53 protein-coding genes and 1 riboswitch (1 of these 54 only partly in view) are annotated in these 56,790 nt (G+C 71.8%); of the genes, 14 read left to right on the forward strand and 39 right to left on the reverse strand.

The genetic code is table 11. The features are described from left to right. A partial coding sequence (locus tag ABWI07_RS15200) for a helix-turn-helix domain-containing protein (protein ID WP_353818910.1) occupies positions 1 to 467 on the reverse strand: 467 nt, incomplete at its 3' end. A 59-nt stretch (positions 468 to 526) separates the two neighbouring features. Here ABWI07_RS15200 and ABWI07_RS15205 point away from each other — a divergent pair. The 3 genes from ABWI07_RS15205 to ABWI07_RS15215 all read left to right on the forward strand — a co-directional run bounded on the left by ABWI07_RS15205 (position 527) and on the right by ABWI07_RS15215 (position 4,558). After that, the gene (locus ABWI07_RS15205; RefSeq protein WP_353818911.1) at positions 527 to 940 is read left to right on the forward strand and encodes an ATP-binding protein; all 414 of its coding nucleotides are present in this window, start codon (positions 527 to 529) and stop codon (positions 938 to 940) included. Then, positions 928 to 1,293, forward strand: a complete 366-nt coding sequence (locus ABWI07_RS15210; RefSeq protein ID WP_353818912.1) for a hypothetical protein — start codon at positions 928 to 930, stop codon at positions 1,291 to 1,293. Before ABWI07_RS15205 ends, ABWI07_RS15210 begins: the two co-directional genes overlap by 13 nt. A gap of 70 nt (positions 1,294 to 1,363) precedes the next feature. After that, positions 1,364 to 4,558: an ATP-binding protein gene (locus ABWI07_RS15215; RefSeq protein WP_353818913.1), complete on the forward strand. Its 3,195-nt coding sequence runs from the start codon at positions 1,364 to 1,366 to the stop codon at positions 4,556 to 4,558. A 16-nt stretch (positions 4,559 to 4,574) separates the two neighbouring features. On the opposite strand, the gene ABWI07_RS15220 is transcribed toward ABWI07_RS15215, so the two are convergent. The 10 genes from ABWI07_RS15220 to ABWI07_RS15265 all read right to left on the reverse strand — a co-directional run bounded on the left by ABWI07_RS15220 (position 4,575) and on the right by ABWI07_RS15265 (position 14,255). Beyond that, positions 4,575 to 5,360, reverse strand: coding sequence for an ABC transporter permease (locus tag ABWI07_RS15220; RefSeq protein ID WP_353818914.1), 786 nt, complete (start codon positions 5,358 to 5,360; stop codon positions 4,575 to 4,577). Then, positions 5,357 to 6,340 (reverse strand): ATP-binding cassette domain-containing protein, encoded by a 984-nt coding sequence (locus ABWI07_RS15225; RefSeq protein WP_353818915.1) that lies wholly within the window; start codon positions 6,338 to 6,340, stop codon positions 5,357 to 5,359. The genes ABWI07_RS15220 and ABWI07_RS15225 overlap by 4 nt, the downstream gene beginning before the upstream one ends. 83 nt (positions 6,341 to 6,423) lie before the next feature. After that, positions 6,424 to 7,611: a cytochrome P450 gene (locus tag ABWI07_RS15230; RefSeq protein WP_353818916.1), complete on the reverse strand. Its 1,188-nt coding sequence runs from the start codon at positions 7,609 to 7,611 to the stop codon at positions 6,424 to 6,426. Between the two features lie 163 nt (positions 7,612 to 7,774). Next, positions 7,775 to 8,944 (reverse strand): low temperature requirement protein A, encoded by a 1,170-nt coding sequence (locus tag ABWI07_RS15235; protein ID WP_353818917.1) that lies wholly within the window; start codon positions 8,942 to 8,944, stop codon positions 7,775 to 7,777. A 53-nt stretch (positions 8,945 to 8,997) separates the two neighbouring features. Beyond that, the gene (locus ABWI07_RS15240) at positions 8,998 to 9,972 is read right to left on the reverse strand and encodes a lysophospholipid acyltransferase family protein (protein ID WP_375708331.1); all 975 of its coding nucleotides are present in this window, start codon (positions 9,970 to 9,972) and stop codon (positions 8,998 to 9,000) included. A 33-nt stretch (positions 9,973 to 10,005) separates the two neighbouring features. Next, complete coding sequence (locus ABWI07_RS15245; protein ID WP_149260149.1) at positions 10,006 to 11,001, reverse strand: NAD-dependent epimerase/dehydratase family protein; 996 nt, start codon at positions 10,999 to 11,001, stop codon at positions 10,006 to 10,008. A 46-nt stretch (positions 11,002 to 11,047) separates the two neighbouring features. Continuing rightward, a complete protein-coding gene (locus tag ABWI07_RS15250; RefSeq protein WP_018654693.1) occupies positions 11,048 to 11,146 on the reverse strand; it encodes a 30S ribosomal protein bS22 in 99 nt (32 codons plus the stop codon). Positions 11,147 to 11,517: 371 nt separating this feature from the next. Further along, on the reverse strand, positions 11,518 to 11,721 hold the full coding sequence (locus ABWI07_RS15255; RefSeq protein WP_021591693.1) for a helix-turn-helix domain-containing protein: 204 nt from the start codon (positions 11,719 to 11,721) through the stop codon (positions 11,518 to 11,520). 361 nt (positions 11,722 to 12,082) lie between these two features. Further along, positions 12,083 to 12,940: a phosphatase gene (locus tag ABWI07_RS15260; RefSeq protein ID WP_268843255.1), complete on the reverse strand. Its 858-nt coding sequence runs from the start codon at positions 12,938 to 12,940 to the stop codon at positions 12,083 to 12,085. A 100-nt stretch (positions 12,941 to 13,040) separates the two neighbouring features. Further along, on the reverse strand, positions 13,041 to 14,255 hold the full coding sequence (locus ABWI07_RS15265) for an acetoin utilization protein AcuC (protein WP_353818918.1): 1,215 nt from the start codon (positions 14,253 to 14,255) through the stop codon (positions 13,041 to 13,043). Between the two features lie 166 nt (positions 14,256 to 14,421). Between ABWI07_RS15265 and ABWI07_RS15270 the strand changes: the two genes are divergently transcribed. Beyond that, complete coding sequence (locus tag ABWI07_RS15270; protein ID WP_353818919.1) at positions 14,422 to 15,480, forward strand: alpha/beta hydrolase; 1,059 nt, start codon at positions 14,422 to 14,424, stop codon at positions 15,478 to 15,480. On the opposite strand, the gene ABWI07_RS15275 is transcribed toward ABWI07_RS15270, so the two are convergent. The 8 genes from ABWI07_RS15275 to ABWI07_RS15310 all read right to left on the reverse strand — a co-directional run bounded on the left by ABWI07_RS15275 (position 15,477) and on the right by ABWI07_RS15310 (position 22,203). Next, entirely contained in the window at positions 15,477 to 15,632 is a 156-nt protein-coding gene (locus tag ABWI07_RS15275; RefSeq protein ID WP_353818920.1) for a hypothetical protein, read from the reverse strand. The two genes, ABWI07_RS15270 and ABWI07_RS15275, sit on opposite strands and share 4 nt — an antisense overlap. Positions 15,633 to 15,813: 181 nt before the next feature. Beyond that, the gene (gene proC / locus ABWI07_RS15280) at positions 15,814 to 16,608 is read right to left on the reverse strand and encodes a pyrroline-5-carboxylate reductase (protein ID WP_149259747.1); all 795 of its coding nucleotides are present in this window, start codon (positions 16,606 to 16,608) and stop codon (positions 15,814 to 15,816) included. Between the two features lie 76 nt (positions 16,609 to 16,684). Then, a complete protein-coding gene (locus ABWI07_RS15285) occupies positions 16,685 to 17,605 on the reverse strand; it encodes a proline dehydrogenase family protein (protein WP_353818921.1) in 921 nt (306 codons plus the stop codon). Positions 17,606 to 17,695: 90 nt separating this feature from the next. Further along, on the reverse strand, positions 17,696 to 18,871 hold the full coding sequence (locus ABWI07_RS15290; RefSeq protein ID WP_149259749.1) for an LCP family protein: 1,176 nt from the start codon (positions 18,869 to 18,871) through the stop codon (positions 17,696 to 17,698). Positions 18,872 to 19,000: 129 nt separating this feature from the next. Continuing rightward, positions 19,001 to 19,735: an ABC transporter permease gene (locus ABWI07_RS15295; RefSeq protein ID WP_149259750.1), complete on the reverse strand. Its 735-nt coding sequence runs from the start codon at positions 19,733 to 19,735 to the stop codon at positions 19,001 to 19,003. Next, positions 19,732 to 20,481 (reverse strand): ABC transporter ATP-binding protein, encoded by a 750-nt coding sequence (locus tag ABWI07_RS15300; protein ID WP_200841909.1) that lies wholly within the window; start codon positions 20,479 to 20,481, stop codon positions 19,732 to 19,734. Before ABWI07_RS15300 ends, ABWI07_RS15295 begins: the two co-directional genes overlap by 4 nt. Positions 20,482 to 20,695: 214 nt before the next feature. Then, the gene (locus ABWI07_RS15305; protein WP_353818922.1) at positions 20,696 to 21,319 is read right to left on the reverse strand and encodes a TetR/AcrR family transcriptional regulator; all 624 of its coding nucleotides are present in this window, start codon (positions 21,317 to 21,319) and stop codon (positions 20,696 to 20,698) included. Beyond that, a complete protein-coding gene (locus ABWI07_RS15310) occupies positions 21,316 to 22,203 on the reverse strand; it encodes a sugar phosphate isomerase/epimerase family protein (RefSeq protein WP_149259752.1) in 888 nt (295 codons plus the stop codon). Before ABWI07_RS15310 ends, ABWI07_RS15305 begins: the two co-directional genes overlap by 4 nt. A 158-nt stretch (positions 22,204 to 22,361) precedes the next feature. On the opposite strand from ABWI07_RS15310, the gene ABWI07_RS15315 reads away from it, so the two are divergent. From ABWI07_RS15315 to disA, 4 genes are all read left to right on the forward strand, one after another. Next, positions 22,362 to 23,060: a class I SAM-dependent methyltransferase gene (locus ABWI07_RS15315; protein ID WP_235036839.1), complete on the forward strand. Its 699-nt coding sequence runs from the start codon at positions 22,362 to 22,364 to the stop codon at positions 23,058 to 23,060. A 35-nt stretch (positions 23,061 to 23,095) separates the two neighbouring features. Continuing rightward, positions 23,096 to 24,172: an alpha/beta fold hydrolase gene (locus ABWI07_RS15320; protein ID WP_353818923.1), complete on the forward strand. Its 1,077-nt coding sequence runs from the start codon at positions 23,096 to 23,098 to the stop codon at positions 24,170 to 24,172. Between the two features lie 80 nt (positions 24,173 to 24,252). Beyond that, on the forward strand, positions 24,253 to 25,701 hold the full coding sequence (gene radA, locus ABWI07_RS15325; protein ID WP_149259755.1) for a DNA repair protein RadA: 1,449 nt from the start codon (positions 24,253 to 24,255) through the stop codon (positions 25,699 to 25,701). A gap of 114 nt (positions 25,702 to 25,815) precedes the next feature. Further along, complete coding sequence (disA, locus tag ABWI07_RS15330) at positions 25,816 to 26,898, forward strand: DNA integrity scanning diadenylate cyclase DisA (protein ID WP_149259756.1); 1,083 nt, start codon at positions 25,816 to 25,818, stop codon at positions 26,896 to 26,898. Positions 26,899 to 27,147: 249 nt separating this feature from the next. Here the strand turns inward: disA and ABWI07_RS15335 are convergent, their stop codons facing one another. Continuing rightward, on the reverse strand, positions 27,148 to 27,771 hold the full coding sequence (locus ABWI07_RS15335) for a hypothetical protein (protein ID WP_353818924.1): 624 nt from the start codon (positions 27,769 to 27,771) through the stop codon (positions 27,148 to 27,150). Positions 27,772 to 27,840: 69 nt separating this feature from the next. Here ABWI07_RS15335 and ABWI07_RS15340 point away from each other — a divergent pair, with 69 nt between their 5' ends. Next, positions 27,841 to 28,719 carry an iron-sulfur binding domain-containing protein gene (locus tag ABWI07_RS15340; protein ID WP_353818925.1) on the forward strand — a complete coding sequence of 293 codons (879 nt, stop codon included), beginning with the start codon at positions 27,841 to 27,843 and terminating at the stop codon, positions 28,717 to 28,719. A gap of 406 nt (positions 28,720 to 29,125) precedes the next feature. Here the strand turns inward: ABWI07_RS15340 and ABWI07_RS15345 are convergent, their stop codons facing one another. Further along, entirely contained in the window at positions 29,126 to 30,244 is a 1,119-nt protein-coding gene (locus ABWI07_RS15345; protein ID WP_353818926.1) for an NADAR family protein, read from the reverse strand. A 246-nt stretch (positions 30,245 to 30,490) separates the two neighbouring features. Between ABWI07_RS15345 and add the strand changes: the two genes are divergently transcribed. Further along, positions 30,491 to 31,477 carry an adenosine deaminase gene (gene add, locus ABWI07_RS15350; RefSeq protein ID WP_353818927.1) on the forward strand — a complete coding sequence of 329 codons (987 nt, stop codon included), beginning with the start codon at positions 30,491 to 30,493 and terminating at the stop codon, positions 31,475 to 31,477. Positions 31,478 to 31,708: 231 nt separating this feature from the next. On the opposite strand, the gene ABWI07_RS15355 is transcribed toward add, so the two are convergent. The 6 genes from ABWI07_RS15355 to ABWI07_RS15380 all read right to left on the reverse strand — a co-directional run bounded on the left by ABWI07_RS15355 (position 31,709) and on the right by ABWI07_RS15380 (position 38,675). Continuing rightward, entirely contained in the window at positions 31,709 to 32,098 is a 390-nt protein-coding gene (locus ABWI07_RS15355; protein ID WP_353818928.1) for a VOC family protein, read from the reverse strand. A gap of 342 nt (positions 32,099 to 32,440) precedes the next feature. Continuing rightward, entirely contained in the window at positions 32,441 to 34,975 is a 2,535-nt protein-coding gene (locus tag ABWI07_RS15360; protein WP_149259762.1) for an ATP-dependent Clp protease ATP-binding subunit, read from the reverse strand. A gap of 416 nt (positions 34,976 to 35,391) precedes the next feature. Beyond that, a complete protein-coding gene (locus ABWI07_RS15365) occupies positions 35,392 to 35,715 on the reverse strand; it encodes a histone-like nucleoid-structuring protein Lsr2 (RefSeq protein ID WP_089316904.1) in 324 nt (107 codons plus the stop codon). 977 nt (positions 35,716 to 36,692) lie between these two features. Further along, complete coding sequence (locus tag ABWI07_RS15370; protein ID WP_235036842.1) at positions 36,693 to 37,316, reverse strand: RDD family protein; 624 nt, start codon at positions 37,314 to 37,316, stop codon at positions 36,693 to 36,695. Between the two features lie 7 nt (positions 37,317 to 37,323). After that, positions 37,324 to 38,148: an RDD family protein gene (locus ABWI07_RS15375; protein ID WP_149259763.1), complete on the reverse strand. Its 825-nt coding sequence runs from the start codon at positions 38,146 to 38,148 to the stop codon at positions 37,324 to 37,326. Between the two features lie 5 nt (positions 38,149 to 38,153). Continuing rightward, complete coding sequence (locus ABWI07_RS15380) at positions 38,154 to 38,675, reverse strand: amino-acid N-acetyltransferase (RefSeq protein WP_375708332.1); 522 nt, start codon at positions 38,673 to 38,675, stop codon at positions 38,154 to 38,156. A 180-nt stretch (positions 38,676 to 38,855) separates the two neighbouring features. Further along, positions 38,856 to 39,046: riboswitch (cyclic di-AMP (ydaO/yuaA leader) on the forward strand. A 3-nt stretch (positions 39,047 to 39,049) separates the two neighbouring features. Between ABWI07_RS15380 and ABWI07_RS15385 the strand changes: the two genes are divergently transcribed. Next, on the forward strand, positions 39,050 to 40,045 hold the full coding sequence (locus ABWI07_RS15385; protein WP_149259765.1) for a C40 family peptidase: 996 nt from the start codon (positions 39,050 to 39,052) through the stop codon (positions 40,043 to 40,045). 307 nt (positions 40,046 to 40,352) lie between these two features. On the opposite strand, the gene ABWI07_RS15390 is transcribed toward ABWI07_RS15385, so the two are convergent. Beyond that, a complete protein-coding gene (locus tag ABWI07_RS15390; protein ID WP_141580236.1) occupies positions 40,353 to 40,586 on the reverse strand; it encodes a transcriptional regulator in 234 nt (77 codons plus the stop codon). Between the two features lie 426 nt (positions 40,587 to 41,012). On the opposite strand from ABWI07_RS15390, the gene ABWI07_RS15395 reads away from it, so the two are divergent. Both ABWI07_RS15395 and ABWI07_RS15400 read left to right on the forward strand, forming a co-directional pair. Beyond that, a complete protein-coding gene (locus tag ABWI07_RS15395) occupies positions 41,013 to 42,098 on the forward strand; it encodes a LacI family DNA-binding transcriptional regulator (protein ID WP_353818929.1) in 1,086 nt (361 codons plus the stop codon). 56 nt (positions 42,099 to 42,154) lie between these two features. Next, complete coding sequence (locus tag ABWI07_RS15400) at positions 42,155 to 43,381, forward strand: cytochrome P450 (RefSeq protein ID WP_149259766.1); 1,227 nt, start codon at positions 42,155 to 42,157, stop codon at positions 43,379 to 43,381. Here the strand turns inward: ABWI07_RS15400 and lysX are convergent. The 11 genes from lysX to ABWI07_RS15455 form a co-directional block, all read right to left on the reverse strand. Beyond that, the gene (lysX, locus tag ABWI07_RS15405; protein ID WP_235036896.1) at positions 43,368 to 44,822 is read right to left on the reverse strand and encodes a bifunctional lysylphosphatidylglycerol synthetase/lysine--tRNA ligase LysX; all 1,455 of its coding nucleotides are present in this window, start codon (positions 44,820 to 44,822) and stop codon (positions 43,368 to 43,370) included. The genes ABWI07_RS15400 and lysX overlap by 14 nt on opposite strands. Positions 44,823 to 44,936: 114 nt before the next feature. After that, positions 44,937 to 45,719 (reverse strand): type III pantothenate kinase, encoded by a 783-nt coding sequence (locus ABWI07_RS15410; protein ID WP_149259768.1) that lies wholly within the window; start codon positions 45,717 to 45,719, stop codon positions 44,937 to 44,939. A gap of 14 nt (positions 45,720 to 45,733) precedes the next feature. Further along, positions 45,734 to 46,591, reverse strand: coding sequence for a carboxylating nicotinate-nucleotide diphosphorylase (gene nadC / locus ABWI07_RS15415; RefSeq protein WP_353818930.1), 858 nt, complete (start codon positions 46,589 to 46,591; stop codon positions 45,734 to 45,736). Beyond that, entirely contained in the window at positions 46,588 to 48,246 is a 1,659-nt protein-coding gene (locus ABWI07_RS15420) for an L-aspartate oxidase (RefSeq protein WP_353818931.1), read from the reverse strand. The genes nadC and ABWI07_RS15420 overlap by 4 nt, the downstream gene beginning before the upstream one ends. Before the next feature lie 78 nt (positions 48,247 to 48,324). Next, entirely contained in the window at positions 48,325 to 48,741 is a 417-nt protein-coding gene (panD, locus tag ABWI07_RS15425; RefSeq protein ID WP_089316894.1) for an aspartate 1-decarboxylase, read from the reverse strand. After that, positions 48,741 to 49,601: a pantoate--beta-alanine ligase gene (gene panC / locus ABWI07_RS15430; protein ID WP_353818932.1), complete on the reverse strand. Its 861-nt coding sequence runs from the start codon at positions 49,599 to 49,601 to the stop codon at positions 48,741 to 48,743. Before panC ends, panD begins: the two co-directional genes overlap by 1 nt. A gap of 189 nt (positions 49,602 to 49,790) precedes the next feature. After that, on the reverse strand, positions 49,791 to 50,729 hold the full coding sequence (locus ABWI07_RS15435; protein ID WP_353818933.1) for a Rossmann-like and DUF2520 domain-containing protein: 939 nt from the start codon (positions 50,727 to 50,729) through the stop codon (positions 49,791 to 49,793). A gap of 106 nt (positions 50,730 to 50,835) precedes the next feature. Continuing rightward, on the reverse strand, positions 50,836 to 53,331 hold the full coding sequence (locus ABWI07_RS15440; RefSeq protein WP_353818934.1) for an ABC transporter permease: 2,496 nt from the start codon (positions 53,329 to 53,331) through the stop codon (positions 50,836 to 50,838). Further along, the gene (locus ABWI07_RS15445; protein ID WP_149259774.1) at positions 53,331 to 54,104 is read right to left on the reverse strand and encodes an ABC transporter ATP-binding protein; all 774 of its coding nucleotides are present in this window, start codon (positions 54,102 to 54,104) and stop codon (positions 53,331 to 53,333) included. Before ABWI07_RS15445 ends, ABWI07_RS15440 begins: the two co-directional genes overlap by 1 nt. A gap of 267 nt (positions 54,105 to 54,371) precedes the next feature. Next, entirely contained in the window at positions 54,372 to 55,073 is a 702-nt protein-coding gene (locus ABWI07_RS15450; RefSeq protein WP_149259775.1) for a response regulator, read from the reverse strand. A gap of 76 nt (positions 55,074 to 55,149) precedes the next feature. Next, positions 55,150 to 56,319 (reverse strand): sensor histidine kinase, encoded by a 1,170-nt coding sequence (locus ABWI07_RS15455; RefSeq protein ID WP_149259776.1) that lies wholly within the window; start codon positions 56,317 to 56,319, stop codon positions 55,150 to 55,152. Positions 56,320 to 56,430: 111 nt separating this feature from the next. On the opposite strand from ABWI07_RS15455, the gene ABWI07_RS15460 reads away from it, so the two are divergent. Beyond that, positions 56,431 to 56,790, forward strand: partial view of an SAM-dependent methyltransferase gene (locus tag ABWI07_RS15460; RefSeq protein WP_353818935.1) — the beginning only. 654 nt of this gene lie beyond the right edge of the window; the window shows 360 of its 1,014 coding nt (coding positions 1-360); its start codon is at positions 56,431 to 56,433; the stop codon falls past the right edge of the window.

Genomic DNA, 56,790 nt, shown 5'->3' on the forward strand with positions numbered 1-56,790 from the left:
GTACGTGCCGCCAGGGCCAGGTTGTAGACCTTCCGCACGCACCCGAACGTGCGCGACAGCTCTGCCGCCTGCGCATCGGTCGGATAGAAGCGGTATTTGAACGCCCGCTTCACGTGTGTGGTCTTCACGTTCGTTATCCCATCAGTTTGTGACGGCGGCGGGTAGTTGGAGGTGGACGCCCGGTCCGCCCTGGCGGCGAACCGGCTTTCCCTGCCCTGCTCCGCAGGAGCTTCGTTTCCTCCCCGTCCTGAAGGAGCGGTATCCACGAAGGAGACCCGATGACCAGCCATGACCAGCGATGACCAGCGATGACCAGTGGTCGGGGGCCATGGTCCGAGGTTGCCCTGTGGCATTGCTTTCGCATTTCCCAGCATGGCACTTTGCGCGATGCTCGGCCAGGGGATGCCGGAAACGAAGGTCGGAATGTTCGAGGCGAACGTTTTGACAGTTCCCCATGAAACGGTCATAGCGGAATGCATTTTCGCCATCTGCCCGGCGAATCGGACAGGACGGAGCGGCTCGTCGTATGCATCCATTCACAAAGGTCGTCGCAGGGATATGCGATGAGGACGTTTCCACGCTCGTCCTCGAACCGGACGAGCAGGCGCCGGCCAGGGCGCGGCGGTTCGTCGCCGAGCGCTTCGCAGCATGGGAGGTCACCGACGACCACAACGGGCAGGTCATCGTCTCCGAGCTGGTCACGAACGCGCTGCTTCACGGAGAGGGCCCGATCGTCCTCCGGGTGTTCCGGGACGAGCGCGACAGCCTGCCCACGATCGAGGTCTGGGACGGCGGCGCGGGGCGGCCGGTCGTCCGGCAGGAGAGCCTCACGGCCATCGGCGGGCGCGGACTGCTGATGGTGGCCGCTCTCGCACTCGACTGGGGGACGCGGCCGCTGGTGGAGGGAGGGAAGCTCACGTGGGCGAAGTGCGGGCTGTAGCCGCCCTTGCCGAACGCCACCTGCTGCGCTGGCGGACCCGCCGGGGCCACGAGACGGCCGCGCGGTACCTGGACGAGCTGGCCGCCGTCCTGGCTCCGCAGGGCTGGAGGTTCGTGAAGTTCTACCGGCGTGAGGAGTTCCCCGTACCGGTTCCGCTGCTGTGGATCCACGCGAGGGGGACCAAGGACGTCGGCATCGTGGTGAGCGTCCTCGCGACCCCGGGAGGCACCTGGGCCTACCACGACGCCCAGCGGGGGCGGCACGGCTACCTGTGCCCGTGCGGCGACGTCAGGAAGGCGGCCGCGCAGATCGACCGCCTCCTCAAACACCGCCTCTTCCCCTCCACCTGGTGACGGCCTCACTCGGCGGCGCGCCGGACACGCGTTCTATCGTGTTTTGTCGAAGGCGTCCTAGTCTGTCCCCGTGGTTGACTCCCTCCCCCTTGAGCCCGTCCCCAGCGGCTCGGTCGAGTTGAGGCTGCTGTCCGGGGTCGCGTGCCGGGGGCGGGACGTCACGAGCCCGCGCCTGCGCAGCCTGCTCGCGCTCCTGGCGGACGAGCCTCGGGCGGGCGTCTCCGTCGTCCGGCTGTTGGAGGGGCTGTGGCCGGAGGAGCGGCCGGAGAACCCGGTGAAGGCGCTCCAGGTCGTGGTCTCCCGGGCGAGGTCGCAGCTGGGCACGGACGTCATCGCCAGCATGCCGACCGGGTACCGCCTCGGCTTGGACGAGTCCGCGGTGGACGCCTCCGCCGTGCTGCTCGCCGCGTCCGCGAGCGCGCGGAGTTCCCGCGACGGCGACCACGCGGGTGCGCTCGCCCACGCGGAGGACGGGCTGGCGCTCTGGGACGGGCCGCCCGAGCCGGACGACGGTGACGATCCGCTGTCCGTCCTGCGCGGGAACCGGGCCTCGACCTACTGGACGCTGACCCGCGCACGCGCTCTGGCCCTGGCGCGCCTAGGTCGGCACGCAGAAGGCTTCGAGGCGCTCAACGGTGTCGCCCGGGACCGTCCGCACGACGAGGAGGTGCTCGCGGAGCTGCTGCGCTGCGAGGCCGCGACGGCGGGTCCATCGGCCGCGCTGGCGCGGTACGAGTCCTACCGGCGCTCGCTGCGGGACGATCTCGGCACCGATCCGGGAAGCGCGCTCCAGAGCGTCCAGCAGGAGTTGCTCCGGGACGAGGCGCCCGCCGTCCGGCGCGGCGTGGCGCACGAGCCGAACCAGCTGCTCGGCCGGGACGGGGACCTCGCCGCCGTCCTGGGCCTGCTGCGCACCTCCCGCGTCACCTCGATCGTCGGGGCGGGCGGGCTGGGCAAGACGCGGCTGGCGAACGCCGTCGCGCGGGAGGCTCCGGAGCGGGCGGTGCACTACGTTCCCCTCGCCGGAGTCGCGCGGGACGAGGACGTCGCGGGCGAGGTCGCGTCCGTCCTCGGGGTGGGCGAGTCGCCGCGGGCCCGCGGCCGCCTCGGCGGGCCGGGCGACCTGGCCTCGGCGATCGCCGAGGTGCTCGGGCCCGGCTCCGCCCTGCTCGTGCTGGACAACTGCGAGCACGTCGTGGAGGGCGCCGCCGACCTCGCGGGCGCACTGGTGTCGACGACCCGGGACCTGCGGATCCTGACCACGAGCCGCGCGCCGCTCGGGCTGTCGTCGGAGTCGGTGTACCCGCTGCCCGCGCTGGACCCGCCGACCTCCGCCGAGCTGTTCCGCCGGCGCGCGCACGCGGCGCGTCCGGGTGTGGAACTGCCGCCCGGCCCGGTGGAGGAACTGTGCCGCCACCTGGACGGGCTGCCCCTCGCGATCGAACTGGCGGCGGCACGCGTCCGGGTCATGTCCGCGGCCGAGATCGCCCGCGGTCTGGACGACCGGTTCGCCCTGCTGCGCGGCAACGCGCGCGACGCGCCGTCCCGGCACCGGACCATGCACGCGGTCGTGGACTGGAGCTGGAACCTGCTCTCCCCGTCCGGGCGGCAGGCCATGCGGCTGCTGTCGGTCTTCCCGGCCGGTTTCACCGCGGCGGCGGCGCGCCACGTCCTGGGCGGCGGCGACACGCTGGAGATCCTTCAGGACCTCGTGGACCAGTCCCTTCTGGAACCGGCCGAGGGCGGTCCCGAGACCCGGTTCCGGATGCTGGAGAGCGTCCGGGAGTTCAGCGCGGGCCATCGGGAGGTGGAAGGGGAGACGGACCGCGCCGTGAGCGGCATGCTCGCCTGGGCGCGGGAGTTCGGCGCGGCGCACCACGAGGCGCTGTTCGGCACCGAGCCGTTCGCGGCCGCGGAGCGCGTGCGGGTCGAGCAGGACAACCTCCAGCAGGCGCTGCGCCACGGCCTCGCCCGCCGGGACGGCCCGGCCGTCGCGGCGGTGACCGCCCTCCTCGGCGGTGCCTGGACGCTGGAGGCGGCCTACAGCCGGCTGACCGTCCTGGCAGAGGAGACGGCCGGGCTCCTGAGCCGCCTGCGCCCCGCCCCGGAGGACCTTGAGGTCACGCGGGCGGCGCTGTCCCTCAACGTCCTCGCGACGGGCCTGCTCAAGGGACCGCAGGCGACCCGCGCGCTCGTCGCGCTGCGCCGCCTCCCGCCCGCGCCGCCGACCGGTCTCGTCTCCGCGCTGGCGACGGTGCTGGCCGCCCTGCCGGAGATCCTCGCCCCCGGCGGCTCCGTCCTGGACGAGATGTGCTCCCGGGACGATCCGCTCGTCGCCGCCCTCGCGAACTGCGCCGCCGGATACGTGCGGGAACGCGACGGCGACGTGGCCGGGGCGCTCGCGGCGACCGAGGCCATGCTCGAGAAGACCTGCGAGCCGGACATCCCGTGGTGCCGGCTGCTCGCCCATTCCCGCCTCAGCGAACTGCTGATGCAACTCGACCAGGCCGACCGGGCCCTGCACCATCTGCGGATATCGCTGGGGCTGCTGGAGCGGTACAGGTGGCCTGACATGTTCGGGCTGATGTGGGCCATCGCGTCGGGCCACCTCGCGCTCGGCGAGTACGACGAGGCCGAGCGGTGGCTCGACCGGTCGCTCGTCCAGGGGCCGGAGGAGTCCTTCGGCACGGCCGCCTTCTACCTGGGAGCCCGTGCGGAGATCGCCCTCGGCCGCGGCGACGCCGACGCCGGTCTGCGCCTCTGGCGGGAGGCGGTGGAGCGGCTCGCGGCCGAGGAGGGCCCGATGCCGCACACCGGCCTCGACCCGTGGACGGTGGAGGCCCACTGCGTCACCGCCGTCGCGCACGCCCGGCACGGCCGCGTCGCCCTCGTCGAGGACATCGTCACCGGCCTCCTCCCCAGACTGGCGACCCTGGTCGACGGTCCGCCGTTCCCGATGCCCGCGTTCTACATGGACCTGCCCGTCTGCGGCGGGCTGCTGCTCGCGCTGGCCATGGTCGACCTCGCCCGTCCCGATGCCGCCCAGACCGCCCGGACGCGGGCCGCCCGCGCGATCGCGCTGGCGCAGCGCCTCCACCACATCCGCTCCTTCCAGTCGACCATGTCCACGGCGGCGATCAGCCGCGCCGCGCTGGACGCCGACGGGCCGGCGTACCACGACGCGGTGTCGGAGTACGCCGGCCTGGGCCGTGCGGAACTGCTGGCCGCCGCCCGCGGACTCGCGCGCGAGTACACGGCGGGCTGAGCGGCGAGGCGCCGGGCTAGCGGGGCGCCTTGCGGTCGAACAGCACCTTGGAGAACGCGTAGCCGGCGACGGCGAGGCCGACGCACCAGGCGACGGAGACCGCCGCGTCCCGCCCGCTCGGCGTGCCCGCCAGCAGCCCGCGCAGCGTCTCGATCATCGGGGTGAACGGCTGGTACTCGGCGAACCACCGGACCCCGGCCGGCATCGACTGCGGTGGGACGATCGTGCTGCCGACGAACGGAAGGAACTGGATGATCAGCGGCGTGTTGCTCGCGCCCTCGGGGTTCTTCGCGAGCAGCCCGAGCGTGACGGCGACCCAGGTCAGCGCGAACGTGAGGAGCAGCAGCAGGCCGGCGGCCGCGAGCCAGTCCGCCGCCCCGGCGCTCGTCCGGAAGCCCATCGCGACCGCGACGAGCACGACGGCGGCGGTGCTGACCACCGTCTGGATCATGCTGCCCACGACGTGCCCGGTCAGCAGCGACGACCGCGAGATCGCCATCGTCCGGAACCGGTCGACGATGCCCTCGGTCATGTCGACGCACACCGAGACCGACGTCGCCATGCATCCGGACGCGATGGCCATGAGGATGATGCCCGGCGCGACGTACTGGATGTAGTCGCCCTTGGCCGCGCCGCCGACGCCTTCGCCGAGCGCGTTGCCGAACACGCCGACGAACAGCAGCAGGATCATGATCGGCATCATCATCCCGCCGATCGTCAGGGACGGGTAGCGCAGCGCGTGCCGCAGGTTGCGGCGCAGCATCGTCGCGGAGTCGGCCGCCGCGTGCGTGAGCGTGGTCATCGCGAGGTCACCTTCTCGTCGGTCCTGCCGGACGTGCGGGTCGTGTGGGTCCTGCCGGTGAGGGCGAGGAAGACGTCGTCCAGATCGGGAGTGTGGACGGACAGCTCGCCGACCTCGATCGAGGCCTCCTCCAGCCGTCCGAGCAGCGCCCGCAGGGAGGCGACGCCGCCGTCCCCGGGCACCTGCAGGGCGAGCGCGTCGTCGTCCCGCGTCACCGGGCCGAGCGTCCGCGCCGCCGCGTCGAGCGACGCCTGGTCCGAGAACCTCAGCCGGACGTGGCCGCCGGGGACGAGCCGCTTCAGCTCGTCCGAGGTCCCCTCGGCGACGAGCCGGCCGCCGTCGAGGACCGCGATCCTGTCGGCGAGGTGGTCGGCCTCCTCCAGGTACTGCGTCGTCAGGAAGACCGTCACGCCGCCCCTGACCAGCTCGCGGATGATCTCCCACATGGTCCGGCGGCTGCGCGGGTCGAGCCCGGTCGTCGGCTCGTCCAGGAAGATGATCTGCGGGTCGCCGATCAGCGTCATCGCGATGTCGAGCCGCCGCCGCATCCCGCCCGAGTATGTGGCGGCCGTCCGGTCCGCCGCCTCCACCAGGTCGAAGCGCTCCAGCAGCTCGGCGGCGGCCCGGCGCCCGCCGGCCTTGCCGAGCCGGTGCAGGTCCGCCATGAGGATCAGGTTCTCCCGGCCCGTCAGCAGCCCGTCCACCGCCGAGTACTGGCCGGTCACGCCGATCGCCCGGCGCACCCCGTCCGGGTCCCGTCCGAGGTCCCGGCCCGCCACGCTGACCTCGCCGCCGTCCGCGGGGATCAGCGTGGACAGGATCCGCACCACCGTCGTCTTCCCCGCCCCGTTGGGGCCGAGCAGGGAGAAGACCGTCCCGCGCGGGACCTCGAAGTCGACCCCGCCGAGGACGGTCTTGCCCCCGAACGCCTTCCGCAGCCCGGTCACCTGGATGGCCGTCTGCCGTGCCTCGATGTTCATGCCCCGAAGCGTGCGCGCCCCTGGCTTCAGACCGCTTTCAACCGGCTTTCAGCCCCGGCTCCGAGCCCTTCAGGGGCTGAAACTCACCAGGTCAGGGGCAGGGTCTCCAGGCCGAGGACGAGGCTGGCGTGCTCGACCGGCCGGGCGTCCGCTGCGATGCGGTAGTCGGGGATGCGGGCGTGCCACTCGCGCAGCGCGATCTGGAGTTCGAGCCGGGCGAGGTGGGAGCCGAGGCAGCGGTGCGGTCCCGCGCCGAAGGCCAGGTGCCGGGCCGGCGCCCGGTCGATGTCGACGGCGGAGGCGGCGGGAACGGCGCGCGGATCTCGGGTCGCCATGGCGGTCGGGAGCATGACCATGTCGCCCGCCTTCATGGGGCAGCCGTGGATCTCGACGTCGCGGGTGAGCTTGCGGGCGGGCAGGACGGGCGCGTAGACGCGCAGGAACTCCTCGATCGCGTCGGGGATGACCTCCGGGTCGCCGGCCATGCGCGCGCGGTCGGCGTCGTCGCGCGCCAGATGCCAGAAGATGTAGGAGAGCTGCGCGGCGACGGTGTCGAGGCCGGCGAGGAACAGCAGCACGCAGAGTTCGAGCAGCTCCTCGTCGGTGACGGGCCGGCCGTCCACGGTGAACCCGGTCGCGGCACTGATCAGGTCCTCGCGCGGACGGGTGCGGCGGTCCTGGATGAGCTCGGTGAGGCAGGCCGTCAGCGCCGCCATGGCCGCGCCCCGTCCTCCGGTGGAGGGAGGCGAGTGGAGGATGGCGTGCTCCCACTCGAGGAACTCCTCCAGCCGCTCGGTGGGCAGGCCCACCAGCTCCAGGAAGATCGCGGTGGGGTAGAGCCGGGCGAAGTCGGTGACGAAGTCGCACGATCCCCGGTACGCGAAGCCGTCGATCAGCGCGGCGCAGTGCCGGGTGATCCGGTCCCGCAGGACGGCGGCGGCGACGGGGGTGAAGAACGGCCGGAGTAACCGCCGCCACGTCGTGTGCAGCGGCGGGTCCAGCATGACGGGGATCCACTGGTGCGCCGGGTCGGGGTCGCTGACGGCGATCGCACGGCTGGAGAACGTCTCCGGGTCCTGGAAGGCCGCGAGGATGTCGTCGTACCGGGTCAGCACCCAGAACCCGCGCCCCGCCGTGCTGCGGAACGCCGGACGCGCCTCGCGCAACTCGTCCATCCGCGCGTGGGACGCCCCGGCGGGGTACGGCCCGGCGAACGGATCGAACTCCACGCGCGGCCCGCCCTCCCCGCTCTGCCCTGTCAGGTCCTGCACGATGGCCTCCTCACCTGCACGCGGGGCGGTCCGCACCGCCGCCTCCCCGCTGGATTCAGTTGTGGCTCGTTGGCCAGGATGACACGAGTCCCGGAGCCGGGCGCGGGGTCGAGGGCCCCCGTCAGGCGGGCTCTGCGAGCCGTCGCAGATCAACCCGCCGGTGCTACTCGGCGGTCCGGAGGGTCGGCGCCCGCCGGACGAGGGTCGTGGTGAGGAAGACGGCCAGGAGGGCGGCGATCAGGAGCAGGATTCCCGGGACGCCCACGGTCGGGGCGGCGAGGGTCACGAGGAGGACCAGGAGGGCCGTGGCGACGAGGAGCGCGGGATGCGCGCTCATGCGCCCCATCGGAGCGTGCAGCACCCAGAGCATTACCAGGACGACGGCGACGGGGACGGTGACGGAGGCGGCCACCAGCCGCGGACCTGCCTCGGCGTGATGGGCGAACGAGGCCACCGCCGTCTCCAGCCCGGCGCCGATGGCGGCGAGCGCGGCGAAGAAGACGTAGTGGCCGTACCCCCACAGGAAGCGCAGGTCGCGGCGCCGCCACAGGCCCTCCCCGGCCGGTTCGAGGTAGTAGATCCACCAGAGCGCGAACAGGATGGCGAGGCCCGCGAGGGCGATCGTGATCAGCTCGCCGCTGACCCCGTGGGCCACGGACTGCTGCACCGCGTCGGTGGAGGCGAACACGCTCTCGCCCAGCAGGATGATCGTGAACAGCCCGTACCGTTCGGCGATGTGGTGCGGGTGCCAGGCCGTCCCGCGCCGCCGCTCGGCGAGCGGCGGCACGGACAGGTCGAGCGCCGCGAGCACGAAGAACACCCACGTCGGGCCCTGGTCCGGCAGGCCGAGCCGCGCCACCCAGAACACCTGGGCGACCGACAGGCCGACCGCGTACCGCAGGGCCGTGGCGCGGCCCTCGGGGTCCTCGGCGGCCGCGCGCAGCCAGAGGGCGACCAGGCCGACGCGCATGACGAGGTAGCCCATGGTCATGGTGGTGACGTCGCCGTCGAACGCGGAGGGCACCCCGGCCGCCAGGACGAGGACGCCCGCCAGCTGCACGAACGCCATGAGCCGGTACGGGACGTCGTCGGTGTCGTAGGCGGAGGCGAACCACGTGAAGTTCATCCACACCCACCAGATCGCGAAGAACGTCATCAGGTAGGGCGTGAAGGAGCCGCCGAGGCGGCCGCTCTCGATCGCGCCGCCCAGGCGTCCGACGGTCTGGAACACCGCGGCGACGAACGTCAGGTCGAACAGCAGCTCCAGCGGGCTGGAGACGCGGTGCGGCTCGTCGGGGTCGCGGGCGACCATGCGGCGGCGTAGCGGCGGCATGGCGATCACTCTACGGGGTCGATCATCGCCCCAGAGTGACGCTCCGTCCGCGGTCAGAGGAAGGCGGGGCCCCGGCGCAGCAGGGTCTCGTACAGCATGTGCTGGACGTTCTCGCGGACGTGGTCGGTGAGCTCGAAGACCGTCATGGGGTCGTCGGCGGCGTCCTCGTCGTACTCGTCCAGCGTCATCGGCTCGCCGAAGCGGATCACCCACTTGGACGGGAGCGGGATGAGGCCGGCGGGACCGAGCAGCGGGAACGTCGGGGTGACCGGGAAGTACGGGAGGCCGAGCAGGCGGGCCAGCGGGCGCAGGTCGGCGATCTTGGGGTAGATCTCCTCGGCGCCGACGATGGCGCACGGCACGATCGGGACCCCGGCGCGCAGCGCGGTGCCGACGAAGCCGCCGCGGCCGAAGCGCTGGAGCTTGTAGCGCTCGGAGAAGGGCTTGCCGACGCCCTTGTAGCCCTCGGGGAAGACGCCGACGAGCTCGCCCTTGGACAGCAGGCGGGCGGCGTCGGCATGGCAGGCGAGCGTGTGGCCGGCCTTGCGCGACAGATGCCCGAGCAGGGGGATCTGGTAGACGAGGTCGGCGCCGAGGAGGCGGACCTGCCGGTCGGCGTGGTCGTGCAGGGCCACCGACAGCATCAGCGCGTCGAGGGGGATCGTCCCGGAGTGGTTGGCGACGAGGAGGGCGCCGCCGGTCGGGATGTTCTCCAGGCCGTCGATCTCGACGCGGAACCAGTGCTCGTAGAGGGCGCGGGCGAGAGGCAGGAGGACGGCGGAGTTGAACTCGGGGTCGAAGCCGAACTCGTCGACCTCGTACTCGCCGGACAGCCTGCGCCGCAGGAACGCCAGGCCGGAGGCCAGCGCCCGTTCGAACTGGCCCGGTTCGGCCGGATCCTTGCCGGGCGCCTCCCCGCCGGGCTCGCCCCCGCGCGGGCCGTCCCCTCCGGGGGCGTCGTCGCGGACCGCGGGGAGCCGGATGACCTGCGCGCCCTCGTCGTCCCCGGAGTGAGCGTCCATCGTCATCTCGGCTCTCCTTTCAGGCGCGTCCCGAACGGCTCAGGCCCGTCCCAGCAAGGCCGTCAGGCCGCCCCGGACGAAGCCCCGGGCGGCGGCGAAGTCGGCGAAGGCGGCCTCGGAGCTGTACTTCGGGTGCCAGGCCAGCTCCCGCTCCAGTGCCGTGGTGTCGATGACCCGGCCGTACGTCAGCCAGCGCAGCAGCTCCGGGGAGAAGCCGGACAGGCCCGCGAAGCGGCGCCCCATGTCGCCGAGCACCGAGATGGACGGCGCCGGGACCGGCAGGTAGGGCCGCCCCGCGCGGCGCAGGGCCTGCGACAGCAGCAGCACGCCGTCCCCGGCGACGTTGTAGCAGCCGGGGTGGTCCTCGACCGTCATGCGCCGCAGCACCTCGACGCCGTCGTCCTCGTGGACGAACTGCAGCCGCGGGTCGAACCCGAGCACGGTCGGGACGACCGGCAGGCGCAGGTACCTGGTGAGCGGCGAGTCGACGCCCGGGCCGAGGAAGTTCGCGAACCGCAGCACCGACACGGCCAGGTCGGAGCGCCGCCGCATCAGCCCGCGGACGTACCCCTCGACCTCGACGGCGTCCTTGGCGTAGCCGCTCCTGGGCGGCTCGACGGGCTCGTCCCGCTCGGTGAAGACGGCCGGGTCCATCGGGGACGAGCCGTACACCGCCGCCGACGACCGGACGACGAGCTTGCGCATGTCGGGCGAGCGCTGGCAGGCCGCGAGGAGCTGCATCGTCCCGATGACGTTCAGCTCCTTGACCTTCGCCCGCGGCACCGACGAGGAGGTCACCAGGTTGAGGTGCACCACCGTGTCCACCGCCGCCGACGCGATGATCTTCGCGATGCCGGGCGTGCGGATGTCGACCCGGACGAACTCGGTGCGGCCGAGCGACTCCGCCGGCGGCACCGTGTCCACCCCGATGACACGCTCGATGCCCGGGTCGGCTTGCAACGTGTTCGCGACCCGCGCCCCCAGGAAACGGGAGACGCCCGTGACGAGGACGACACGGGCCGCGGCGGCGGGCATGGAGGACACTGGGCCCTACCCCTTCACGGCTGGACGGCCGGTGCGGTCACTTCTTGTTGCGGCGCTGGATGCGCGTCTTCTTCAGCAGCTTGCGGTGCTTCTTCTTGGCCATCCTCTTGCGGCGCTTCTTGATGACAGAGCCCACGGAACCTCGCTCGGCGTATCGGGTGATGTGCAGGAGACGGGCGTGCCGCAGGAGAGCGACTCTCGATGAGCGGGCACGGTCCGAGGCCCCAGGGTACCGCTGCGGCGGTGGAGATCATGCCGCGGCCTGCCCCGCGGCCCCGGAAAGGCGGGTACGGACGGCGGCCGGCACCGCGCGTAGCACGGCGCCGGGCACCGTTCCGTCCGGGCGGGCGTGGCCGCCGGCCAACGCCCGTCCGCTCGGTGTCCGGACCGTTCTGCCGGTCCTCGTCCTGCTTCCCCAGCTTCGGGACGGTCCCTCGGGACCCTCCCGACGCCCCCTGCACGGCCGGGTACTGAGTTCGCGGCGGGGTCATGCCCCGCCCCTACCCGTTATCCGGCTTCGATGTACGCGTCGCGCAGGTAATCGTGGACGGCCTGCTCGGGAACCCGGAACGAGCGGCCCACGCGGATCGCGGGAAGCTCGCCCGAGTGGACGAGACGGTAGACGGTCATCTTGGACACCCGCATCACCGCCGCCACTTCGGCCACGGTCAGGAACCTGACCTCGCTCAGAGGTCGCTCGCCTGAGGTCATCGGACGCCCTCTTCCACACGTGCCGCGCACCGGCCCTTCGGGTGACTTTGATCACGCACGTGTACTTCCTCCAGCGTAAATCGCGTACCGGCAGTCGCAAGAGGGGAGTTCCGCACATTTCCGTCTCCGACCTGACCGTGGGGATACAGTGCTGATTCCCTACGGAGCGTGGAGCTGACGGCACCGCACGTGCCAGGACGAACGGTTGTCAACCGGAACCACGGATTGACCTGCGGTTTCGCAGCGTCCGACGGCTCCCGGCAAGCCCATGCGCCTCGTTACGGCAGCCCTGTCACACGCCGTGACAGGCGAGCGGTCGCCACCCAGGCGTCCCCCCGGAGTAAGCCTCCGGCACCGGCGGTCAGCCGGCCGGGCGCAGGCCCGCGCGATCGAGGATGTACGCGGTCAGCGGCGCGTAGTGGTGCGCGGAGACCCCGTCGTCGAGCGGGACGACCACGTCGATCTTGCCCTCCGCGGCCCCGGCGAACAGCGCCGGGTCGTTACAGTCCGCGAACCCGACGGTGTCGATGCCCGCCTGCCCGGCGGCCCCGGCCCAGCCGTGGTCGGCGATGGCCAGATCCGGCCAGATATCGGGTTTAGCTTCCCCGGTCTCCCGAAAACCGGTAGTGGCGGCCTCGGAACCGGCGGCGGCGAGCTCCCTGAGCATGGCCTCCATCGGGTGCGGATCGTGCGTGTGGTGCGTGCGGAGGTCCTCGCCCTCCAGCATCGCGACGCCGGGGTCGGCGTACACGAGGCGGCGCAGCTCCGCGCCGCCGTACCCGGTCTCCACCTCGTAGGTCCAGCCGGCGGCGGGCGTCAGCACCCGGCAGCCCGCCTCCCGCAGAGCCCGCGCGACCGCCTGGTACAGCGGCGTCAGCGTGGCCGGATGGCCGGTCGCGACGACCACGCACTCCTTGCGGCGGGCGGCGAGGCCGATGCGCTCCCCCATCGCCTCGAGGGTGTCGAGCGTGATCTCGGGATCGATCGTGTCGTCCCCGTAGATGTGCCTCGGGTCGGGGTCGACGCCGCACCGCTCGACCATCATCTCCAGCACGGAGCGCTCCGTCCACGACGGCTTCAGCTCCAGGCCGAACTGGTAGTACGGGTCGCCGTTGGCCATCCGCCGGAAGTGCAGCAGGTTGTTCTGGCGCGGCGTGGCCACGTCGCCGGCGATCATCGTCCGGACCAGGTGGGCGCGCAGCTCCTCCCTGGTGGGCACGGGCTTGTCGGGCACCCGGTTCTCGGGCACGGCGTTCTCGGGCACGGCGTTTTCAGGCACGGGGGTCATCGGGTCCCTGGGCGGAGGTCGTGAGCGGGGTTCACTCGTCGGTCATGGGGTCGAGGCCGTGCTCGGGGAACACCGCCCGGCGGGTCGCCAGGATCGCCTGGTCCACCGGGTTCCCGGGATCGTAGCCGTCCCCCCACCTGCTGACCTCCACCGTCTCCGTGCCGTCCGTCATGCGGCGCGGGGCGATCTCCTCGGTCCGCTGCCGGACGAACTCGCGCCAGTCGTCCGGCGTCGCGGTGGCCGGCGGGATCGGGCCGCCCGCCGCCTCGGCCAGCAGGTGCGTCCACGCCCGCGGGACGACCTGGACCAGCTCGTAGCCGCCGCCCCCGGTGAGGACCCACCGCCCGCCCGCCGTCTCGTGCGCCAGCCGGTGCAGCATCGCGTAGGCCGTCCGCTGCCCGTCCACGCTGAGGATCAGGTGGGCCAGCGGGTCCAGCGCGTGGCCGTCGGCGCCCTGCTGGGTGACGAGGACATCCGGGCGGAACCGGCGCAGCAGCGGCGGCACGATCGCCTCGAACGCGCGCAGCCACGGCCGGTCGCCGGTGCCGGGCGGCAGGGAGATGTTGACCGAGGTGCCGTCCACGCCGGTCTCGTCCGGGAATCCGGTGCCGGGGAACAGCGTCCGCGGCGTCTCGTGCAGGCTGATCGTCAGCACGCGCGGGTCGTCGTAGAAGGCGGCCTGGACGCCGTCGCCGTGGTGGACGTCGATGTCGACGTAGGCGACGCGCTCGGCGCCGTTCTCCAGCAGCCACGCGATCGCGATCGCCGGGTCGTTGTAGACGCAGAACCCGCTGGCGGCGTCGCTCAGCGCGTGGTGCAGGCCGCCGGAGATGTTCGCGCCGTGCTCGGCGCGGCCGGTCCACACCGCCTCGGCGGCGGCCACCGACGCGCCCGCGACCAGGGCCGACGCCTCGTGCATGCCGAGGAACACCGGGTTGTCGGGCGTCCCGAGGCCGTGGCCGAGTTCCGGCAGCCCGGTGGCCCCGGCGTGCTTGACCGCCGCGATGTAGGACTCCTCGTGGACGAGCCGGAGCAGCTTGTCGTCCGCCGCCGCGAACTCCGAGACCCGAACGTTCGGGCGGTCCAGGACGCCGAGCCCGCGGGCGAGCGCCATCGTCAGCTCGACCCGCACGGGGTTCATGGGGTGCCCGGGGCCGAAGTCGTAGGAGATGAGCCGCTCGTCCCAGAAGATCTCCAGCCCGCAGTCCTCGGGACCGGCGGACTGGGACGAATCGGAACTGCTCATGACCTCACGGTATCGCGAGGGCCACGTGACCCGGCTCACCGCACCCGCACCGCGGACGCGCGGGGCGGCCCGGCGGGGGCCGCCGCCCGCAACACACCTGTGACGTGAATTACACGGAGGAAACGGGCATACCTACACCAGACAGATATCTCCTACGGGGGGGTAAATGGACGACGGCCCCAGCGTTCGCAGCCGCGCGATCAGCAATGCGCTCCGCCTGGGCGTTCGTCCTTTCCTGCACTACCTCCCCGGCCACGCCACCAGCATCCGAACCGCGCGCTCGACGGTGGACGCCGCGTCCCTGCTGCTGCGGCACAGCCCGCACGTGCGGGTCGAGTCCCTGAACGATCCGCTGCCGGACGACGAGGACGGCCGCCCGATCAGGGGCGAATGGATCGTTCCGCGGGCTCCCTCCGAGAAGCACACCGCCGAGGAGCACGCGGCCGAGAAGCGCGAGGCGCGAAAGCGGGCCGCCGAGGAGCACGCCCCCGGCGCCGTCCTCTACCTGCACGGCGGCGGCTACGTCGTCTGCTCGCCGCGCACGCACCGCCCGATCACCTCGCGGCTCGCGCTGGACACGGGCCTGCCCGTCCTCGCGCCGCGGTACCGGCTCGCGCCCGAGCACCCGTTCCCGGCGCCGCTGGAGGACGCCGTCGCCGCCTACCGCTGGCTGCTCGCGCGGGGCGTTCCGGCGTCCGGCATCGTCCTCGCGGGCGACTCGGCGGGCGGGCACCTGTCCGCCGCGCTTACTGGCGAACTGTGCCGCCAGGGCCTGCCGAGCCCGGCCGGGCTCATGCTGTTCTCCCCGTGGGTCGACCTGACCTGCGAGCTGTCCATGGGGGCGCAGAGCCGCGCCCGCGACCCCTACATCAGCGCGGCGTCCGCGCGCCGGATCGCCCGCCTCGTCGTCGGGCCGACCGGGTTCGAGGACCCGCGGCTGGCCCTGCTCACGTGCGCCTGGACCGAGATGCCGCCCGTCCTCATCCAGGTCGGCGGCGCCGAGGTGCTGCGCACCGAGGCCGAGGCGTTCGCCGACGCCCTGCGCCGCGCCGGCGCCCACTGCGACCTGCAGATCTGGAAGGGGCAGATGCACGTCTTCCAGATCCTGAACCGCGTGCTTCCGGAGGCGAGCGCCGCCATGCGGGAGGCCGCCCACTTCGTCCGGACGGTCACGGGCAGGCCGGTGAAGCGGACCAAGGCCGGGAAGCGGACGAAGGCCGCCTAGCCCCGGCCGTCCTTCCGCTTCTCCAGGAGCCCGGCCAGCAGGGCCGCGGCGTGGTCGGCCATGAAGCGCGGGACCCGTGCCTTGAGGAGCGCCCTGTGCAGTGCGGACGCCGGGAACGGCATCTCGCCCGGACCCTCGCGCCGTTCTTCCATCCCGGCCCCCATTCCAAGATCAACTGGATGGTAGCCGGGCAGGATCGGGCATGCCGCCGAAACCAAGATCTTTTCCCACGCCCCGCGCAGGCTCCATCACGCTGAGTCCACACCTCGCGGCGTCGCTCCGCATGCTTTTCGCCCAACGGGCGATAACGGGTCCGCGCGGCCGGGGGCCGGGTCAGCCGCTCGCGAGTTCGCGGCCCCGGTTGCGGGCCGCCTCGATGGCCTCCAGGACGGCGGCCCGGACGCCGTGCCGCTCCAGCTCGCGGATCGCCGAGATCGTCGTCCCGCCCGGGGAGGTCACGGCCTCGCGCAGCAGCACCGGGTGCTCGCCGGAGTCGCGGAGCATGATCGCGGCGCCCACCGCCGACTGGATGACCATCTCCAGCGCGGCGGCGCGGGGCATGCCGAGCAGGATGCCCGCGTCCACCATCGCCTCGACGAGGTAGTAGAAGTACGCCGGGCCGCTGCCGGACAGGGCCGTGGCGCCGTCCTGGAGCGACTCGGGGATGCGCAGCACCTTGCCGACCGGCGACAGCAGTTCCTCGGCCAGCTTCAGGTGCTCCTCGGCCGCGTGCGACCCGGGCGAGATGACGCTCATCGCCTCGTCCACGTGGACGGGCGTGTTCGACATGACGCGGACGACGGGCACGCCCTCGGGCAGCCGCGCCTCGATGAACCCGGTCGTGATGCCCGCCGCCATCGAGATCACCAGCCGACCGGGCGGCACGTGCGGGCCGACCTCGTCCAGCAGGGCCCCCATGTCCTGCGGCTTCACCGCGAGGACCAGCGTGCCGGCCGTGGCGGCGGCCTCCGCGTTCGACACGATCTCGATGCCGTACCGCTCCCGCAGCAGCGCGCCCCGCTCCTCCCGGCGCGCGGTCGCCATCAGCTCGGACGGGCGGCGGCCGGCCCGGAGCACCCCGGACAGCAGCGCCTCGCCCATCTTCCCGGCACCCAGAATCGCGATCATCGACATACCTTGACGTGGGGTTCCAACGACCCGTCCAGCCTATCGCCGGGCCGGTCGGCCCCGCCGCAGGACCGCCCTAGGACCGCCCTGCCAGCGAGCGGAGGAAGAAGCGCAGGTTGGCGGGCCGCTCGGCCAGGCGGCGCATGAAGTACTCGTACCATTCGCGGCCGTAGGCGACGTAGACGCGGACCTGGGCGCCGTCCGCGGCTAGGCGGCGCTGCTCCTGCGGACGGATCCCGTAGAGCATCTGGTACTCGAACGTGTCGTCGTCGCGCTCGTCCAGCACCGACAGCGCGGCGGCGACCTCGATGAGCCGGGGGTCGTGCGTGGCGAGCATCGGGTAGCCCTTGCCGGCCATCAGCACCTTCATGCACCGCACGTACGACCTGTCGACCTCCTCCTTGTCGGTGAAGGCGACCGCCGCGGGCGCCGCGTACGCACCCTTGCACAGCCTCACCCGCGAGCCCTCGTAGGCCAGTTCCGCGCAGTGCTCCTCCGCGCGGCGCAGGTACGCCTGGACGACCGCGCCCACGTCCGGGTAGTCACGCCGCAGTTCGTGGACGACCCCCAGCGTCGAGTCGACGGTCGTGTGCTCTTCCATGTCCAGGGTGACGGTCGTACTGGCCGAGCGGGCGGCGGTGCACACCCGCCGCGCGTTCTCCAAGGCGAGGTCATCGTCGAAGGTCTGCCCGACGGCCGAGAGCTTGAGCGACACCTCGGCGCGCCTGCCGAACCCGGCGGCGCCCAGCCGTTCCAGGAGCTCCACATAGTGCGCGACGTTCGCCTCGGCGCGGCCCTTGTCGTGGGTGTCCTCGCCCAGGACGTCCAGGCTGACGAGCAGGCCCTCGCCGGTCAGCCCGCCGGTGGCGCGCATGGCGTCGTCGATCGTCTCGCCGGCGACGAAGCGGCGGACGACGTCCTTGGTGAACGGCGCGGTCTCCACCAGCCTGCGCGCGCCGCCGCTGCGCGACGCGGCCAGCAACGCCTGACGAAGCACTGTGCGAACCCCTCGTCCCCGTGCGAACCCGGTCCCCGTGCGTACCGCTTCCTGGCTACCGTCCCAGGTTATGCCGCCGGGGCCCGGCGATCACGACACGGTGCCGAGGCTGTTCCCGGGCCCGTACTGCTGCACGTACTCCTGCATCTTCGCGGTCTTGACCGCCTCGAACAGGGTCTTGGCCTTCGGCCCGTCCAGGAACACGACGCTCTGCTTCTTGCGCATGCCGGTGCCCTTGTGCGGCAGCGTCATGAACATCACGTCGGACGGGCGGATGCCGCGCATGCTGAGCGCCAGCGAGCGCAGGTCGCCCGCCGACACCCCCTCGTCCACGCTGATCGACTTGGTGAGCGCCGACAGGAACCGGTCGAGCTTGAGGGGGTTGCTGAGCGTGCCCCGGTCGGCGGCCTGCTTGGCGAGGGCGCCGAGGAACGCCTGCTGGCGCTTGATCCGGTCGAAGTCGCCGTTCGGCAGGTTGTAGCGCTGCCGGACGAACAGCAGCGCGTCGTCGCCGTTCAGCTTCTGGCGGCCCGCCTCCCAGCGCTTCTTGCGCGCCGGGTCGTACACGCTCTGCTTGATGTTGACGGTGACGCCGCCGAGCGCGTCCGTCATCGACTTGAAGCCCTCGAAGTCGATCGCGCCGAAGTGGTCGATGCGGACGCCGGTGAGGTTCTCCATCGTCTCGATCAGCAGCTTCGGCCCGCCGAACGAGAACGCCGCGTTGATCTTCTGCGCCCCGTAGCCGGGGATCTCCACCCACGAGTCGCGGGGGAACGAGACGATGTAGGCCTTCTTCCGGTCCGCCGGCAGGTGCAGCAGCATGATCGTGTCAGTGCGCTGCTGCCCCGGCTTCCAGACCTGGTTGCCCTCGCCGGTCGTCGCGGAGTCGGCTCGCGAGTCCGACCCGACGAGCAGCCAGTTCTCGGTCCCCTCGACGTTCTTGCCCGGCCGCCGCGCCCCGTCGTCCGGCATCACGCCCTTGATCCGGTCGATGTTGCCGTTGTAGGACGACTGGCGCTGCCACACCAGGCCGCCGATCCCGGCCACGACCAGCGCCAGGAACACGCCCACCGCGATCAGGACGCGGGGCCAGCGCCGCTTGCGCCGCGTCTCGCCGCCGCCGTCCGAGCCGCCGCCCCAGAACGCGTCCTCGGCGCCCGGCCCGGGGGCGCCCGGAGCCTCGGCGGCCCCCGGCCCCGCGGGCGTACGCGCACCCTCGTCGGACGCCTGCGGCCCGTGCGAGCCGTGAAGATCTGGGGAGGTCATGGCGCGAAGCTACCAGCCCCGCCGCGCGGGGACGGCCGACTTCGCCCGCTCTGTCCGCTTACGGCGCACTCGCCCGTCCGGGTAAACCCCGCCCCCCGTTCGCGGGTCGGGCCCTGCCCCATGCGGGGCTCACGCGCTCCGGCGGCGGAGGGTCACCGCGCCCAGCAGGAGGGCGACCACCACGAAGGCGGCCATCACGGAGACGTCGAGGGCCAGGGTGCCGGTGAAGTCGGGGCTGGTGCTGATCTGCTGCATGCCCTCGACCGCGTAGGTGAGGGGGAGGACGTCCGCGATCGCCTGGAGCCAGGACGCCATGCTCTCGCGCGGGACGATCAGGCCGCAGAGCAGCAGCTGCGGCAGGACGAACGCGGGCAGGAACTGGACGGCCTGGAACTCGGTGCGGGCGAACGCGCTGGCGAACAGGCCGAGCGCCATGCCGAGCACCGCGTCCAGCACCGACACCAGGACCAGGGACGCGAGCGAGCCGCTCAGGTCGAGGCCGAGCCAGGTCAGCGAGATGGACAGCACGACCGCGACCTGGACGAGCGTGAGCAGCCCGAAGGCGAGCGCGTAGCCGAGCAGGAGGTCGAGCTTGCCGAGCGGCATGGTCATCAGCCGTTCGAGGGTGCCGCCGGTGCGCTCGCGGAGGGTCGCGACGCTGGCCACGACGAACATGACGGTGAACGGGAACAGGCCGAGCAGCATGGGCCCGATCCGGTCGAAGACCATCGGCTGGTCGAACACGTACCGCAACAGGATCATCAGCAGCGACGGCACGCCGACCAGCAGGGCGAGCGTGCGGTGGTCGTGCCTGAGCTGCGCCAGGATGCGGCGGGTCGTGGCGACCGTGACGGCGGCGCTCATGTCGGGCTCCCGGCCTTCTCGTGGATCAGGTGGAGGAACGCCTCTTCGAGGTCGGCCGCGCCGGTGCGCGAGCGCAGGCCGTCCGGCGTCCCGTCGGCGAGGATCTCGCCCTCGCGCATCAGCAGCAGCCGGTCGGTGCGCCCCGCCTCGTCCATGACGTGGCTGGACACGACGAGGGTGGTGCCCCGGTCGGCCAGCTCGCGGAACAGCTCCCACAGCTCCTGCCGCAGCACCGGGTCGAGGCCCACGGTGGGCTCGTCCAGGACGAGCAGCTCGGGCACGCCGAGCAGCGCGACGGCGAGGTTGAGGCGGCTGAGCTCCCCGCCCGACAGCGTCGCCGCCGTCTGGTGGCGGTTGCGGCCGAGCCCGACCTCGTCGAGGACGCGGACGACGTCCGAGCGCGGGGCGCCCAGGACGGACGCGAAGTAGCGCAGGTTCTCGGTGACGGTCAGGTCGGCGTAGACGGCCGGGGTCTGCGTCGCGTACCCGACGCGGCGCCGCAGGCCGGGCGACCCGGCGGGCTCGCCGAGCACGGTCACCGTGCCGCTCAGCACGATCTGGACGCCGACCAGGGCCCTCATCAGGGTCGTCTTCCCGCAGCCGCTCGGACCGAGCAGCCCCACGATCGAGCCGCGCGGCACGTCGAAGGCGAGGTCGTGCAGCACCTCCTGGCCGCCGCGGACGACCCGCAGGTCGCGCACCCGCACGGCGGCCTCGGACGCCTGGGCGGGACTAGAACTCATCATGTGTTGAATTTATGCCGACACGGAGGCCCGGTCAAGGGGGCGAAGGTCCCGTCGAGGAAGGGCCGTCAGGAAGCGGCCGCCCAGACGGGCCGCACGAACGGGCCCTGAAGAAGGGGCCCTTCAAGAAGGGCCAGGCGAAGGGACCATCACGAAGGGCACGTCACGAAGGGGCATCGCGGAGGGACCGCCGCGAAGGGGCGGCGCGGAGAGGGGGTCAGGGCGCCAGGTAGCGCTGGAGGGTCGGCGCCACCAGTTCGATCAGTTCCTCCGCGGAGGCGGAGGCCAGCGGCTCGATGCGCAGCACGTGCCGCAGCACCATCAGTCCGACCATCTGGCCCGCGGCCGCCTGGATGCCGAGCGGGGCCGCGTCCGTCGCCTGCGAGGCCCGCCCGAACAGCGCGGACGCGACGAACTCGCGCAGCAGCGCGGCCGCCCGCTCGTTCGTCATCGCCGAGCGGAGCATCGCGAGCATCGGGGCGCGGCGCTCCTCGTCCTCCCACACCTGGAGGAAGGTGCGCGCGACGGCCTCGCCGCGGCGTTCGCGGGGGAAGGCCAGGATGCGCGGCAGCAGGACGGCCGGGTCCACCGGGAAGCGCATCGCCTCGATGAACACGCCCTCCTTGTTGCCGAAGAAGTGGTGCACCAGCGCGGGGTCGACCTCCGCGGCGCGGGCGATGGCGCGCAGCGACGCCCCGTCGTAGCCCTTCTCGGCGAACAGCTCCCGCGCCGAGGCGAGGATCTTCTCGCGCGTCTCGGTCGGGCCCGGCCGGCGTCCCGGACCCCGGCCGCGCGCCTTGGCGGGCTCCGCCGCCCCACGCTGCCCCTGGGGGTCGCTCACCGGCGCACGCCCCGGCGGGTGACCTCCCCGGCCGAGGTGACCTCCCACGTGTGGGCGGCGGCGGCCAGGTGCAGGCGCGCGAACGCGAGGGCCTCGGCGAGGTCCTCCATCCGCTCAACGCGGCTGGACGCCCGCCGCGTGTTGACCTCCAGGACGATGTGCCCCTTGAAGCCGCCCTCGGCGAGGTTCTCCAGCATCGCCCCGCACGGCTGGTTGCCCCGGCCGGGGACGAGGTGCTCGTCCTTGTTCGTGATGCCGACCCCGTCGGCGAGGTGGATGTGCCGCAGCCGGTCTCCCAGGCTCCCCGCCATGTCGATGGCGTCCGAGCCCGAGACGGCGGTGTGCGACAGGTCGAGGGTGACGTGCGGGTAGTCCTGGTCGACGGGGTTCCAGTCGGGCAGGTACATGCCCGCCTCCGCGCCGCGCGCCTTGAGCGGGAACATGTTCTCGACCGCGAACAGCACGTCCGTCTCGTCCTGCATGCGGGCGAGGCCCTCGACGAACTCCTTCGCGTACTCGCGCTGCCAGCGGAAGGGCGGATGCACGACGACGACCTCGGCGCCCAGTTCCTCGGCGACGTCCTTCGAGCGCACCAGCTTGCCCCACGGGTCGCGACCCCAGACCCGCTGGGTGAGCAGCAGGCAGGGCGCGTGGATCGACTTGATGGGGACCTGGTGGTAGTCCGACAGCCGGCGCAGGACGTTCAGGTCCTGGGACGAGGCGTCCGTCGAGACCATCACCTCGACGCCGTCGTAGCCCAGCAGCGCAGCGATCTCGAAGGCGCTCGGTACCTTCTCCGGGTACACGGACGCGGTGGAGAGCGTGATCGGCGCGTCCGGTACGCGGAGCGCCGGTGAAGGGACGCCGTTGTGCTGCGGAGTCAAGGCTTCCTCGCCAGGAATGATCGCTCGGCCGTGTTCGTGAAGCTGTCTCGCGAAAGCGGTGTTCGTAAAAGAGAGCCTATGCCGCCGCGGCCGTGATGAAACACTCGCCCGGAGTGATCTCGCTTGCTCTGCCCGGAGCGCGGCTACCCTCTGTCCCCGTGGCCGAGATCGCGCGGGGCGCCGTGCCGAGCCCCAACATCTGGAACTCCCCTCAGGTCTACGAGCTGGAGAACCGCGCCGTCGATCCCGACGGCCTGCTGGCCGGCGCCATGCGCGCGATCCGTCCCTGGAAAGGCGCCGACGTCCTCGACGTCGGCTGCGGGACCGGCTTCCACCTGCCCTTCTTCGCCGAGGACGCGCGCCGGGTGATCGGCGTGGAGCCGCACGCGGGCCTCGCCTCGGCCGCCGCGCGCCGGACCCGGGACCTTCCGGGCGTCACCGTGCGCGTCGGCACCGCGCAGGCGCTGCCGCTGCCCGACGCGTCCGTCGACGTCGCCCACGCGCGGTGGGCGTACTTCTTCGGCCCGGGCTGCGAGCCGGGCCTCGCCGAACTGGACCGGGTCGTCCGGCGCGGTGGCGCGATCTTCATCATCGACAACGACGCCACCCGCTCCACGTTCGGCCGCTGGTTCCGGCGCGGCCTGCCGAAATACGACCCCGCCGCCGTCGAGCGGTTCTGGACGCGGCGCGGCTTCCACCGGGAGCCGCTGACGATCCGGTGGGCGTTCCAGAACCGGGAGGACCTCGCGGCCGTCCTGCGCATCGAGTTCCCGCCCGACCTCGCCGACGCCTGCCTGCGCGAACATCCCGGCCTTGAGGTGGACTATGCCGTGAATTTGTGGTGGCGTTGCCCCTGAGTTACCAGTCGGTTGGGTCACGGGAGGAACGCACCATGGGTCGCGCCGCCGCCACGAGCCGAGTCACCGCCGGGAGGGCGCTCGGCGGTCTCCTCGCCGCCACCGCCCTCGGCGCGGCCGGCGCCGGCGCCGGGCTGGTCGCCCAGCGCCGCGCCATGCGCGCCCTGCAACTGCGCCCCGACCCGTTCGCGGGCGAGCCGTTCGGGTCGCTGCGCGGCCGCCCCCTGCCGGTCCGCGCCGACGACGGCACCCGCCTCTACGCCGAGATCGACGGCGAGGACCGCACCGACCTCGCCGTCGTGTTCTGCCACGGCTGGACGCTCACCCAGGACTCCTGGCACTTCCAGCGCAAGGCCCTGCGCGGCCTCGGCCGCCTCGTCTTCTGGGACCACCGCGGCCACGGCCGCTCCGACGGCGGCGCCCGCGACGGCTACGCCGTCTCCCGCCTGGCCCGCGACCTCGGCGCCGTGATCGACGCGACCGTCCCCGCCGAGACGCCCGTCGTCCTGGTCGGCCACTCGATGGGCGGCATGACGATCATGCGGTACGCCGACGAGAACCCCGGCCTGGTCGGACGCAAGATCCTCGCGGCCGGGCTGCTCTGCACGTCGTCCGGGGGGCTCGGCGAGGTCACCCTCGGCATGCCCGCGCTCGTCGCGCGCGTCGCCCACCGCGTCGTGCCCCGCGCCCTCGGCGCGCTGGGCGCGAGCTCCGGCGCCGTCGAGCGGGTCCGCCACCTGGGCCGCGACGCCGCCGCCCTCCTGGAGGACATGGTCGCCTTCGGCCCGGACGCCTCCCCAGCCGCGGTCGCGTTCGCCGAGCAGATGATGACCGACACCAGGATGGACGCCTTCGTCGACTTCCTCCGCTCCATGATCACCACCGAGGTGATCAGCGACTGCGCGGCGCTCGGCGGCGCCGACACCCTCGTCCTCGGCGCGGAGAACGACATGCTCACCCCGGTCGAGCACAGCCTGAAGATCGCCGCCTGCGTCCCGTCCGGGCGGCTGGAGGTCGTCCCCACCGCCGGGCACATGGCCATGATGGAGCGGCCCGGGACCGTGTCCGACCACCTCGGCGACCTGATCGAGCGGGCCCGCAAGAACAGCTGACCCCGCCGCACCCTCGCGGAAACCGGGACGAACCGGGCGTCGGGTGAAGAGTGTCGGTGCCCGGCTCTACGCTTCCGCGCATGGCGAAGGCGAAGACGGCCAAGGCCGCCTACCGGTGCTCGGAGTGCGGGTGGCAGACGTCCAAGTGGGTCGGGCGCTGCGGCGAGTGCCAGACATGGGGAACGGTCACCGAGGCCGCGTCGGCGACCCCGGCCCGGGTCGTGTCGGCCGGGCCGGTCAGCTCGCCGGCCCGCCCGATCGGGCAGGTCGACGTGCGGTCCGCGAAGACGCGCCCCACCGGCCTCGACGAGCTCGACCGCGTCCTCGGCGGCGGCATCGTGCCCGGGGCCGTCCTGCTGCTGGCGGGCGAGCCCGGCATCGGCAAGTCGACGCTGCTGCTGGAGGTCGCCGCCCTGGCCTCGACCTCGTCCGGCGACTCGGCGGGCTCTTCCGGCTCGGCGGGTCCGGCGGGCGAGAACGTCCTGTACGTGACGGGCGAGGAGTCGGCCGAGCAGGTCCGGCTGCGCGCCGACCGCGTCGGCGCGATCACCGACCGGCTCTACCTGGCGGCCGAGACGGAGCTGTCCGCCATCCTCGGCCACATCGAGTCGGTGGATCCCGGGCTGCTCGTCGTCGACTCCATCCAGACGATCGGCACCTCCGAGGCCGACGGCGCGCCCGGCGGCGTCACCCAGGTCCGCGAGGTCGCGGCCAACCTGATCAGGGTCGCCAAGGAGCGCGGCATGACCGTCGTGCTGGTCGGCCACGTGACCAAGGAGGGCTCGATCGCCGGGCCCCGCCTGCTGGAGCACCTGGTCGACGTCGTCCTGTACTTCGAGGGCGACCGGCACTCCCGGCTCCGGATGATCCGCGCCATGAAGAACCGGTACGGCCCCACCGACGAGCTGGGCTGCTTCGACCTGTCCGAGGTCGGCATCGTCGGGCTGCCCGACCCGAGCGGGCTGTTCCTTACCCGCCGCGAGGAGGCCGTGCCCGGAACCTGCGTCACCGTCACCCTCGAAGGGCGCCGCCCCCTCGTCGCCGAGGTGCAGTCGCTCGTCGCCAAGTCGCACCTGCCCGCGCCGCGGCGCGCCACCTCCGGCCTCGACACCTCCCGCGTCGCGATGGTCCTCGCCGTCCTCGCGCAGCGCTGCAAGATCTCCATGCACGAGCAGGACGTGTACGTCTCGACCGTCGGCGGCGTCCGGCTCGCCGAGACCTCCGTCGACCTCGCCCTCGGCCTCGCCGTCGCGGGCTCCACCGTCGAGCAGGCCCTCTCCACCAGCCTCATCGCGCTCGGCGAGGTGGGCCTTGCCGGAGAGGTCCGCATCGTGCCCGGCGTGCAGCGGCGGCTGGCCGAGGCGGCCCGGCTCGGGTTCAAGTACGCCGTCATCCCGCGCGGCTCCCTCGAACTGGCCGACGGGCCCCTCAAACGCGCGGATCCGCAGCTCAGCAGCTACGAGGGGATGAAGGTCATGGAGGTCGACAGCCTCCAGCAGGCGCTGCAGGTGGCCTTTACCGCGCCCTGACAGGCGTCCCGCCAGAGTATTACTTCACACAACGCACGCTTGCGACCTGGGGAGGAACCAGCGCGCGGCCCGCCTCGGTAAACTGGCGCCCGTCCAGCGACCTCCGGGGGTCAGGTGCCAGTACACGACAAGAGTCACGACGAACGACGCCGCGCCACCTTGGCCGCGGTGGCTCCGGGCACCCAGATCCGCGACGGGCTGGAGCGCATCCTGCGGGGCCACACCGGCGCGCTGATCGTGCTCGGCTACGACAAGCCCGTCGAGGACCTGTGCTCGGGCGGCTTCGAGCTCGACGTCGAGTTCTCCGCCACCCGGCTGCGCGAGCTCGCCAAGATGGACGGCGCGATCGTCCTCGACGACAGCCACACCCGCATCGTCCGCGCCGCCGTCCACCTCGTGCCGGACTCCACCCTCCCCACCGAGGAGTCGGGAACCCGCCACCGCACCGCCGAGCGCGTCGCCCGCCAGACCGGCCTGCCGGTCATCTCGGTGAGCCAGTCGATGCACATCATCGCGCTCTACCTCGACGGCATCCGCTACGTCCTGGAAGACTCCGCGGCCATCCTCTCCAAGGCCAACCAGGCCCTGGCGACGCTCGAACGCTACAAGCTGCGCCTCGACGAGGTGTCCGGCACGCTGTCGGCACTGGAGATCGAGGACCTCGTCACCGTCCGGGACGTCAGCGCCGTCGTCCAGCGCCTGGAGATGGTGCGCCGCATCGCCGACGAGATCGAGGGCTACGTCGTCGAGCTCGGCACCGACGGCCGGCTGCTGTCCCTCCAGCTCGACGAGCTGGTCTCCGGGGTCGACGTCGACCGGCAGCTGATCGTCCGCGACTACCCGTCCGCAGACACCCGCACCCGCGGCGTCGACGCCATCCTGTCCTCCCTTGACACCCTCTCGGCCAACGAACTGCTCGACCTGTCCACGGTCGCCGAGGTGATGGGCTTCGCCGGCCCCGACGCCCTCGACCTGCCCGTGAGCCCCAAGGGCTTCCGGCTGCTCGCCAAGGTGCCCCGCCTGCCGAGCACGGTCGTCGAGCGCCTCGTCGAGCACTTCGGCGGCCTGCAGAAACTCCTCGCCGCCAGCATCGACGACCTCCAGGCCGTCGGCGGCGTGGGCGAGTCCCGCGCCCGGAGCGTCCGCGAGGGCCTGTCCCGCCTGGCCGAATCCTCCATCCTGGAACGCTACGTCTGACCCCGGCCCCCAGGCCACCCACCCGAACCGCCCACAAGAGCCCGCCCCACCACCCGGATATCCCACACCCGAACGCCTCGCCCAACCCAGGCACCGGAACCGGCGAACACGCCCCCGGAGCGCCCGCGAGGCCTGTTCCGCTAGCTCGAATCCTCCATCCTGGGACCCTTTCATCCAGGGTGAGCTGGACGCAGTCGGGTCTCCGGTAGATGGGTCTCGTCACGAAGGAACCCAGCTACAGGAGTTACGTCAGCGGAGGGTGAAGACCAGTTTTCTGGCCGTCGCGCCTTTCAGGGTGGCCACGTAGGTGCCGGGGCGAGCGCGCACCTTGCCCTCGCAGTCGCGCCGGCGGTTCCAGGCGACCTCGTCCACAAAGGGGATGCCTCGCTGGAGGGTCGCTTTGGGCTCACCCTCCTTGCGGCACTTGGCCGACGACCAGATCCGGTCCGCGCCGGAGGTGATGCGGACGTCCAGCGAGGCCCGGTCGAACACGCAGGAGCCCTCTCCCGTGCTGACGACCGTGACGCGGAACTCCGGCCGTTCGGTCCCCGCGTAGACGTTCTTCGCGGCGGACATGTTGACGACGAGCTCATCGGGGTCGCAGGGGCCGCCGTCGGCCTGCCCCGCCCCGGGCGTGGTCGTCGTGGTGACGGTCACCGTGGGCATGGCGCTCGGCGGCGGCGGAGGGCCCGCGCCGTCGACCGCGCTCGCGTCGCGGACCCGCTCGTCCTCCCCGGCGCCGCCGGTGCCGCCTCCGCACGCCCAGGCCAGGAGGCCGACGGCGCCGAGGACGCCGGCCAGGGCCAGCGCGCGCCGCTTCCAGTACCGGTCGAGCCCGATACCATTTCCATCACTTTCAGTGTTCGCCCCCATGCGGGCAGTATGCATTCGCCGAAGCGGAAAGAGCGGACGACCCGCCGCGTGCCACAATGGCGACGCGCCATGAACACCGACTCCGCCTACACCGCCCCGATCCTCGACTGGTACGACGCGAACGCCCGGGACCTGCCGTGGCGGGCGCCGGACGCGCCCCCCTGGGGCGTCCTCGTCAGCGAGATCATGCTCCAGCAGACGCCGGTCTCCCGCGTCCTGCCCGTCTGGGACGCGTGGATGACGCGCTGGCCGACCCCCGCCGCGCTCGCCGCCGAACCGTCCGGCGAGGCCGTCCGCGCGTGGGGACGGCTCGGCTACCCGCGCCGCGCGCTGCGCCTCCACGAGACCGCTCGCGCGATCACCGAACGGCACGGCGGCGATGTCCCCTCCTCGCACGCGGACCTGCTGGCGCTCCCCGGCATCGGCGCCTACACGGCCGCGGCGGTCGCCAGCTTCGCGTTCCGGCAGCGGCACGCCGTCCTCGACACCAACGTCCGGCGCGTCCTGGCCCGGCTGCTCACCGGCGTCGAGTACCCGCCGAAGACGCAGACCAGGGCCGAGGTCAGGCTCGCGGAGAGCCTCCTGCCGCTCGACCCGCCGACCGCCGCCCGCTGGGCCGTCGCCGTCATGGAACTGGGCGCGCTGGTCTGCACAGCCCGCTCGCCCCGCTGCGTCGACTGCCCGGTCATCGACAGGTGCGCATGGCAGTCGAACGGCCGCCCCACCTACGACGGGCCGCCCCGCCGGGGCCAGACGTACGCCGGCACCGACCGGCAGTGCCGGGGCCGCCTCCTGGCCGTCCTCCGGGACGCCGAAGAACCGGTCGCGAAACCGGCCCTCGACATCGTCTGGTCAGACCCCGTCCAACGCGAACGCGCCCTCGACGCCCTCATAGCCGACGGCCTAGTAGACCCCCTAGAAGACGGCCGCTACGCCCTACCCAGCTGACCCGGGCACCACCCCACCCCGACTTGCGCCCCACCCCCACTGAACGCCCACCCACCACCCCTCAGCCCCCAAGACGGCAAAGCAGATCACCCCGCCCACCTCCGCACGGCCGCACCAAACGGCGCCAGCCCTGCCCCCGAAAAGCCGAAGGTCAAACGAACCCGCCCACTACCGCGCCGGCGAACCGCTCCCGCTGCGCATGTCATGCCTGCCTACCTCGGCGGGGGGCGTGAGAACGTCGCTCGGCCCTGCTTTGGGAACTGCCCTGGGAGGACGTGCTGTTCGGGCTGGGCTCGCTGGTCTGCGGGGGCGCACTACCCCCGGCGAGGTCGCGCAGGGGGCGGTGCAGTTGTTCGGCGGCGACGGCTGCATTAGCGAGTGTCACGGGGATCGGAATTCGGCGTCTTCAGGGAAGTGGGACGCCGGCTCTCTCGGCGTTGATTTCGGAGCGGACCAGTTCCAGAAGTCGTCCCACCCAGTTGCGGCCTTCGGCTCCGCGTGCGATCCAATGGTCGGATCCGCTTCCGCTGTAGGCGATCGGCGCGTCGGCCGTGCCGAGCAGGATCTCCGCCAATTTCGGATGCTGCGCGTATTTGGCGCGAAGGAGCCCGCTCATCACTGCCGTCCTGACGTCCGGCCACTCCTGACGGCGGGGTGCCTCGGCCGCGATCTCCTGGGCGTGGTAGGGGCGTTCAGCTGCGCGGATCCGCTCGCGGGCGTCGGGATCCTCGGTGGACAGGGCCCAGTAGGCGTGCGTGACCGTCGGATAGACGACATCGCCGACCTCGATGGGGGCCGGGTAGTCGTTCTGCAGGGCGTCGACTCCCGGATCCGTCGGCCACCCCTTCGGAAACACGCGGCCGCCGAAGTGAATCGTCGCGGACACAGGTTCGGGTGAATCGTCGGCCGGGCGTTTCGCCGCGAACTCAGTGCGATCACGCTCCTCCTCGGCGAAGTAGTCGAACGCCCATTCCCGCATGGCTTCGGTGACCACGTCGTCCTCGAACCAGCCGCCTATCGGACGCTCGCCGATATCGGTGCAGAGGAAGACCAGCGGCCGGTCCTTGCTGTCCATGTCGCCGAGCGCGTAATGGCGTTTGTGCCCGGGGATCGCCAGGTACGCCTCGCGCAGCGCCAGCCGGTCGGCCTCGTCCCTGGACTCCAGATACCGGTCCAGCGCGGCCAGGCAGCGGCCGGTGGAGTCCGGGCGACCGTTGAGCCGCTCGATGTCGTCGGCCACCTCCCCCAGCAGCATCTCCGCGGTGAGGCCGAACACCGGATCGGCGGCCTTCCACCCGCCCAGCTCGAAGGCGCTGATCTCGCCGCCCTCGGGCACCTCTGTGACCACCCAGCCGCATTCGAGCTTCTTCCGCAGGCCCTCAAGGTCGACCCACTCCCAGCAGTCGATCAAGCCGTCGGCGAAGATCCGAAGGTCCGTGAGGTGGTACGTGAAGTTGTGGATGAAGACGGGCCTCGCCACTCCCTCGATGCGCCGGCCGTCCTCGACGCGATAGATCCGTTGCAATGCGGGGACTCCTCATTCCTCGTCCAGCGGCGCAGGGCGCAGCCGCTCAACCGTCACCTTCGCCACCAGTTGGATGTTGACGAGGACAGCCGTCACCGCCACCTCGCGCAGCCCCTCGTCAGCTCATCGGGGACACGACACCCACGTCCCGGACATGCGCATCCGGCCGAATCATGGTCGGGCCTCCCCCGGGAGTCAACGAATATTCGCTCGTCAGCCCCGGCCACCGGCTCGTACCGTACGCACGTGCGCGATCTGCTGAGCCTGCCCAAAGCCCACCTGCACGTTCATCTTGAGAGCACCGTCCGCCATGCCACTCTCCGCGAGATCGGCGCAGCGAACGGCGTGCGGGTCCCGGACGATGTCGGCACGTTCAGTGACTTCGCCTCCTTCTTCGCGCAGAACGAACTCGTCCGCGCCTGCCTGCAGCGGGCCGACGACTTCCGCCGCGTCGCCTACGAGTTCTGCGAGGACGAGTCGGCCCAAGGCGTCCGGTACGCCGAGGTCTCGTTCACGGCCGCCGCGCATGGCGAGCGCCTCGGAGACCTCGGCATGCCCTTGGCGGCCGTCCTGGAGGGCCTGGAAGCGGGCCAGGAAGCCTTCGGCATCGAGTGCCGCCTGATCCTCGACCACTCCCGCCGCCGCTCCGTAGAGCGCGCCTGGCGGACCCTGGAGCTGGCCCGCCGGCACGACCGCGTGGTCGCCGTGGGCCTCGCGGGTGACGAGGCGCACCCCGGCGCCCCCTTCACCGAGGTCTTCGCCGCCGCCCACGACGCCGGGCTCCACGTCGTCCACCACGCGGGCGAGGGCGAGGGACCCGCCAGCATCCGTCAGGCCCTCGGCCCCGGTCGCACCGAACGCCTGGGCCATGGCATCCGGGTCCTGGACGACCCGGACCTGGTCGCCGAGGTCCGGGAACGCCGAATCGCCCTGGAAGTCTGCCCGTCCTCGAACGTCGCCCTGGGCTTCGTTCCGTCCCTGGACGCGCACCCCCTCCCCCGCCTCCGCGACGCGGGTCTGCTGGTGACCCTCAACACCGACATCCCCGCCCTGATCGACACCCCTCTCGCCACCGAGTACGCCCACGTCCGCACCGCCTTCGGCTACGACGACCCGGCCCTGGCCGAACTGGCCCGCGCGGGCGTGACCGCCTCCTTCGCCCCGCCCCGCACGAAAGAGACCCTCCACGAAGCGATCACAGCCTGGCTCACGGCACCCCCTGCCTCCCCTTGAGCAGCACCCCCGATCCGCCCAGACCCCTCGCCCCGAGCCCGACCGCGCCGGACGACACGAGCCCGACAACACGAGCCCGACAGCGCGAGCCGGATGGCCGGAGTGGGGCCAGAGCCCAGCCCCTCTGAACAGGACCAGCAGGATCCGACGAGCAAGACCCGATCCACCGTGGCTCTGATCCAAGGATCCGCGACGGCGGCGGACGCCGGAGACCGAACGGCGTTCTGTGGATTACTCGACCGGCGCCTCGGGCTCGCGGATGAAGAGGCAGAACGGGTGCCCCACGGGGTCCAAGCAGACCCGGACGTCATCATCCGGCTGGAAGTCGGCCAAGACGGCCCCCACGGCCTCCGCGTGCTCCAACGCGGCATCCAGGTCCTCCACCTCGAAGTCCAGGTGAACCATCTGCAGTTGGGCGCCTTCAGCGGCGGGCCAGGTAGGGGCCTTGTAGAGCGGCTCCGTCTGGAACGACAGGCCGGTGCCGCCACCCGGCGGACGCAGCTTCACCCAGTCGGGCTCGTCCTGCACGACCGTCCAACCGAGGAGCCGCCGATAGAAGTCCGCCAGCGCGTGCGGGTCAGGAGCATCAAGGACGGGGGCGGAAAGGATCAGACGGCTCATCACGACTCCCGGGGGCAGTTGATCATGTGAGGGGATACTGCCCGCGAGGAGCCCGTACATGCGCAGAGCCCGGACATGCGATGGCCTCTTGCGCCCACCTCAGCCACCGCCGCAACCACGCAACAGCCTCAAGGCTCGCGATCGCGTCCGAAGGCAGATTCGAGCGAAGCCAGAATCTGATCGCGAAGCGAGCCGCAAGGCGAGACGGAGCGATGCCAGCGATCGCCCACAGTGCCCGACGATGGAGGGCCGTCAGGGCCCGAAGGAGGAGGGCACTGCCAATGAACACAGCCAAAGGCCCGCGACCGGTTTCAACCGGTCACGGGCCTTTGCGTGCGGACGTCAGTCCTTGTTGAAGTTGACCGCGCCCTCGATGGGGGGCGGGCTGTCCGGGACGGTGGACGGCTTCGGCACGCCCTTGAACGTGAACTTGGCGTTCTCGGCCGAGTCCTTGTTCTCGGGGTCGAAGCCCTCCGTGCCGACGATCACGATCTGGCCGGGCTTGAGCTCGTTGTACAGGATCTTCTCGGACAGGTTGTCCTCGATCTCCCGCTGGATCGTGCGGCGCAGCGGCCGGGCGCCGAGCACCGGGTCGTAGCCGCGGATCGCGAGCAGGTCCTTGGCCTCCTGGCGGAGCTCGATCCCCATGTCGCGGTCGTGGAGCCGCTGGTCCACCTTGGCGATCATCAGGTCGACGATCTGGATGATCTCCTTCGGCGTGAGCTGGTGGAAGACCACCGTGTCGTCGACGCGGTTGAGGAACTCGGGCCGGAAGTGCTGCTTGAGCTCCTCCGAGACCTTCGCCTTCATCCGCTCGTACGAGCCCTGCTCGTCGTTCTGCCGGGCGAAGCCCATGGAGACGCCCTTGGAGATGTCCTTGGACCCCAGGTTCGTCGTCATGATGATGACGGTGTTCTTGAAGTCCACGACGCGGCCCTGCGCGTCGGTGAGGCGGCCGTCCTCCAGGATCTGGAGCAGCGAGTTGAAGATGTCCTGGTGGGCCTTCTCGATCTCGTCGAACAGGACCACCGAGAACGGCTTGCGGCGCACCTTCTCGGTGAGCTGGCCGCCCTCCTCGTACCCGACGTAGCCGGGCGGGGAGCCGAACAGCCGCGAGACGGTGTGCTTCTCCATGAACTCGGACATGTCGAGCTGGATCAGCGCGTCCTCGTCGCCGAACAGGAACTCCGCGAGCGTCTTGGACAGCTCGGTCTTACCGACACCGGACGGGCCGGCGAAGATGAACGAGCCGCCGGGACGCTTCGGGTCCTTCAGACCGGCGCGGGTACGCCGGATCGACTGCGAGAGCGCCTTGATGGCGTCCTCCTGGCCGATGACGCGCTTGTGGAGCTCGTCCTCCATGCGCAGCAGGCGGGTCGACTCCTCCTCGGTCAGCTTGAAGACCGGGATGCCGGTGGCGGTGGCGAGGACCTCGGCGATCAGCTCGTCGGTGACCTCGGCGACGACGTCCATGTCGCCGGCCTTCCACTCCTTCTCCCGCTGCGCCTTCTGGCCGAGCAGCTGCTTCTCGGAGTCGCGCAGCGCCGCGGCCTTCTCGAAGTCCTGCGCGTCGATCGCGGACTCCTTGTCGCGCCGGACGTCGGCGATCTTCTCGTCGTACTCGCGCAGGTCCGGCGGCGCGGTCATGCGGCGGATGCGCATCCGCGAGCCGGCCTCGTCGATCAGGTCGATCGCCTTGTCGGGCAGGAACCGGTCGCTGATGTAGCGGTCGGCGAGCTGCGCGGCGGCGACCAGCGCGCTGTCGGTGATCGACACGCGGTGGTGCGCCTCGTAGCGGTCCCGCAGGCCCTTGAGGATCTCGATCGTGTGGGACAGCGACGGCTCGGCGACCTGGATCGGCTGGAAGCGGCGCTCGAGCGCGGCGTCCTTCTCCAGGTGCTTGCGGTACTCGTCCAACGTGGTGGCGCCGATGGTCTGCAGCTCACCGCGCGCCAGCATCGGCTTGAGGATCGAGGCGGCGTCGATCGCGCCCTCGGCGGCGCCCGCACCGACCAGCGTGTGCAGCTCGTCGATGAACAGGATGATGTCGCCGCGGGTGCGGATCTCCTTCAGCACCTTCTTCAGGCGCTCCTCGAAGTCGCCGCGGTACCGGGAGCCGGCCACCAGCGCGCCCAGGTCGAGGGTGTAGAGCTGCTTGTCCTTGAGCGTCTCGGGCACCTCGCCCTTGACGATCTTCTGTGCAAGGCCCTCGACGACGGCGGTCTTGCCGACGCCGGGCTCGCCCACCAGGACGGGGTTGTTCTTGGTGCGGCGGGACAGCACCTGCATGACCCGCTCGATCTCCTTGTCCCGGCCGATGACCGGGTCGAGCTTGCCCTCGCGCGCCGCCTGCGTCAGGTTGCGGCCGAACTGGTCGAGCACGAGGGACGTGGAGGGAGCCGACTCCGAGGGACCGCCGGAGGCGGCCGGCTCCTTGCCCTGGTAGCCGTGCAGCAACTGGATGACCTGCTGGCGGACCCGGTTCAGGTCGGCGCCGAGCTTCACCAGCACCTGGGCCGCGACGCCCTCGCCCTCACGGATCAGACCCAGCAGGATGTGCTCGGTGCCGATGTAGTTGTGGCCGAGCTGCAACGCCTCGCGCAGCGACAGCTCAAGGACCTTCTTGGCACGCGGAGTGAACGGGATGTGGCCCGACGGCGCCTGCTGGCCCTGGCCGATGATCTCTTCAACCTGCTGACGCACGGCCTCAAGACTGATCCCCAGGCTCTCCAGAGCCTTGGCGGCCACGCCCTCACCCTCGTGGATCAGACCCAGGAGGATGTGCTCGGTGCCGATGTAGTTGTGGTTGAGCATCCTGGCCTCTTCCTGAGCCAGGACGACAACCCGCCGCGCGCGGTCGGTGAACCTCTCGAACATCTCGTCGCTCCTCACAGAGCGGTTGGGCAGAGTCCGGAACGTCCGGAACTGTCCTTCCGCATGCTAGCCCGCCCCGAGGAGGCCGCCCGGTGCACTCCCACCAGGAGACGTTCCCCAGCTATGCGCTGTTCAGTCTCATCCAACTACCGCATCGGTGCGTCATGTTCCCGCTACGCCCCAAGCGAACGGGGGACTTTTCGCAGGTCGGTCAAGGCGCGGGCCGAGAGTGCCGAATGGGGGTGGAGTTTCCACCCGCGCGCCCTGTGTACCTCACGGCGGACTCGGCGAACCGCGCGGACGCTACGCCACAAGCGAACGGCTCACCGGGAGAACGGCCGCCCCGCCGACGAAGCGCCCCGCTAACGGCGAACGGCCCGCCCCGCTAACGGAGACGGGCCGCCGGTGGTCCGGGCGGATCAGTTGGCCGCCTCGTACTGCTCGATCACGTGAGCCGGGATGCGGCCGCGCTCATTGACCTTGATGCCGTTGTTCTTGGCCCAGGCGCGGATCTCGGCACTGCGTTCGCGGCTGGAAGCGCCGCGCTGCCGGCGGCGGCGGTTGACCGTGCCCGCCTTACGGGACTTCTCGACGAACGGCTGCAGCGATTCCCGCAGCTTCGTCGCGTTGGCGCCACTGAGGTCGATCTCGTAGGAGGCGCCGTCGATCGAGAACGCTACGGTCTCGTCCGCCTCGCCACCGTCGAGGTCGTCGACGAGAAGCACCTGAACCTTCTGTGCCATGGGGACAGACCTTTCGGCTTGAGCAAACTCTAATCGAGTGCCAAAGATATACCTAGAACTTCGCAGATGACAATTCCGGCGTCCACCATGAACCGGCAGTCGAGGGAAACCGCCTTCCGCCCGTGACCGGCTGTAATCGGCCTCGTCGTTTCGGGTGCGCACAGACCTCGGATGACGCCCGGACCCGGCCCGGGCGCCATGAATTCCCCAACCCGCGGCGACCCGCCCGGGTTTTCAACCGTGACCGGCGTCACTGCGTACCGCGCTGACCTGCGCAGGAGTGCGCGCATTGGGCCGGGTTTGCGGACGGCGCCGCCCCGGCCGCGATTAACCTCCCGTATCGGGCACTAACCGCCTGCCCGCGCGGTAATGCGCAGGTGACCGCAGTGCCTGATCAACCCCGTACCGGTGGACGTGGACGAATAACGCCCGAGGGCCCGGCCCCGAAATCTGTTGCCGCGGCAGGACGGGCGCGGTCCTCGCCCTGCTCGCGCCGCGGAAGCGGGGTGCCGACCGGTGTCGCGAAATCAGGAGATCGGGACACAATCCCACCGTCTGCCCCAGTTCTTCAACCCGGCCCCGGAGACCGGCGGAGCCACGCCTCAGGCCCGGCTTCCACCGCGCGGGGCATGCCGTGCGAAAGGTCCGTTCCAAGGGCGAGGGCATGCCATCCGGAGTAAGTCCAGGCCCGCTATCAAGCGGTCGCGTTCTGGCCGCGGCAACGGCATCGGAGGGAACTCTCAAAGCGGAGGCGACGTCCGGGACGAGACACATCCCGCCGGTTTCAAGACCGCAACCGGAAGGAACGGGCATATGCCGCCCACCCCTAGGGCGCCGGAATCAGCGAGCATCTCGGCGAAAGCATGTATAGCGCATGCGAGCGGAGTCGCGTGCGCGCCGGCGCGCACGCGACTCCGTGGTATCGGACGGGCGGTATTGGAACCCCGCGAGCACCGCCCGGCACCCGGGAGATGCCCTCAGAAGGCCGAGGATTCGGGCCGGGGGCGCTTTACCACGAGCGTCCCGGCGACCCTGTCGTGAACGGCCTGGCGGCTCGTGCCCTCGAACACGGCCCCCGCGTTCACGACCCAGAAGATGCTCGCGAGCAGACCGAGAACGGGAATCGGGCGCAGCCCGATCGGCACCGAATAGACGGCGGCGCGCAGAACGCAGCGCAGGACGTCCGGACGCGCGTGCGCACCGGAGGACTCGGCCTCCCCCGGAGGCGCGCTCTCCTCGGGCTTGGGGGCCGTCACGGGCACGAATCCGGGCACGGAAACGGGTATGGCCGACGCGCCCCCGGGACCGGCGGCCCCGGCGGCCTCCCCGGCCCCCTGTGCCGCCGCTCCAGGGGCCTCCTGAGCGGTCGCCGCGACCACCTCGATGCCCGCGACGCGCTTGCCGAGCGTCCGGCCCCAGAGGGCGAGCTGGACCGCCTCGTAGAGCAGCATGCATCCGGCTACGGCTGTCGGAGCCACGACGTCCGCCGTGTGCCCGGACACGAGCTCGCGGACGACGAGAACGACGGGGATGCCGACGACGAGCGTGTCGACGACGCGCGCGAGGAGCCTCTGTCCGGGCTCGGCGAGCGGTGCCGCCATCGTGGCCTTAGCCCGCGTACTCGGAGTACTCGGAATCGTCATATCCGACCCGCTCGTCGATGACGAGCGTGCCGGCGAAGCGGTCATGCAGTGACTGGTGCAGGGGCTGGTCCCAGATCGCCCAGAGGTAGGCCATGAGTGCGCCCGCCCAGACAAGCACCATCCCGTACGCGGCGTAGTCCCACACCATCACCGCCAAGACGAGGAAGAAGAAGACGCCGAGCTGGTAGCCGACGTGGGTGATCCCCGCCCGCCAGACGGCCTGCGTCGTGGTGATCGGGCTGCCCGCAGGACGCGCCTGGACGACGCCAAGGCCGAGGACGCGCTTCCCCAGCGTGCGCCCCCACATGGACAACTGGACGGCCTCGTAGATGAACGGCAGCACGGACAGCACGCAGAAGAGGGTGAAGATGATGGGCCAGTTCCACACGCCCCCCTCGTCCTCGGTCTTGCTGCCGGGCTTGCCCAGACCGAAGGCACCGATCGTCACCGGAAGGACGAGGGCGAACCCGAAGACCGCGACGAGCGCGTTGTCGATGATCCGGGCGCCCGCCCGACGGTGGATCGGCGCCAGCGCCAGATCACCGCCGTCGTCGTAGGAGCCGTGGTGGTCGTAGGAGCCGTGGTCGTCATAGGCGGGCTGCTGGTTCCACTGCTGCTGCGACTGCCACTGCTGCTGGGGCTGCTGGGGCTGCTGCTGCCACTGCTGCTGGGACGACGGCTGCTGCTGCGGCTGCTGCCACTGAGGACCTTGGTACTGGGGCGGCGGGCCGTACGAACCCTGCCCCTGCTGGGGCCGATAAGGCCGCCCGCTGTGGGGGGAATCGCTCATTTGAGTCAGTCCTCCAGGCGAAGCAACATCCGGGTGTTGCCCAACGTATTCGGCTTGACCCGGTCGAGGTCCAAGAACTCTGCCACGCCTTCGTCGTAGGAGCGGAGAAGTTCCTCGTACACCTCAGGCGCCACCGGAGTCCCCAGGATCTGCTGGAAGCCGTGGCGGGCGAAGAACTCCACCTCGAAGGTAAGGCAGAACACCCTCCGCACGCCGAGTTCCCTTGCGGTCTCCAGGAGGCGGGTCACGATCCGGTGCCCGATTCCCCGTCCCCCGCACTCCTTCTCGACCGCGACCGAGCGGACCTCCGCGAGGTCCTCCCACATGACGTGGAGGGCGCCGCACCCGACGACGCGCCCAGGCGTCCCGTGCTGGATGTCCTCGGCGACCCAGAACTCCTGGACGTCCTCGTACAGCTTGACCGTCGTCTTCTTCAGCAGGCGCCGCCCCGACCCGGCGTACAGATCGACGAGCCTGCGTATCTCCTGGACGTCGGCGGTGCGGGCACGCCGGATCACGACTTCCACAAACAGGCGAGATTATCGAACGCCGCCGCTCGCCAGGGGCACCCCTCCGCGCAGGCGGCCGAACGCGCCGCCACCGCGCCGCGCCACCTGCCAATTCGCATGTTCTGGTTGGCATCCCATGCGGGTTCCGTTAGTGTCCATCGCTGACGTCGGCCGACCGCAGGACGGAGGCCGAACCGCCGAGTCCCAAGGCCGCAACCAGCGTCCTGGGAGCCGGGGACCCACTTTCGGAGCGTTTCGGGGGATCGCCCTGACGACCAACCGTGAGGGGTGAATCCGCAGCCGCGAGCGATCGCTCGCGCGCGGCCGCGGACGGGCTGCTCCGGCCCCAACCCGTCAGCTAACCCGGTAGGCGGCTGAGGAGAGGAGTATTCGTGAAGCGATCGCGGCATGCTTCCCTTTCACGCTTCTACGGGCGCGCGGCCACGGCGGTCGGCGCGCTCATCGTCGTTTCGGCCGCTCCGTACGCGCTCGTCCCGCACACGCTCGCCGTCGCGCACGCCGACCCCGACCCCTCGGCCAAGGAGCTGAGGACGAAGGCCCTCAAGCTCGCCGACCAGCTGGAGCAGCTCACCGAGCAGTACAACGGGCTGAAGGTCAGGCTCGCGCAGTCGCAGCGCGCCGCCAAGGTGGCCACGGAGAACGCCAAGCGGCAGGAGAAGACGCTCGAGACGCTCCGCCAGAAGGTCGGATCCCTCGCGGCGACGAGCTACATGCAGGGCGGCTCCGACCCCACGGTCTCCTTCGTCGCCTCCCAGGACCCGCAGTCCATCCTCGACCAGGCCGCGACCCTGCACTACTTCGCCAAGCAGGACAGCACCCAGGTGCTCGGGCTCATGCAGGCCATGCAGTCCGCGCAGCGGGCCCGCAAGTCCGCCGAGTCCCGCGCCAAGCAGGTGAAGGACCTGAAGTCGCAGCTCGAGTCGCAGCGCACGAAGGTCACCGACGCCTACGAGAAGATCCGCGGCAAGCTCGTCGACAAGGACCCGACCCAGCTCGCCAAGCTCCCGGTCGTCGGCACCGGCAAGGCCGCGCAGGCGCTCCGGTACGCGATGAGCAAGATCGGCCGCCCGTACGTGTGGGGCGCCGCCGGGCCGAGCACCTTCGACTGCTCCGGCCTCACGATGTGGGCCTACAAGCAGGTCGGCATCAACCTGCCGCACTACACCGGCAGCCAGTGGAACGCGGGAACGCACGTGTCGCGCAGCGAGCTCCAGCCCGGCGACCTCGTGTTCTTCTACTCCGACCTGCACCACATGGGCATCTACGTCGGCGGCGGCAAGATGCTGCACGCCCCGCAGACCGGAGACGTCGTGAAGATCGCCTCCATGGACGGACGCCCCTTCGCCGGCGGAGTGCGGGTCGCCTGACCGGCGGCCCGGCAGGCAACGCGTACGACGATCGATAACGCCGTGCCTCCGGACTCGTCGCGCCGACCGTGCCGGATGAGGACGGGCACGTCGATCCGGGCGGACGTGTCGGGCAGGGCGGCCCTGCCGGCCGTCGGGCCGGCTCAGGGGGCGTGCCCGGTTCGAACGCCGTCCGCGGCGGCGCCTTCTGCAGGGACCTACCTGCCAGGGCGCCGGCGCCGCCGCTGCGGGGTCGGACGGAATTCGAACGAGCCGCCATTTCTCCGGATGACGCCCGCCGTCCCCTGGCGAGCGTCGGGGGTGCAGGCTAGATGAGCTGCCTTCGGGCCGCCCACACCACGGCCTCGATAGGGGTGTTGACCTCCAGCCGGTCGCAGATCGTCCGCAGCCGGCGCCGCAAGGTCCGAGCGCTCAGTTCCAGCTTGCGCGCCGCCACATCGGCGGTGACACCGCTGGCGATCTGGGCGAGCAGTCGGATCTCCTCTTCGCTCAGCCCGAAATCGTCGGTGCCACGACGTGCGAGTGTGGCTGCTGTTTCCACTCCGTCCTCCCTCGTCCGTGGTGATGACCGCGGGGATGCAGCCGTCCGCTGCACAGGCACGGGTTGGCCTCGATCTGTACGCGCGTTGGGTTGCCGGGTCCGGACCCTTCCGGACTTAGATCATCGGGTTCCTTTGCTGTCTCACGCGCTTGGCCGGAGGTGGCCGCATGGCCGATTGCGGGGGTGTACGGGGGAACTCCGGGTGACGATTCACTCGTTGCCCTGCCGAGGGAGACGGGATGAGATCGCCAGCCATCCGCACCCGCCCCTCCCGCCGAACTCACCGGTCCTCGCAAGTGAACGAAGATCGTGAATCGTTTCAAGCTACGCTTCGGCTCGGAACGCTAGGCGGCCGGATCCGGCCCGTCAAGCGCCGGTCAAGAGCGCTACGCGCCCGTACGTTCACCATGTGTGACCGTGCATTCGGTGCCACGCCATGCAAAACTCCACTACCTGGGAAAACGCCCATGGAGCGGGACGAGGAGCGAGTTGCCACAGACCAGCATCCGTGAGGTCGCGAGGCGCGCGGGCGTCTCAGTTGGGACCGTTTCGAATGTCCTAAACCGGCCAGATCTCGTGGCCGAAGCTACCCGTGACCGTGTCCGCGCGGCGATCGAGGAGCTCGGGTTCGTCCGCAACGAGTCCGCGCGCCGGCTCCGCACGGGCCCCGAACGGACCGCGGGCGAGTTCGGCGACCAGCCGCGCCGGGCGTTCGGCGTGGTAGTGGAGGACCTCACCAACCCGTACGCGACCGACGTCGCGCGGGGCGCCGAGGCCGCGCTCAACGCGGCCGGACACGACGCGCTGTGGCTGTCCAGCGACCACTCCGCCGCCAAGGAGCGCCGCTCGCTGGAACTTCTCACCGAGCAGCAGGCCGCCGGGGTCCTGGTCATCCCGGTCAAGCTCGGCCCCCGCGACATCTCCCGGCTGCGCGCCGCGGGGATGAGCGTGGTGGTGATCGACCGGGACGCCGTCGACGTGTGCTCCGCCCGGGTCGACCACGTGGCGGGCGGCGAGACCGCCGCAGCCCATCTGCTCGGCATCGGACGCCGGCGCATCGCGTTCGTGACGGGCGTCCCAGAGCCGCAGCCCTGCGTCGAACGCCGCTCCGGAGCCGCCCGCACGATCGTCGAGGCGGGTCTCGGCACGCCGCCCGTCCTGGTCAAGGACGCTCTGAGCCCCACCGAGGGGCAGGCCGCCGCACACGAGATCATGGCCATGTCGCCGGTGCCCGACGGCGTGTTCTGCGCCAACGACCTGCTGGCGATCGGCCTGATCAACGAGCTGACCCGGCTCGGCGTCCGCGTCCCCGACGACATCGCCGTGGTCGGCTACGACGACATCGAGCTCGCGGCGAGCGCCGCCGTGCCGCTCACCACCATCCGCCAGCCGCGCCGCGAGCTCGGCTGGGAGGCCGCCGAACTCGCCATGGCCGAGATCGGCGAGGGCAAGTCGCACCAGCACCGGCAGGTCGTCCAGCGGCCCGAGCTGGTGATCAGAGAAAGCGCTTAGCGGCCCCCGTCCGCCCGCTATTGACATCTCGTCTCAGATTCGGGTCGGCTGGGGGCATGGAAGACAGGACGGGCCAGACCGCGGAGGCCGGGGCGACCGCGGTCCTGGGCTTCGATCCGGGCGATCCGGCTTTCCGGGCCGACCCGTACGCCCATTACCGAACGCTCGGGGCCGACGGCCGCGGCCTGCACCGGACGGACGTCGGGTTGCGCGTCACCTCGTCCTACGAGCTGTGCGAACGGGTCCTGCGCGACCCGCGGTTCGGGCACCGCCCCACGGGCGGCGGCGTGTGGCGCGAGGTGCAGGGCCGGCACCGGTCGTTCCTGACCATGGACCCGCCCGACCACACGCGGCTGCGCCGCCTGGTGAGCAAGGCGTTCACGCCCCGTCTCGTGGAGCGGCTGCGGCCCCGGATCGAGGAGCTCGTCGACGCCCTGCTGGAGCCCGTCTCGGGCAAGGCCGATCTGATCGCCACGCTGGCCTACCCGCTGCCGGTCATCGTGATCAGCGAGATGCTCGGCGTCCCCGCCGAGGACCGCGACCTCTTCAAGGGCTGGTCCGACAGCCTCGCGCGCGGGCTGGACCCCGACTTCCTGCTGCCGGAGGCCGAGATCGCCCAGCGGGACGCGGCGCGCGAGGAGTTCGCCGAGTACTTCCGGGAACTGGCCGCCGAACGCCGGGCCGAGCCGCGCGACGACCTCCTGAGCGCCCTTGTGGGCGTCTCTGACGGCGGAGACGTCCTTTCGGAACAGGAACTGCTGGCGACGTGCATCCTGCTGCTCGTGGCGGGCCATGAGACGACCGTGAACCTCATCGGGAACGGCGCGCTGGCCCTGCTCCGCGACCCCGCGCAGTTGCGGCTGTTCCGGGAGCGGCCGGAGAACGTCCAAGCGGCCGTGGAGGAACTGCTGCGCTTCGACCCGCCGGTGCAGCTGACCCTACGATCGGCCCTGGAGGACGTTGACCTGAACGGGACGCTCGTCGAGCGCGGGAAGCTCGTCCTCCTGCTGACGGGCGCCGCCAACCGCGACCCGGCGGTCTTCGACGAGCCCGACCGGCTGGACCTGCTCCGCTACGCCGAGGGGCGTGACGCGCCGAAGCACCTGTCGTTCGGGCACGGCGTCCACTTCTGCCTAGGCGCCCCGCTGGCCCGGCTGGAGGGCCGCATCGCGCTCGGCAAGCTGTTCGAACGCGATGTGGCCCTCGCCGCCGACGACCTCGTCTACCGCGACAACCTCGTGCTGCGCGGGCTGCGCGAGCTTCCGGTCGTCATTCGGGCTTGACCAGCGGGAACAGGATCGTCTCGCGGATCCCCTTGCCGGTGAACGCCATGATCATGCGGTCGATGCCGGCGCCCATGCCGCCCGTCGGGGGCATCGCGTACTCGAGGGCGCGCAGGAAGTCCTCGTCCAGCTGCATGGCCTCGGGGTCGCCGCCCGCGGCGAGCAGCGACTGCTCGGTGAGGCGGCGGCGCTGCTCGACCGGGTCGACCAGCTCGGAGTAGGCGGTGCCGAGCTCCGTGCCGAACCCGATGAGGTCCCACTTCTCGGTGAGCAGCGGCTCCTCGCGGTGCTGGCGGGTCAGCGGGGACGTCTCGACCGGGTAGTCCATGACGAACGTGGGCTGGACGAGGGTGTGCTCGACCAGCTCCTCGAAGATCTCCTGGACGAGCTTGCCCTGGCCCCACTTGGGGTCCCAGGAGATGTCGCGGGCGTCCGCGAGCTTGCGCACGGACTCGATCGGCGTGTGCGGCGTGATCTCCTCGCCGAGCGCCTCGGACACCGCGCCGTACAGGGTGATCCGAGGCCACTCCGCAAGGCCGAGGTCGTACTCGGCGCCGTCATGGACGACCACGGTGGTGTCGAGGGCGGCGACGACCGCCTTCTGGTACATCCGCTGGGTCAGGTCGGCCATGTCGTTGTAGTCGAGGTACGTGCCGTAGGCCTCGACCATCGTGAACTCGGGGTTGTGCGTGGAGTCCGCGCCCTCGTTGCGGAAGTTGCGGTTGATCTCGAAGACCTTCTCGATGCCGCCGACGACGAGCCGCTTCAGGTACAGCTCGATCGCGATGCGGAGGTAGAGGTCCATGTCGTAGGCGTTGATGTGCGTCTTGAAGGGGCGCGCCGCGGCCCCGCCGTGGATCGGCTGGAGCATGGGCGTCTCGACCTCGAGATAGCCCTCCTCGTGCCAGAAGTCGCGGACCGCGCGGACGGTGGCGCTGCGCACCCGCGCCATCCGCCGGGCCTCGTCGTTGACGATCAGGTCGACGTAGCGCTGCCGGACCCGCGCCTCCGGGTCGGTCAGGCCGGCGTGCTTCTCCGGCAGCGGCCGCAGGCACTTGGAGGTGATCGCGAACCGGTCGGCCATGACCGACAGCTCGCCTCGGCGGGAGGTGATGATCTCGCCCTCGACGCCGACGTGGTCGCCGAGGTCGACCTCGCGCTTCCAGAAGTCGAGTTGCTCCTGCCCGACCTTGGCCAGCGACAGCATGACCTGGATGTCGCCGCCGGCGTCCCGGATGGTGGCGAAGCACAGCTTTCCGGTGTTGCGGATCAGCATCACGCGACCGGTGACGCCGGCCTTCTCACCCGTCTCGGTGCCCGGCTCCAGGCCGGTGTGTTTCGCGCGGATCTCGGCGATCGTCGCCGTCCGCGGGAAGGTCACCGGGTAGGGGTCGATCCCGCTCTCGCGGAGCCGGTCGAGCTTCTCCCGGCGCACGCGCATCTGCTCCGGGAGCTCGTCGAAGGTCTCGTCACTCACATCGCAAGGCTATCCAGCCCGTCCGGTGCGGGCGAACGACTTCGGCGCGATCACCGCGGCGAACGCGCCCCGGACGGGTCAGGGCGTGTTGCGCTCGTAGATGAGCCGGAGGCCGATGAGGGTGAGCCACGGCTCGAACACGTCGATGCTGCGGGACTCCTCCAGGACGAGCGGGGCGAGGCCGCCCGTGGCGATGACCGTGACCTCGTCCGGGTCGTCGGCGAGCTCCTCCGACATGCGCTCGACGATGCCGTCCACCTGCCCGGCGAAGCCGAAGATGATCCCGGACTGGAGCGCCTCGACGGTGTTCTTGGCGATCACGTTGCGCGGCCGGACCAGCTCGATCTTGTGGAGCTGCGCGCCGCGCGACGACAGCGCGTCGATCGAGATCTCGATGCCGGGGGCGATCGCGCCGCCCACGTACTCGCCCTTGGCGGAGACCGCGTCGAAGGTGGTGGCGGTGCCGAAGTCGACCACGATCGCGGGTCCGCCGTGGGTGTGGACGGCGGCGAGCGCGTTCACGATGCGGTCGGCGCCGACCTCCTTCGGGTTGTCCATCCGGACGGGGACGCCGGTCTTGACGCCCGGCTCCACGATCACCGCCTGCACGTCGCCGTAGTAGCGGCGGCACATCTCCCGCATCTCGTGCAGGACGGAGGGGACCGTGGAGCACAGCGCGATGCCGCTGATGTCGGTCTCGGCCAGCAGCGGGCTCTGCTGGACGAGCCCCTGCAGGACCACCGCGATCTCGTCGGCGGTGCGCCGCGGGTCGGTGTTGATCCTCCAGTGCTCGATCACCTCGTCGCCCTCGAAGAGACCGAGAACGGTCTGGGTGTTACCGACGTCGATGGTCAGCAGCATCAGGTCCCCGCTGTTCAGGTGAAGTCAAGGCCGATGTCGAACACGCGCGCCGAGTGCGTCAGCGCGCCGACCGCAAGGTAGTCCACCCCGGTCACGGCGACGTCTCGGGCCCGCTCCAGGGTAAGGCCACCACTGGCCTCGAGCTCCGCCCGCCCTGCCACGAGCCGGACCGCATCGGTCATCTCGGCGTCGGTCATGTTATCGAGCAGGATGCTCGTGGCCCCCACGGCGAGGGCCTCCTCGACCTGCGCCAGGGTGTCGCACTCCACCTGGACGTGCAGGGACGGGTAGACGGCGCGGATCGCCTCGTACGCCTTGGTGACGCCGCCGGCCGCCGCGATGTGGTTGTCCTTGATGAGCGCGGCATCGTGCAGGCCCATCCGGTGGTTGACGCCCCCGCCGCAGTGCACGGCGTACTTCTGCAGGGCCCGCAGGCCGGGGAGGGTCTTGCGGGTGTCGCGGACCTTCGCCTTCGTGCCCTCCATGGCGTCCATCCACGCGCGCGTGGCCGTGGCGATTCCAGACAGGTGCGTGAGCAGGTTCAGCGCCGTCCTCTCGGCCCTCAGGATGGCCCTGGTGGATCCGCTGACCGCGATGAGGACCTGTCCGGGGGCGACCCGGTCCCCGTCCTCCACCTTCGCCTCGTAGGCGACGTCCAGCATCTCGAAGACGAGGCACGCCACGGGCACGCCCGCGACGACACCCTCCTCCCGGGCCTTCAGCTCCCCGCTCGCGGTGTCCTGCGGCGCGAAGATCGGCGTGCTGGTGACGTCGACCTCGCCGTCCTCGGCCAGCGCCGTCCGGACGAGGTTTTCCACAGCCTGTGGATCGAGCCCGGCGGCGCTCAGCCTCTGCGAGAGTTCCGGTGTCATGAGCGCTTCCCTTCCAGAGGTTCGTAGGTGGTCGTCAGGACGTTCCCCGCCAGCCGGGTGACGAGGTGGCCGCGCCACGTCCCGTCCGCGCGCTCGGGGAAGTCCTCCCGCCAGTGGCTGCCGCGCGTCTCCTCCCGGCGCCGCGCCGCCGCCACGATCGCGGACGCGACGGTGTGCAGGTTGGTGGCCTCCCAGGCGTCCACCCCGGGCTCCGCGCCTCCGGGCGGCGCCCCGGCCCGTCCGAGCGCCGCCAGCTCCCGCGCCGCCGTCTCCAGCCCCTCGGCCCCGCGCAGCACCCCGGCAAAGGAGGTCATGATCCGCTGAACCTCCCCCCGCACCCCCGGCCCCAGCAGCCCGCCCCGCACACCTTCCGGCACCCCGTCCGCACCTTCCGGCGCGTGCGGTGCGGCGGCGGCGAGGTCGTGAGGTAGGGCTTCGGCGATCCTCGCGGCGAAGACCAGGCCCTCCAGGAGGGAGTTGGAGGCGAGGCGGTTCGCGCCGTGGACGCCCGTGCAGGCGACCTCGCCGCAGGCGTAGAGGCCGGGGACGGACGTGCGGCCGTGCAGGTCCGTGCGGACGCCTCCGCTGGCGTGGTGGGCGGCGGGCACGACGGGGATGGGCTCGGTCACCGGGTCGATGCCGTGGTGGCGGCACGCGGCCAGGATGGTCGGGAACCGGCTCTCCCACATCGCCGCGCCGAAGTGGCGGCCGTCGAGCAGCATGTGGGACGCGCCCGTCTCGCGCATGCGGTTGATGATCCCCTTGGCGACGACGTCGCGCGGGGCCAGCTCGGCGAGCTCGTGCCGTCCCACCATGAAGCGCACGCCCTCGTGGTCGACGAGGTGCGCGCCCTCCCCGCGGACGGCCTCGGAGATCAGCGGCTGCTGCCCCGACGCGCCCTCGCCGAGCCACAGCACGGTCGGGTGGAACTGGACGAACTCCAGGTCGGTGACCTCGGCCCCGGCGCGCAGCGCGAGCGCGACGCCGTCGCCCGTGGAGACCTCGGGGTTGGTCGTGGCGGAGAACACCTGGCCGAGCCCGCCGGTGGCGAGCACGACGGCGCGGGCGCGCACGGCGCCGACGCCGCCCGGCTGCCCAACGCCCATGACGTGCAGGGTGACGCCCGCGGCGCGTCCCGCGGCGTCCTTCACCAGGTCGAGGACGAGCGCGTGCTCGATCACCTCGACGCCGGAGTCCTTGAGCGCGGAGAGGAGGGCGCGGCTGATCTCGGCGCCGGTGGCGTCCCCGCCGGCGTGCGCGATCCGGCGCCGGTGGTGGCCGCCCTCGCGGGTCAGCGCGATGTCGCCGCCGGAGCGGTCGAAGGCGGCGCCGAGCGCGATGAGGTCGCGGACGGCGTCCGGCCCCTCGGTGACGAGCGCCCGGACCGCGTCCTCGTCGCAGACGCCGACGCCCGCGGTCAGGGTGTCGGCCAGGTGCTCCTCGGGGGTGTCGTCGGGCGCGAGCGCGGCGGCGATGCCGCCCTGCGCCCACCGGGTCGACCCGGCGTCCAGGAGGGCCTTGGTGACGAGCAGCACCCGGCCGTGCGGGCGGCAGCGCAGGGCGGCGACCAGCCCGGCGATGCCGGAGCCGATGACGACGACGTCGGTGTCGGTGGTCCAGCCGGGCGCGGGGGCGTGCAGAACGGAAGGGATCACGAGCCCTCCTCCGGGATCGGTTCTCGTCATTATGACTCTAACCCCGGAGAGGCCGGACCCCCGGCCCCCACCCAAGGGTCAGTTGCGGATCAGGTCGCCCCGCGTCGTACTGGTCCCGGGGACGGGCTCGGCGGGGTCGGAGCCCAGCGAGATGATCTTGTTGGAGCGGTCGACGTGCACGACGGCCGGGACGAACTCGCGGGCCTCGGCGTCGGTCATCTGCGCGTAGCTGATGATGATGACGAGGTCGCCGGGCTGCACCAGGCGGGCGGCGGCGCCGTTGATCCCGATGACGCCGGAGCCGCGCTCGCCGGCGATCAGGTAGGTCTCCAGGCGGGCGCCGTTGTCGATGTCCACGATCGAGACCTGCTCGCCGGGCAGCAGGTCGGCGGCGTCCATCAGGTCCTGGTCGATGGTGAGCGAGCCGACGTAGTGCAGGTCCGCCTGGGTCACCGTGGCGCGGTGGATCTTCGACTTGAACATCGTCCGGAACATCAGTGCTCCTTGCCGAAATCGAGGGGAACGTTGTCGATGAGGTGGGTGGCGCCGACGCGGCACGCGACGGCGAGGACGGCCCGGCCGGCGTGCGGTCCGGTGATCTCGGTGAAGGTCGAGGGGTCGACGAGGACCAGGTAGTCCAGCGCGAGGGGCGGGTCGGCGGCCTCGGCCTCGGCGAGGACGGCGCGCGCGGCCGCCAGGACGGCGTCCGGGCCGGAGGCGACGGCGTCGGCCCCGGCCCGCAGGGCGCGCGAGAGCCCGAGCGCGGTCCGGCGCTCGGGCCCGGACAGGTAGCGGTTGCGGCTCGACAGCGCCAGCCCGTCCGGCTCGCGGACGGTCGGCGCGCCGAGGACCTCCACGGGGACGTTCAGGTCGGCGACCATCCGCCGGATCATCGCGAGCTGCTGCGCGTCCTTCTCCCCGAAGACCGCCACGTCCGGCCGGACGAGGTTGAGGAGCTTCAGCACGACGGTGAGCATCCCGTCGAAGTGGCCGGGGCGGGCGGCCCCCTCGACGACCTCGCCCATGGGCCCCGACTTGATCGTGACCTGCGGCTCGTCCGGGTACATGACGTCGCGGGAGGGCGCGAACACGAGGTCCACGCCCTCGGCGGCGCAGGCCTCCAGGTCGGCGGCGAACGTGCGGGGGTAGGGGTCGAAGTCCTCGCCGGGCCCGAACTGGAGCGGGTTGACGAAGACGCTGACCGCGACCGTGTCCGCGCTGCGGCGGGCCTGCCGCATCAGCGACAGGTGCCCCTCGTGCAGGGCGCCCATGGTCGGGACGAGCGCCAGCGTGCCCGCGGCCTTCGACCGGGCCTGCGCCAGTTCCTCGCGCGTGCGGGCGACGATCGGTGTCACGCTCCGTCCCTCCACTCACGCGTCGGCGGGCGCCGGCCGGGGCCGGACTCGCCGGAAACACCAGAAGCCAATGCCGTTCCCTTCCTCGTCATCCGGCCGGCGCTCACACATCCGGTCGGCCCTGTCGGTCGGTCAGCACTTTCAGTCGGTCAGCACTCTCGGGTCCAGCACTTTCGAGGGCCGGCGCCGTCAGTCGGCCAGCGCTTCGAGGAGCCGTTCGGCGTCCTCCGGTCTGAGCATTCCGGCGCCGAGCGCGCGGTCGGCGGTGAGGCGGGCCAGCGCGACGTAGGCGCGGCGGCTCTCCGCCGACACCTTGGCCAGCTCGGCTACATGGTCGGTCACGGTGCCGGCGTCGCCGCGCGCGACCGGGCCGGTGAGCCCGTCGATGCCGAGGCGCAGCCCGTTGTCGAGGGCGGCGCCGAGGAGCGGGCCGAGCATCCGGCCGGGCTCGGCCACGCCCGCGGCGCGCAGCAGGTCCATGGCCTCCACGACCAGGGTGACCAGGTGGTTCGCGCCGCCGGCGAGCGCCGCGTGGTAGAGCGGGCGCGCCTCCTCGGTGATCCAGACGGGCTCGCCGCCCATCTCCAGGACGAGGGCCTCGGCGACCGGGCGCAGCGGCTCGGGCGAGGTGACGCCGAACGAGATGCCGGTGAGCCGGTTGACGTCGTCCGGGCGCCCGGTGAACGTCATCACGGGGTGCAGGGCCAGCGGCAGCGCGCCCGCGCGGGTGAGCGGGTCCAGCACGGCGGTGCCGTACCGGCCGCTGGTGTGCAGGACGAGCTTGCCGGTGACCGGGACGCCCGCGGAGACCAGCCCGGCGGCCAGCTCGGGGAGCTCGTCGTCCGGGACGGTCAGCAGCACCAGGTCCGCGGCGGCGACCACGTCCTGCGGGTCGGCGACGCCGGCCCCGGGGAGGCGTTCCTCGACGCGGGCCCGCGACCGCTCGGACACGGCGGTCGCGGCGACCACGCGGTGGCCCGCGAGGGAGAGCGCGGCCCCGAGCGCCGTGCCGACGCGGCCGGCGCCGACGACGCCGACCGCGAGCCGCGCGGGCCGGTCCTTCGGGGTCCCAGCGGGGACCGGCCCGTTTCCGGGCGTGCCGGAGGAAGGCGTGGCCTGTGGGTCCATCGGTTCGTTCCAGTCCTCAGGTAGGTACCGGACGTGCGCGCACCACAGTACCCGCGGGACCCGGCCGCGCGGTCCGGTGGGTGACGATCGTCACCCCGCCCCCCATTCAGTCATGCGCGAGGGACTCCACGATGGACGTCTTCGCGGCGCGCCGCGCTGGCAGCACGGCGGCGAGCATCCCGGCCGCGCCCGCGAGCACCACGAACCCGACGACCTGCAGGTAGGGCAGCGCGAAGATCGAGTCGCTCGCCATCGCGTTCGTCGCGGCCCAGCCGAAGCCCACCCCGAGCACGACCCCGGTGGCGGCGCCGATGACGGCCATGACCAGGGCCTCCACCGAGAGCATCCGGCGGAGCTGGCGCTTGGTGAGGCCGAGGGCGCGCAGGAGCGCCGACTCCCGGGTGCGCTCCACGACCGACAGGGTCAGCGTGTTGGCTATGCCGAAGAGCGCGATGACGATCGCCAGCCCGAGCATCCCACCGAAGATCATCAAGACCGTGTCGATGGCCTTGGTCATCGACTCCTTGAACTCGGCGGACGATTCGACCTTCGCCGCCGGGTAGGGGCGCGCGGCCTCGTCCACGGCTCGTCGCGCCTGGTACGCGGACAGGTCGTCACGAGTCCTGACGTAGACGGCCTCCGGGTCCGTGGGGCCGAAGTAACGGGTGAAGTCCGACTCCGGGACGATGATCCCGTCAAGGCTCGCGCCCGCCCCGTAGACGGCGGTGACCTTCACCGGGACGATGCCGTGCGCCGTCCGGACCTGCAGGGTCTTCCCGAGGCCCCGGTCGGGCGCCTTGGCCGTCTCCTCGTCCACCATCGCGGTGCCCGGCTTCAGCGCGGCGTCCAGCGACCCCTGCTTGAAGTCCGGCTTCAGGAGCCTGCCGAGCGCGGACGTGGTGATCGTCGAGATGTCGTCCTCGTCACCGCCGACCCGGGTCTCCTTGCGGCGGGTCTCGACCGTGTCGGTGACCTCGGGCCGGGTGCGCAGCGACTCGGTCAGCGCATGCGGGAGGGTCCCGTCGAAGCTCTGCGGCCGGATCTGGAACTGGACGGGGAACTGCTCCTCCAGCTTCTGCGCCGCCGTCGCCTTGGCGCTCGCCGCGACCACCGCGAACAGGCTCATCAGCCCGACGCCGACGGTCAGCGCGATCGTCGTGGTCGCGGTGCGGCGGGGAGCGCGCTGCGCGTTCGCCACGGCCAGCCGCCCGGGGACGCCGCCGAGCCGCGCCGGGGCCGCGCCGGCGACCCGTCCGAGCGGACGGACGAGCGCCGGCATCGCCGCGATCACGCCGAGGAAGAACACGCCGCCGGCGAACGCGACCGCGTACATCGCCGTCTCGCCCTTGTGCATGACGAGGGAGCCCGCCACGCCGATGGCCAGGCCCGCGGCGCCGAGGAGGACGGCGAGGGCGGTGCGCACGAGGCCGAGCCTGAATCGTCCGCTGCCCGGTTCGAGGTCCGCGCGCAGCGCGGCCACCGGCGCGACCCGGGTCGCGGCGCGGGCGGGCAGCAGCGCGGACAGGACCGTCACCACGATCCCGACCACCAGGCCGACCGCGACCGTCCGCACCGTGAGGGACGGCCCCGCGACGGCGATGCGCTCGTTCAGTTTGTTCACCACGACCAGCGCGCCCTCGCCGAGGCCGACCCCGGCGACGATTCCGAGCAGCGAGCCGACCAGGCCCACCACCGCGGACTCCACCACCACGCTCCCGAACACCTGCCGGCGGGTCGCGCCGACGCAGCGCAGCAGCGCCATCTCCCGCATCCGCTGCGCGATCAGGATCGAGAACGTGTTGTAGATGACCAGGGCGGACACCAGCATCGCGACCAGCCCGAAGATCAGCAGCCCGGTCCTGATGATCTTGGTGTCGGCGCCCGCCGCCTTGGCCAGCCGCGCGCCGAGCTCCTCGCCCGTGTAGACGCGGTTGGAGCCGCCGGCGGCGGCCTTGACCGCCGCCCGGGTCCCGCCCGCGATGTCGAGTTCGCGGTAGGTCTTCTCGCCGGTCATCCGCATCGCGGTCGCCGGGTCGAAGCCCACCGCGCCGCGGAAGCTCGCCTCCTGGTCGATGCCGAAGTCGACCAGCCCGACGACCGTGAACCTGTGCGGCCGGTTCCCCTTGTCGAGGATCGTGACCGTGTTCCCGACCGAGAAGCCCTCCCGCTTCGCCAGCTGACTGTCGAGGACGGTCTCGCCGACGCCGGCCGGAGGCCGTCCCTTGTCGATCTCGTAACGCAGCAGGCGTCCGGACGGCACGGACATCCCGACCGTCGGGAAGTCGCCGACCGCCTTGCCGTCCTTGCCGACGAGCGCCGCGTCGCCCTGCACGGCGCCCTGGACGTCCGTGACGCCGGGAAGCGCCTTCATCTCGCGGAGCAGGGCCGGCGAGATGCCCTGGTCGGGGTCGTCGCTCTTGGGCAGCACCGCGTAGTCGACCTTGTCGGCCGACCTGGCGAACGTCTTGGAGACGCCCTTGTCCAGCGTGTCCGTCAGGACGAACGTCCCCGAGATGAAGCCGACGCCGAGGGTGATGGCCACCGCCGTGAGCAGCAGCCGCAGCTTGTGGGCGCGCAGGCCCGCCAGAGTCGTCCGCAGCATCACGCCCCCAGCGCCTTGAGCCGGTCGAGGACGGCGTCCGGGGTCGGCCGGAGGATCTCCGACACGATCTCCCCGTCCCGCAGGAACACCACCCGGTCCGCGTACGAGGCGGCCACCGGGTCGTGGGTGACCATCACGATCGTCTGCCCCATCTCGCGGACCGAGGCGCGCAGGAACCCGAGGACCTCGGCGCCCGCGCGGGAGTCGAGGTTGCCGGTCGGCTCGTCCGCGAAGATCACCTCGGGGCGGGCGACGATCGCGCGGGCGCACGCCACCCGCTGCTGCTGGCCGCCCGACAGCTCGCTCGGACGGTGCCCCAGCCGGTCCCGCAGCCCCAGGGTCTCGACGACCCGGTCGAACCACGCCGGGTCGGGCTTGCGGCCGGCCAGCTCCATCGGCAGCAGGATGTTCTGCTCGGCGGTCAGCGTCGGCAGCAGGTTGAACGCCTGGAAGACGAACCCGACGCGGTCGCGGCGCAGCATCGTCAGCTGCCGGTCGCCCATCCCGGTGATCTCGGCGCCGCCGAGGACGATCCGCCCGCCGCTGACGGTGTCCAGCCCGGCCAGGCAGTGCATCAGCGTGGACTTCCCGGACCCCGACGGGCCCATGATCGCGGTGAACGCGCCCTTGGCGAACCCGACGCCGACCCCGCGGAGCGCGTGGACGGCCGCGTCACCGGACCCGTACACCTTGGACACGCCCTCGGCGGTGACGGCCGGCGGCGCCGAGGCGGCGGGGGCTCCCCCTGGGGGTTCGGCGAACGTGCTGGTCACGGTGACTCCTTCATGGTCGTGGAGGGACGCGCTCCACGCTAGGAATCCGCGCCGCCCCTGCCATCGACCCGGCGGCCACGCTCCGCCTCACTCTCACGGCCATTCGGGGATCCTTCGTACGACCTGAGTCGTACTCCCCCGTCCCCCCATCAACCGACCCCGCCAGGCCCGCGCACACGTAGGCGCCGGAGACATCACGGGTCACCGGCGCCTCGTTCACGGCTCAAGCATCCGCCCCGACGACGGGGATCAGGCCGCGACCACGGGCTACGCGGGCGGGTCGGTCTGGCCGCTTCGGACCAGGCCCGTCTCATAGGCGAACACGACGGCCTGAACCCGGTCGCGCAGGCCGAGTTTCATCAGGATCCGCCCCATATGGGTCTTCACGGTGGCCTCCGAGACGTACAGCCGCGCGGCGATCTCCGCGTTCGACATCCCGCGCGCCACCAGCCGGAGGACCTCGTTCTCCCGGTCCGTCAGGCTCTCCAGCGCCCCGCTCGCCTTCTGCCGCGCGTCCGGCAGATGCACCGCGAACCGGTCGAGCAGCCGCTTCGTCGTGCTCGGCGCCACCACCGCGTCCCCCGAGTGAACCGCCTTGATCGCCTCGATGAGCTGCGCCGGGCCCGCGTCCTTCAGCAGGAACCCGCCCGCGCCCGCCTTGATCGCGGCGAACGCGTACTCGTCCAGGTCGAACGTGGTCAGGATGACGACCTTCGGCCCGGACCGCGCCACCACCTGCCGCGTCGCCTCGATCCCGTCCATGCGCGGCATCCGGACGTCCATGAGGACCACGTCCGCCCGCGTGCGGCGCAGCAGGTCCAGCGCCTGCAGCCCGTCGCCCGCCTCGCCGGCGACCTCGATGTCGGGCTGCGCGTCCAGCACCATCTTGAACCCGGCCCGCACCAGCTCCTGATCGTCCACGAGCACCACCCGGATGGGCGCCGCCACGTCGTCGACGTCCGTCGTCATGCAACCTCCCTGTTCACGACACCCCACACGCCCGGCGAAAGCCGCCGCAGGCCCCGGTCCCGCCCGCCGCGGCCGGTCACGCGGCGACCTCCTCGCGCACCGGGAGGCTCGCGGCCACTTCGAAACCGCCGCCGGCGCGCGGACCGGCGTGGACCGTGCCGCCGTACACGGCGACGCGTTCGCGCATTCCGGCGAGGCCGTGGCCGCGCCCGTCGTCGGGCGCGGCGGCGCCCCGTCCGTCGTCGACCACGCGGATCTCCACCGCGTCACCGGCGTAGTGCAGCCGGACCGACACGCTCACCTGCGGGCCACCATGCTTGAGCGTGTTGGTCAGCGCCTCCTGGACGATCCGGTAGACCGTGAGCTGCCGTCCCTCCGACATGGCCGCGGGGGATCCGTCCACCTCGAACGCCACCGCGAGGCCCGCCGCGCGGACCTGTTCGACCAGGTCGTCCAGCTGCGCCACACCCGGTTGCGGCGCGTACGCCCCCGCGTCGTCGTTCTCGCGCAGGACGCCGAGGAGCCGCCGCATCTCCGCCAGCGCCAGCCGTCCCGTCGAGGAGATCGTGTCGAGCGCCTGCCGGGCCCGCCGCACGTCGCTGTCGATGGCATAGGACGCCCCGTCCGCCTGCACCACGATCACGCTGACGTTGTGGGCCACCACGTCGTGCAGCTCGCGGGCGATGCGGGCGCGCTCGGCGGCCATCGCCACCTTGACCTCGTTGTCGCGCTCGCGCTCCAGCCGCTCGGCCCGCTCCTCGACCGAGCGCAGGTACGCCCGCCGCGTGCGCATGTGCAGGCCGAGGACGTAGACGCCCGCCACCAGCACCGTCATCATGACGAACGTCAGCCGCCGGTCGTTGGCGCCGGACGGGTAGCGGTAGGTCACCATGACCGACCCCACCTCGCCGACCAGCGCCGCCGCGAGCCCCCAGCGGAACGTGCATCCGGCCGTGACCGTGTAGAGGCCCATCAGGACGGCGACGTTCGCCGGTACCGGGATCACCCCCAGCACGCACTGGACGCAGGAGACCAGCGCGACGAAGGCGAAGACCGCCCGGGGGAAGGTCCGGCGCAGCACCAGCGGCCCGATCAGCAGGGTCGCCAGCAGCAGGTGGCGCACCGTGCCGACCTGGGCGGAGCCCCCCAGCAGCGACGGCAGGGAGAGGAACACCACGGGGAGCGCGTAGAAGGCGTCGACGAGCGGCTTCCGGCCCCGCAGCCACTCCCATGAGCTCGCCACCATGCCGACAGCGTACGTACGCGCTGGTCAGTCCGGGATCAGCCGCAGGTCGGACCCGCCTCCACCGCGAGGATGGCCCGTCCGGACTCCGCCACTCACGGTAACGTCGCTGGTGTGGAGTCGCTGGTTTCCGGATGGCTGACGTGGCGCACCGCGATGGAGCGGGCCCTGTACGGGGAGGACGGCTTCTACCGGCGCGAACGCCCCGCCGAGCACTTCCGAACCTCGGTGCACGCCTCGCCGCGGTTCGCCGCCGCCCTCACCCGCCTGCTGGTCGAGGTCGACGCCCTGCTCGGCCGGCCCGACCGGCTCGACGTGGTCGACATCGGCGCCGGGTCGGGCCGCCTGCTGAGCAACATCCTGGCCTGCGCGCCACCCGAGCTGAGCGCGCGGCTCGCCCCGACGGCGGTGGAGCTCGCGCCGCGTCCCGCCGACGTCCCGTCCCGGATCGTCTGGCGCCCCGACCTGCCCTCC

It is taken from the genome of Actinomadura sp. NPDC000600, from assembly GCF_040492135.1.
Lineage (GTDB): Bacteria > Actinomycetota > Actinomycetes > Streptosporangiales > Streptosporangiaceae > Spirillospora.

Coding starts and splice junctions, on each gene's coding strand:
- ABWI07_RS15205 (WP_353818911.1), top strand. CDS start 527: ATGCATCCATTCACAAAGGTCGTCGCAGGGATATGCGATGAGGACGTT.
- ABWI07_RS15220 (WP_353818914.1), bottom strand. CDS start 5,360: ATGACCACGCTCACGCACGCGGCGGCCGACTCCGCGACGATGCTGCGC.
- ABWI07_RS15225 (WP_353818915.1), bottom strand. CDS start 6,340: ATGAACATCGAGGCACGGCAGACGGCCATCCAGGTGACCGGGCTGCGG.
- ABWI07_RS15235 (WP_353818917.1), bottom strand. CDS start 8,944: ATGCCGCCGCTACGCCGCCGCATGGTCGCCCGCGACCCCGACGAGCCG.
- ABWI07_RS15240 (WP_375708331.1), bottom strand. CDS start 9,972: ATGACGATGGACGCTCACTCCGGGGACGACGAGGGCGCGCAGGTCATC.
- ABWI07_RS15245 (WP_149260149.1), bottom strand. CDS start 11,001: ATGCCCGCCGCCGCGGCCCGTGTCGTCCTCGTCACGGGCGTCTCCCGT.
- ABWI07_RS15255 (WP_021591693.1), bottom strand. CDS start 11,721: ATGACCTCAGGCGAGCGACCTCTGAGCGAGGTCAGGTTCCTGACCGTG.
- ABWI07_RS15265 (WP_353818918.1), bottom strand. CDS start 14,255: ATGAGCAGTTCCGATTCGTCCCAGTCCGCCGGTCCCGAGGACTGCGGG.
- ABWI07_RS15270 (WP_353818919.1), top strand. CDS start 14,422: ATGGACGACGGCCCCAGCGTTCGCAGCCGCGCGATCAGCAATGCGCTC.
- ABWI07_RS15275 (WP_353818920.1), bottom strand. CDS start 15,632: ATGGAAGAACGGCGCGAGGGTCCGGGCGAGATGCCGTTCCCGGCGTCC.
- proC (WP_149259747.1), bottom strand. CDS start 16,608: ATGATCGCGATTCTGGGTGCCGGGAAGATGGGCGAGGCGCTGCTGTCC.
- ABWI07_RS15290 (WP_149259749.1), bottom strand. CDS start 18,871: ATGACCTCCCCAGATCTTCACGGCTCGCACGGGCCGCAGGCGTCCGAC.
- ABWI07_RS15295 (WP_149259750.1), bottom strand. CDS start 19,735: ATGAGCGCCGCCGTCACGGTCGCCACGACCCGCCGCATCCTGGCGCAG.
- ABWI07_RS15300 (WP_200841909.1), bottom strand. CDS start 20,481: ATGATGAGTTCTAGTCCCGCCCAGGCGTCCGAGGCCGCCGTGCGGGTG.
- ABWI07_RS15320 (WP_353818923.1), top strand. CDS start 23,096: ATGGGTCGCGCCGCCGCCACGAGCCGAGTCACCGCCGGGAGGGCGCTC.
- radA (WP_149259755.1), top strand. CDS start 24,253: ATGGCGAAGGCGAAGACGGCCAAGGCCGCCTACCGGTGCTCGGAGTGC.
- ABWI07_RS15335 (WP_353818924.1), bottom strand. CDS start 27,771: ATGGGGGCGAACACTGAAAGTGATGGAAATGGTATCGGGCTCGACCGG.
- ABWI07_RS15340 (WP_353818925.1), top strand. CDS start 27,841: ATGAACACCGACTCCGCCTACACCGCCCCGATCCTCGACTGGTACGAC.
- ABWI07_RS15355 (WP_353818928.1), bottom strand. CDS start 32,098: ATGAGCCGTCTGATCCTTTCCGCCCCCGTCCTTGATGCTCCTGACCCG.
- ABWI07_RS15360 (WP_149259762.1), bottom strand. CDS start 34,975: ATGTTCGAGAGGTTCACCGACCGCGCGCGGCGGGTTGTCGTCCTGGCT.
- ABWI07_RS15365 (WP_089316904.1), bottom strand. CDS start 35,715: ATGGCACAGAAGGTTCAGGTGCTTCTCGTCGACGACCTCGACGGTGGC.
- ABWI07_RS15370 (WP_235036842.1), bottom strand. CDS start 37,316: ATGGCGGCACCGCTCGCCGAGCCCGGACAGAGGCTCCTCGCGCGCGTC.
- ABWI07_RS15375 (WP_149259763.1), bottom strand. CDS start 38,148: ATGAGCGATTCCCCCCACAGCGGGCGGCCTTATCGGCCCCAGCAGGGG.
- ABWI07_RS15400 (WP_149259766.1), top strand. CDS start 42,155: ATGGAAGACAGGACGGGCCAGACCGCGGAGGCCGGGGCGACCGCGGTC.
- lysX (WP_235036896.1), bottom strand. CDS start 44,822: ATGCGCGTGCGCCGGGAGAAGCTCGACCGGCTCCGCGAGAGCGGGATC.
- ABWI07_RS15410 (WP_149259768.1), bottom strand. CDS start 45,719: ATGCTGCTGACCATCGACGTCGGTAACACCCAGACCGTTCTCGGTCTC.
- nadC (WP_353818930.1), bottom strand. CDS start 46,591: ATGACACCGGAACTCTCGCAGAGGCTGAGCGCCGCCGGGCTCGATCCA.
- panD (WP_089316894.1), bottom strand. CDS start 48,741: ATGTTCCGGACGATGTTCAAGTCGAAGATCCACCGCGCCACGGTGACC.
- ABWI07_RS15435 (WP_353818933.1), bottom strand. CDS start 50,729: ATGGACCCACAGGCCACGCCTTCCTCCGGCACGCCCGGAAACGGGCCG.
- ABWI07_RS15440 (WP_353818934.1), bottom strand. CDS start 53,331: ATGCTGCGGACGACTCTGGCGGGCCTGCGCGCCCACAAGCTGCGGCTG.
- ABWI07_RS15450 (WP_149259775.1), bottom strand. CDS start 55,073: ATGACGACGGACGTCGACGACGTGGCGGCGCCCATCCGGGTGGTGCTC.
- ABWI07_RS15455 (WP_149259776.1), bottom strand. CDS start 56,319: ATGGTGGCGAGCTCATGGGAGTGGCTGCGGGGCCGGAAGCCGCTCGTC.